Annotated in this window: 55 protein-coding genes and 2 tRNA genes (1 of these 57 running past the window's edge); 36 read left to right on the top strand and 21 right to left on the bottom strand. The window is 54.9% G+C overall.

Annotation, left to right across the window (positions count from 1 at the left end):
* From tnpA to VFE46_15280, 4 genes are all read right to left on the bottom strand, one after another.
* Window positions 1-65, bottom strand: the beginning of a protein-coding gene (tnpA, locus tag VFE46_15295; GenBank protein HZZ29361.1) for an IS200/IS605 family transposase. It extends 433 nt beyond the left edge of the window; the window shows 65 of its 498 coding nt (coding positions 1-65); the start codon lies at window positions 63-65; the stop codon falls past the left edge of the window.
* 241 nt (window positions 66-306) lie between these two features.
* Window positions 307-543, bottom strand: coding sequence for a DUF433 domain-containing protein (locus tag VFE46_15290; GenBank protein HZZ29360.1), 237 nt, complete (start codon window positions 541-543; stop codon window positions 307-309).
* A gap of 48 nt (window positions 544-591) precedes the next feature.
* On the bottom strand, window positions 592-1,320 hold the full coding sequence (locus tag VFE46_15285; GenBank protein HZZ29359.1) for a DUF1648 domain-containing protein: 729 nt from the start codon (window positions 1,318-1,320) through the stop codon (window positions 592-594).
* The gene (locus tag VFE46_15280; protein ID HZZ29358.1) at window positions 1,317-1,601 is read right to left on the bottom strand and encodes an autorepressor SdpR family transcription factor; all 285 of its coding nucleotides are present in this window, start codon (window positions 1,599-1,601) and stop codon (window positions 1,317-1,319) included. The genes VFE46_15285 and VFE46_15280 overlap by 4 nt, the downstream gene beginning before the upstream one ends.
* A gap of 180 nt (window positions 1,602-1,781) precedes the next feature.
* Here VFE46_15280 and VFE46_15275 point away from each other — a divergent pair, with 180 nt between their 5' ends.
* The 7 genes from VFE46_15275 to VFE46_15245 all read left to right on the top strand — a co-directional run bounded on the left by VFE46_15275 (window position 1,782) and on the right by VFE46_15245 (window position 6,680).
* Window positions 1,782-1,922: a hypothetical protein gene (locus tag VFE46_15275; GenBank protein ID HZZ29357.1), complete on the top strand. Its 141-nt coding sequence runs from the start codon at window positions 1,782-1,784 to the stop codon at window positions 1,920-1,922.
* Between the two features lie 53 nt (window positions 1,923-1,975).
* A complete protein-coding gene (locus VFE46_15270) occupies window positions 1,976-3,343 on the top strand; it encodes an aspartate aminotransferase family protein (protein ID HZZ29356.1) in 1,368 nt (455 codons plus the stop codon).
* Entirely contained in the window at window positions 3,343-3,534 is a 192-nt protein-coding gene (locus VFE46_15265; GenBank protein HZZ29355.1) for a type II toxin-antitoxin system HicA family toxin, read from the top strand. Before VFE46_15270 ends, VFE46_15265 begins: the two co-directional genes overlap by 1 nt.
* A gap of 8 nt (window positions 3,535-3,542) precedes the next feature.
* Complete coding sequence (locus VFE46_15260; GenBank protein ID HZZ29354.1) at window positions 3,543-3,764, top strand: type II toxin-antitoxin system HicB family antitoxin; 222 nt, start codon at window positions 3,543-3,545, stop codon at window positions 3,762-3,764.
* Window positions 3,765-3,812: 48 nt separating this feature from the next.
* Complete coding sequence (locus tag VFE46_15255) at window positions 3,813-4,436, top strand: M50 family metallopeptidase (protein ID HZZ29353.1); 624 nt, start codon at window positions 3,813-3,815, stop codon at window positions 4,434-4,436.
* Window positions 4,437-4,516: 80 nt separating this feature from the next.
* Complete coding sequence (preA, locus tag VFE46_15250) at window positions 4,517-5,650, top strand: NAD-dependent dihydropyrimidine dehydrogenase subunit PreA (GenBank protein HZZ29352.1); 1,134 nt, start codon at window positions 4,517-4,519, stop codon at window positions 5,648-5,650.
* A gap of 256 nt (window positions 5,651-5,906) precedes the next feature.
* Window positions 5,907-6,680, top strand: a complete 774-nt coding sequence (locus tag VFE46_15245; GenBank protein ID HZZ29351.1) for a hypothetical protein — start codon at window positions 5,907-5,909, stop codon at window positions 6,678-6,680.
* Between the two features lie 132 nt (window positions 6,681-6,812).
* Here VFE46_15245 and VFE46_15240 read toward each other — a convergent pair whose 3' ends face one another.
* From VFE46_15240 to yidD, 4 genes are all read right to left on the bottom strand, one after another.
* Window positions 6,813-7,517 (bottom strand): class I SAM-dependent methyltransferase, encoded by a 705-nt coding sequence (locus VFE46_15240; protein ID HZZ29350.1) that lies wholly within the window; start codon window positions 7,515-7,517, stop codon window positions 6,813-6,815.
* A gap of 356 nt (window positions 7,518-7,873) precedes the next feature.
* On the bottom strand, window positions 7,874-8,122 hold the full coding sequence (locus VFE46_15235) for a DUF433 domain-containing protein (GenBank protein HZZ29349.1): 249 nt from the start codon (window positions 8,120-8,122) through the stop codon (window positions 7,874-7,876).
* Between the two features lie 206 nt (window positions 8,123-8,328).
* Window positions 8,329-9,732, bottom strand: coding sequence for a dihydropyrimidinase (gene hydA / locus VFE46_15230; protein ID HZZ29348.1), 1,404 nt, complete (start codon window positions 9,730-9,732; stop codon window positions 8,329-8,331).
* Window positions 9,733-10,251: 519 nt separating this feature from the next.
* Window positions 10,252-10,491 (bottom strand): membrane protein insertion efficiency factor YidD, encoded by a 240-nt coding sequence (yidD, locus tag VFE46_15225; GenBank protein ID HZZ29347.1) that lies wholly within the window; start codon window positions 10,489-10,491, stop codon window positions 10,252-10,254.
* A gap of 330 nt (window positions 10,492-10,821) precedes the next feature.
* Here yidD and VFE46_15220 point away from each other — a divergent pair, with 330 nt between their 5' ends.
* The 6 genes from VFE46_15220 to VFE46_15195 all read left to right on the top strand — a co-directional run bounded on the left by VFE46_15220 (window position 10,822) and on the right by VFE46_15195 (window position 18,757).
* A complete protein-coding gene (locus tag VFE46_15220) occupies window positions 10,822-11,541 on the top strand; it encodes a response regulator transcription factor (GenBank protein ID HZZ29346.1) in 720 nt (239 codons plus the stop codon).
* A gap of 166 nt (window positions 11,542-11,707) precedes the next feature.
* The gene (locus VFE46_15215) at window positions 11,708-13,558 is read left to right on the top strand and encodes an ATP-binding protein (GenBank protein ID HZZ29345.1); all 1,851 of its coding nucleotides are present in this window, start codon (window positions 11,708-11,710) and stop codon (window positions 13,556-13,558) included.
* A 353-nt stretch (window positions 13,559-13,911) separates the two neighbouring features.
* Window positions 13,912-15,009, top strand: coding sequence for a PEP-CTERM sorting domain-containing protein (locus VFE46_15210; GenBank protein HZZ29344.1), 1,098 nt, complete (start codon window positions 13,912-13,914; stop codon window positions 15,007-15,009).
* A 258-nt stretch (window positions 15,010-15,267) separates the two neighbouring features.
* Complete coding sequence (locus tag VFE46_15205) at window positions 15,268-15,978, top strand: PEP-CTERM sorting domain-containing protein (protein ID HZZ29343.1); 711 nt, start codon at window positions 15,268-15,270, stop codon at window positions 15,976-15,978.
* 188 nt (window positions 15,979-16,166) lie between these two features.
* Window positions 16,167-16,874 (top strand): PEP-CTERM sorting domain-containing protein, encoded by a 708-nt coding sequence (locus VFE46_15200; protein HZZ29342.1) that lies wholly within the window; start codon window positions 16,167-16,169, stop codon window positions 16,872-16,874.
* A gap of 476 nt (window positions 16,875-17,350) precedes the next feature.
* Complete coding sequence (locus tag VFE46_15195; GenBank protein HZZ29341.1) at window positions 17,351-18,757, top strand: dockerin type I repeat-containing protein; 1,407 nt, start codon at window positions 17,351-17,353, stop codon at window positions 18,755-18,757.
* Window positions 18,758-18,822: 65 nt separating this feature from the next.
* Here the strand turns inward: VFE46_15195 and VFE46_15190 are convergent, their stop codons facing one another.
* The gene (locus VFE46_15190; GenBank protein ID HZZ29340.1) at window positions 18,823-19,827 is read right to left on the bottom strand and encodes a hypothetical protein; all 1,005 of its coding nucleotides are present in this window, start codon (window positions 19,825-19,827) and stop codon (window positions 18,823-18,825) included.
* A gap of 525 nt (window positions 19,828-20,352) precedes the next feature.
* Between VFE46_15190 and VFE46_15185 the strand changes: the two genes are divergently transcribed.
* From VFE46_15185 to VFE46_15155, 7 genes are all read left to right on the top strand, one after another.
* On the top strand, window positions 20,353-21,555 hold the full coding sequence (locus VFE46_15185; GenBank protein ID HZZ29339.1) for a DUF1559 domain-containing protein: 1,203 nt from the start codon (window positions 20,353-20,355) through the stop codon (window positions 21,553-21,555).
* A gap of 243 nt (window positions 21,556-21,798) precedes the next feature.
* Entirely contained in the window at window positions 21,799-22,527 is a 729-nt protein-coding gene (locus VFE46_15180; GenBank protein ID HZZ29338.1) for a PEP-CTERM sorting domain-containing protein, read from the top strand.
* Window positions 22,528-22,844: 317 nt separating this feature from the next.
* Window positions 22,845-24,215: a dockerin type I domain-containing protein gene (locus tag VFE46_15175; protein ID HZZ29337.1), complete on the top strand. Its 1,371-nt coding sequence runs from the start codon at window positions 22,845-22,847 to the stop codon at window positions 24,213-24,215.
* Between the two features lie 412 nt (window positions 24,216-24,627).
* Window positions 24,628-25,557 (top strand): PEP-CTERM sorting domain-containing protein, encoded by a 930-nt coding sequence (locus tag VFE46_15170; protein ID HZZ29336.1) that lies wholly within the window; start codon window positions 24,628-24,630, stop codon window positions 25,555-25,557.
* Window positions 25,558-25,611: 54 nt separating this feature from the next.
* Window positions 25,612-26,571, top strand: a complete 960-nt coding sequence (locus tag VFE46_15165; GenBank protein ID HZZ29335.1) for a glycoside hydrolase family 16 protein — start codon at window positions 25,612-25,614, stop codon at window positions 26,569-26,571.
* Between the two features lie 154 nt (window positions 26,572-26,725).
* Window positions 26,726-29,332: a beta-galactosidase GalA gene (galA, locus tag VFE46_15160; protein ID HZZ29334.1), complete on the top strand. Its 2,607-nt coding sequence runs from the start codon at window positions 26,726-26,728 to the stop codon at window positions 29,330-29,332.
* 142 nt (window positions 29,333-29,474) lie between these two features.
* Entirely contained in the window at window positions 29,475-29,681 is a 207-nt protein-coding gene (locus VFE46_15155; GenBank protein ID HZZ29333.1) for a hypothetical protein, read from the top strand.
* Window positions 29,682-29,751: 70 nt separating this feature from the next.
* On the opposite strand, the gene VFE46_15150 is transcribed toward VFE46_15155, so the two are convergent.
* The 5 genes from VFE46_15150 to VFE46_15130 all read right to left on the bottom strand — a co-directional run bounded on the left by VFE46_15150 (window position 29,752) and on the right by VFE46_15130 (window position 35,269).
* On the bottom strand, window positions 29,752-32,175 hold the full coding sequence (locus tag VFE46_15150) for a DUF5703 domain-containing protein (GenBank protein HZZ29332.1): 2,424 nt from the start codon (window positions 32,173-32,175) through the stop codon (window positions 29,752-29,754).
* Complete coding sequence (locus tag VFE46_15145; GenBank protein HZZ29331.1) at window positions 32,172-32,516, bottom strand: rhamnogalacturonan lyase B N-terminal domain-containing protein; 345 nt, start codon at window positions 32,514-32,516, stop codon at window positions 32,172-32,174. The genes VFE46_15150 and VFE46_15145 overlap by 4 nt, the downstream gene beginning before the upstream one ends.
* 167 nt (window positions 32,517-32,683) lie before the next feature.
* On the bottom strand, window positions 32,684-33,595 hold the full coding sequence (locus tag VFE46_15140; GenBank protein HZZ29330.1) for a hypothetical protein: 912 nt from the start codon (window positions 33,593-33,595) through the stop codon (window positions 32,684-32,686).
* 711 nt (window positions 33,596-34,306) lie between these two features.
* Entirely contained in the window at window positions 34,307-34,795 is a 489-nt protein-coding gene (locus VFE46_15135) for a helix-turn-helix transcriptional regulator (GenBank protein ID HZZ29329.1), read from the bottom strand.
* 36 nt (window positions 34,796-34,831) lie between these two features.
* Window positions 34,832-35,269: a hypothetical protein gene (locus VFE46_15130; GenBank protein ID HZZ29328.1), complete on the bottom strand. Its 438-nt coding sequence runs from the start codon at window positions 35,267-35,269 to the stop codon at window positions 34,832-34,834.
* 393 nt (window positions 35,270-35,662) lie between these two features.
* Here VFE46_15130 and VFE46_15125 point away from each other — a divergent pair, with 393 nt between their 5' ends.
* Window positions 35,663-35,866: a hypothetical protein gene (locus tag VFE46_15125; protein ID HZZ29327.1), complete on the top strand. Its 204-nt coding sequence runs from the start codon at window positions 35,663-35,665 to the stop codon at window positions 35,864-35,866.
* Between the two features lie 143 nt (window positions 35,867-36,009).
* On the opposite strand, the gene VFE46_15120 is transcribed toward VFE46_15125, so the two are convergent.
* Window positions 36,010-36,186: a hypothetical protein gene (locus VFE46_15120; protein ID HZZ29326.1), complete on the bottom strand. Its 177-nt coding sequence runs from the start codon at window positions 36,184-36,186 to the stop codon at window positions 36,010-36,012.
* Window positions 36,187-36,244: 58 nt separating this feature from the next.
* Here VFE46_15120 and VFE46_15115 point away from each other — a divergent pair, with 58 nt between their 5' ends.
* Window positions 36,245-36,634: a hypothetical protein gene (locus tag VFE46_15115; protein HZZ29325.1), complete on the top strand. Its 390-nt coding sequence runs from the start codon at window positions 36,245-36,247 to the stop codon at window positions 36,632-36,634.
* 100 nt (window positions 36,635-36,734) lie between these two features.
* On the opposite strand, the gene VFE46_15110 is transcribed toward VFE46_15115, so the two are convergent.
* A tRNA-Gly gene (locus tag VFE46_15110) sits at window positions 36,735-36,807 on the bottom strand.
* 102 nt (window positions 36,808-36,909) lie between these two features.
* Window positions 36,910-37,212, bottom strand: a complete 303-nt coding sequence (locus VFE46_15105; GenBank protein HZZ29324.1) for a hypothetical protein — start codon at window positions 37,210-37,212, stop codon at window positions 36,910-36,912.
* 2,092 nt (window positions 37,213-39,304) lie between these two features.
* Between VFE46_15105 and VFE46_15100 the strand changes: the two genes are divergently transcribed.
* The 12 genes from VFE46_15100 (at window position 39,305) to dnaB (ending at window position 51,927) form a co-directional block, all read left to right on the top strand.
* Window positions 39,305-41,278 carry a DUF6531 domain-containing protein gene (locus VFE46_15100; GenBank protein ID HZZ29323.1) on the top strand — a complete coding sequence of 658 codons (1,974 nt, stop codon included), beginning with the start codon at window positions 39,305-39,307 and terminating at the stop codon, window positions 41,276-41,278.
* 121 nt (window positions 41,279-41,399) lie between these two features.
* Entirely contained in the window at window positions 41,400-45,290 is a 3,891-nt protein-coding gene (locus tag VFE46_15095) for an RHS repeat-associated core domain-containing protein (GenBank protein ID HZZ29322.1), read from the top strand.
* Window positions 45,278-45,685: a hypothetical protein gene (locus VFE46_15090; protein HZZ29321.1), complete on the top strand. Its 408-nt coding sequence runs from the start codon at window positions 45,278-45,280 to the stop codon at window positions 45,683-45,685. The genes VFE46_15095 and VFE46_15090 overlap by 13 nt, the downstream gene beginning before the upstream one ends.
* 49 nt (window positions 45,686-45,734) lie before the next feature.
* Window positions 45,735-46,292, top strand: a complete 558-nt coding sequence (locus VFE46_15085) for a hypothetical protein (protein HZZ29320.1) — start codon at window positions 45,735-45,737, stop codon at window positions 46,290-46,292.
* Between the two features lie 2 nt (window positions 46,293-46,294).
* Entirely contained in the window at window positions 46,295-46,507 is a 213-nt protein-coding gene (locus VFE46_15080) for a hypothetical protein (protein HZZ29319.1), read from the top strand.
* A gap of 213 nt (window positions 46,508-46,720) precedes the next feature.
* A tRNA-Arg gene (locus tag VFE46_15075) sits at window positions 46,721-46,793 on the top strand.
* 418 nt (window positions 46,794-47,211) lie between these two features.
* Window positions 47,212-47,853, top strand: coding sequence for a 50S ribosomal protein L25 (locus tag VFE46_15070; protein ID HZZ29318.1), 642 nt, complete (start codon window positions 47,212-47,214; stop codon window positions 47,851-47,853).
* Window positions 47,854-47,954: 101 nt separating this feature from the next.
* Window positions 47,955-48,515: an aminoacyl-tRNA hydrolase gene (pth, locus tag VFE46_15065; protein ID HZZ29317.1), complete on the top strand. Its 561-nt coding sequence runs from the start codon at window positions 47,955-47,957 to the stop codon at window positions 48,513-48,515.
* 97 nt (window positions 48,516-48,612) lie between these two features.
* The gene (rpsF, locus tag VFE46_15060; protein ID HZZ29316.1) at window positions 48,613-49,041 is read left to right on the top strand and encodes a 30S ribosomal protein S6; all 429 of its coding nucleotides are present in this window, start codon (window positions 48,613-48,615) and stop codon (window positions 49,039-49,041) included.
* 83 nt (window positions 49,042-49,124) lie between these two features.
* Window positions 49,125-49,595: a single-stranded DNA-binding protein gene (gene ssb, locus VFE46_15055; GenBank protein ID HZZ29315.1), complete on the top strand. Its 471-nt coding sequence runs from the start codon at window positions 49,125-49,127 to the stop codon at window positions 49,593-49,595.
* Between the two features lie 79 nt (window positions 49,596-49,674).
* A complete protein-coding gene (rplI, locus tag VFE46_15050; GenBank protein ID HZZ29314.1) occupies window positions 49,675-50,340 on the top strand; it encodes a 50S ribosomal protein L9 in 666 nt (221 codons plus the stop codon).
* 126 nt (window positions 50,341-50,466) lie between these two features.
* Window positions 50,467-51,927, top strand: a complete 1,461-nt coding sequence (gene dnaB, locus VFE46_15045; GenBank protein ID HZZ29313.1) for a replicative DNA helicase — start codon at window positions 50,467-50,469, stop codon at window positions 51,925-51,927.
* Window positions 51,928-52,030: 103 nt separating this feature from the next.
* On the opposite strand, the gene VFE46_15040 is transcribed toward dnaB, so the two are convergent.
* Window positions 52,031-53,350 carry a PQQ-binding-like beta-propeller repeat protein gene (locus VFE46_15040; protein ID HZZ29312.1) on the bottom strand — a complete coding sequence of 440 codons (1,320 nt, stop codon included), beginning with the start codon at window positions 53,348-53,350 and terminating at the stop codon, window positions 52,031-52,033.
* Window positions 53,351-53,753: 403 nt separating this feature from the next.
* Here VFE46_15040 and VFE46_15035 point away from each other — a divergent pair, with 403 nt between their 5' ends.
* Complete coding sequence (locus tag VFE46_15035; GenBank protein ID HZZ29311.1) at window positions 53,754-54,281, top strand: CAP domain-containing protein; 528 nt, start codon at window positions 53,754-53,756, stop codon at window positions 54,279-54,281.
* Between the two features lie 101 nt (window positions 54,282-54,382).
* On the opposite strand, the gene VFE46_15030 is transcribed toward VFE46_15035, so the two are convergent.
* Window positions 54,383-55,099 (bottom strand): DUF1080 domain-containing protein, encoded by a 717-nt coding sequence (locus tag VFE46_15030; GenBank protein ID HZZ29310.1) that lies wholly within the window; start codon window positions 55,097-55,099, stop codon window positions 54,383-54,385.
* A gap of 126 nt (window positions 55,100-55,225) precedes the next feature.
* A complete protein-coding gene (locus tag VFE46_15025; protein ID HZZ29309.1) occupies window positions 55,226-56,149 on the bottom strand; it encodes a 1-acyl-sn-glycerol-3-phosphate acyltransferase in 924 nt (307 codons plus the stop codon).
* Between the two features lie 225 nt (window positions 56,150-56,374).
* Between VFE46_15025 and VFE46_15020 the strand changes: the two genes are divergently transcribed.
* The gene (locus tag VFE46_15020; GenBank protein HZZ29308.1) at window positions 56,375-56,860 is read left to right on the top strand and encodes a YfcE family phosphodiesterase; all 486 of its coding nucleotides are present in this window, start codon (window positions 56,375-56,377) and stop codon (window positions 56,858-56,860) included.
* A gap of 120 nt (window positions 56,861-56,980) precedes the next feature.
* Here VFE46_15020 and rimI read toward each other — a convergent pair whose 3' ends face one another.
* Complete coding sequence (gene rimI, locus VFE46_15015; protein HZZ29307.1) at window positions 56,981-57,499, bottom strand: ribosomal protein S18-alanine N-acetyltransferase; 519 nt, start codon at window positions 57,497-57,499, stop codon at window positions 56,981-56,983.
* Window positions 57,500-57,671: the final 172 nt, after the last annotated feature.

Genomic DNA, 57,671 nt, shown 5'->3' with positions numbered 1-57,671 from the left:
GATGATAAAGCGATGCGTTCCAGGGGCGATGCCCCTGGCTTTTGCAGGTTGGGCCGTTGGCCCACGAAAGTGGGCAGGCAAAGAAGAAGGCTTGCGTCGCGGTGAGTAGCAACCGGCGAAAGCCGCGGCCAGGCCGCACTAGGGAAGCGGCAAGAGCCAATCGGGCCATTGCCGCTTTATCCAAAATGATATTGCCGCCAACCGAGGTAGGCTAATCCGCGCTCTCAGATGGTCGGCGTTGTGGCCGATTTTCCGCAGATATTCCACAGTATGAAGCGAGACACCCATGTCGAGCAGGAGTTTCATTCACGCAGCCCCAACTGCGCCCGGTCCGGTATCATCGTCATTAGCAAGCATTGCCGCATAGAGCAAGCATTGCTGGATATCTTCCCGTTCAAGATCGGGATAATCCGCCAAAATTTCGTCCACATTCATGCCGCCAGCCAGTAATTTGATGACGACACTGACGGGAATCCGTAGTCCTCGAATGCAGGCTTTTCCGCCCATAATTCGGTCGTCGAAAGTGATGCGATCAAGAGTCATGTCCGAGCGCCCAATCAAGTCGGTGGAGGTTGCTTCATTTTAGCTTGGCTATGTGAATTTATCCACGCGACTTTCTTCAGATGCCTCCGGTAATACGATTGTCTCTGGCGAAACGCCGGCCGGGGAAGTGCGGTCGGGGTCTTGGCGATAGACCAGATAGGAATAGATGGTCATCCAGGCCAGGCATCCCACAACTACCACCAGCATGCAGATGAACATCCACGTGGTTTGAACCACTCCCAGCGCCGCCACTGACAGACCCATCAGCACAAACAGCCAACCGGCCAGGCGATGCGTTTTGTTCCACGACATTTTGCTGGACAGCGTCCACGGTGTGCGCACGCCGACAAACCAGTTGGGCCGGATTTTGCTCATGAAATTGCCAATCACCAAAAACAACGCTCCCGTGTCGAGACACACCAGCGTCGTCATATTCACTTTGTAGCCGAAGATCGACAGCAACGAAAAGACATAAACTCCGGTCATAAAAAACACAAACGCCATCCGCACGGCGGTGAAGGCGTTGGTAAACGTGGCGTAGTTTTCCTTGCCTGGATCGATCAAATGCACGAGCCGAAACACGCAGTACAGCACGAGGATCGTGATCGGCAACAACAGCAACCCGGTGAACTTGCTGCCATAGCCGTCGATATCGCCTTTTAAGTTCCAGTGAATGGGAATCCGCTCCGGCAGCTGCGGCCAGGCCCAGGCCGCCACGGCAAACATGGCGGCGATGACGATCCACTGCGGCAATTCGGTGCGCCAGGTAGGTTTCATGGTTTTCCCTTTTTGTTGGGTTTGCCGACGTCGAACAAATCCATCACCGCGGCCATGGTTTGCTCCACGACAGATAAATTCAGGCTGTATTTAATGCTGGTGCCGTTTTTCTCGGCCACGATTAAGCCGGCGTTTTTCAAAATGTTGAAGTGGCCCGATAGGGTCGATTTCGCCAGTGGGAACTTTTCGGCCAATTCGCCGGCGGTCATCTCGCGCTTGCGCAGCAGTTGTAAAACCTGCCGCCGGGTGGGATCGCTCAAGGCTTGAAAGACAGCGTTCATCCGCGGTTGATGGCGTCCTGATTCGAACCCGGCCTGTGCCCGTTAATTCGTTATTTCGCTAACTACCGAAATATAGCCGGGCCAAAAAAATATGTCAAGCAAGCTCAGCCATTGGTAGTGTCCTAATTTCAAATTAGGACACTACCCAGCCATTTGCTTTGGGTTCGTGGGACAATGGGATTGAAGTCCCCTCGAAATGGGAACCACGTAATTCTCGGTGTCATCCAAAAGGTGGGTTTGGAAACACTCGGCGATGGTCCTGACGGCTGCGGCCACCGCGGGCAGCCCAGCGGCGTAGCGGAGCCGGCCAGCACCCGTTAAAATCGGGTGAGAAACATCGGAACCGAACCAGAAACTCCGTCGGAGATTTACTCGTGGCCACGCAAACGCATGCATCGTTGCCGATTTCGGATCATAAACCGTCGCCGTACAAAGGCCCCAGCCGCGAGGAAGTGCTGGCCCTGCGGCAGCAGTATCTCACGCCCGGCCTCTTGACGTTTTACAAAGCTCCGCTGCTGTTGGTCGAAGGGAAAATGCAGTATTTGTGGGACGAGAAGGGGAAGCAATATCTCGATGCGTTTGCCGGCATTGTCACGGTGTCGGTCGGCCATTGCCATCCGCAGATTGTCAAAAAAGTGCAGGAGCAGGTCGGCAAGCTCCAGCATGTGACCACAATTTATTTGCATCCCACCATCGGGCAATTCGGCAAAAAATTAGCCGAGCATATGCCCGAGGGGAGCAATCTTTCGGTCACATATTTCACCAATTCTGGCAGCGAAGCGAACGAAATTGCGATTCTTTCCTCGCGCGAATTCACCGGCAACAGCGAAGTCATCAGCCTGCGCAACGGCTACCACGGCGGCACGCAGGCCACGATGGCACTAACGGCCCACAGCACGTGGAAGTTCAAAACTAATCCCACGATCAGCGTGAAAAACGCGCTGGCCCCCTACTGTTACCGCTGCCCGTACGGATTGGAATATCCCAGTTGCGGCCTGAAATGCGCCCACGACGTGGAGAATGTCATTAAGTACGAAACCAGCGGGCAGATGGCCGCCTTCATTGCTGAGCCGATTCAAGGCGTAGGAGGAGCGGTGACGCCGCCGCCGGAGTATTTCAAAATTGTGTACGACATTGTCCACAAAGCGGGCGGCCTATGCATTGCCGACGAAGTGCAAACGGGCTTCGGCCGCACCGGCGAGCATTTTTGGGGCTTCGAGAATTTCGGCGTCACGCCGGACATGGTCACCATGGCCAAAGGCATCGGCAACGGCGTGCCGCTGGGCGCCTGCACCACACGGATGGAAATTGCCAAGATGATGAAAAACCGCATCCACTTCAACACCTATGGCGGCAACCCCATTTCGATGGTGCAAGGCCTGGCCACGCTGGAAGTGATCGACCAGGAAAACATTCAAGCCAACGCCAAGAAAGTTGGCACGCATTTGAAAAATCGGCTGAAAGAATTGCAGGAGCGGCACAAGCTGATTGGCGAAGTGCGCGGCCTGGGCCTGATGCTGGGCGTGGAATTGGTGCGCGATCGCAAAACCAAGGAGCCCGCCAATACCGAAGCCGCCGACGTGTTGGAAATGTGCAAGCACCGCGGGCTGCTGATCGGCAAAGGGGGCCTGTTCGGCAACACGCTGCGCATCAAGCCGCCGATGTGCATCACCATAGACGATGCCGACTTCATGGTCGATTGCTTGGACGAAGTTTTGACGGAGATCGAAGTGCGGAAATAATGAAGTATCGCGATGTGATTAAACAGATTGAAGCAGCGGGTTGGATTTTGGAAACGACCAAAGGCAGTCACATGCAATATGCACATCCGACACTTCCCGGCAAAGTTACAGTTCCCGGCGGGGGAAAACTGAACCGCGATGTACCGCCCAAGACGCTGAATAGTATATTTAGACAGGCGGGATTGAAGTGAGGGCTCAGATGGACAAATACCTAGCAATCATTGAAAAAGCAAATGATGGGAGCTACAGCGCCTATTTACCCGATGTTCCAGGCTGTGTGTCCTGCGGTGACACGTTGGACGAAGTGAAGACGAACATTCAAGAAGCGTTGGATTTCCATTTCGAAGGCATGCGCCGCGCCGGTTTACCTATTCCGCAACCAACATCCATGTCGGAATATGTCGACGTGGCAGTGGGCTGATTTCGTCGTCTTTTCTTTATGTACGCTCCCGGTCCAATGCGCGGTCCGATGAATAAGCAGGAGCGCAGGGCGTACGCCATTTTTTTGCTGGTGATTTTAGGACTGTTCGCCGGCGAGGTGTGTACCAATTACGCGCCGGTGAAGCTGAGCGTGCTGCTGTTTGTACTGTTTTGGATTCCGCTGCTGGCGTTGCATGAATCCGGTCACGCACTGATGGCGGCATTATTGGGGTGGCAGGTGGAACAAGTGGTGATCGGCCTGGGACGGCCCGTGGCCAGTTTTCGAGTGGGGAGTGCGAGTGTGGAATTAAAGTTATTGCCATTGGAGGGCTTTGCCCGTTCGGTGCCGCGGGATTTGCGGTTGCCGGGGCTCAAGCACGCGCTGATTTACTTGGCCGGGCCGGGCATCGAACTGCTGTTGGCCGGGGCGATTTTGTGGCTGGTCGGTCCGCCGCAACTGTTGAGTCATAGCGAGCAATATGGCATCATCGTCTGGCAAAGCTTGGCGCTGGCGGCCACCGTGGGCGGTGTGCTGAATTTGATTCCGCATGCCGTCCAAACCTCGGCCGGCATCATGATTCCCAACGACGGCCTAGGCATCATCCTCAGCCTTTCCCGCCCGGCCAGTGCCTACGCCGGCTTGATGAACAGCCCCGCGGCCGACAAAAATTAAACAGCGCGACCAACGGTCGCGGCTTTATAATCTGATCACTGATAACCGATCACTGACCACTCCTCTACCACTGAACAACCATGGCCGATTTATCCACCACCGTAAACGGTTTGAAACTCCCCAATCCTTTTGTCATTGGTTCCGGGCCGCCGGGCACCAATGCCAACGTCATCGGCAAAGCGTTTGACGAAGGCTGGGGGGCGGTCATTTGCAAAACGGTCAGCCTTGATTCGTCGAAGGTGATTAACGTGCAGCCGCGGTACGGGCGCTTGCGCACGGCGGAATCGAAGGAAATTATCGGCTGGGAAAACATCGAGCTAATTAGCGACCGGCCGTTCGATACCTGGATCGACGAATTCAAACAGGTGAAAGATAAATACCCGGACCGCGTGCTGATTTGCTCCATCATGGAGGAATTTCGCAAAGACGCCTGGGTGGAAATTGTGGAACGCTGCCAGGCTGCGGGTGTGGATGCCTTCGAGTGCAATTTTTCCTGCCCGCACGGCCTGCCGGAACGTCGCATGGGTTCGGCGATGGGAGAGAACCCGGAAATTTTGACGGAAGTATGCCGCTGGGTGATGAGCGCGGCCAAAGTGCCGGTGTGGGCGAAGATGACGCCCAATGTCACGCACATCGAAGATCCCACCCGGGCTTCGCTCAAAGCCGGTTGCGATGGCATTAGCGCCATCAATACCATTCGCAGTGTGATTGGCGTCGATTTGGAAACGCTGCGGCCGGAGCCCAGCGTGGAAGGTTACACCACGCCCGGCGGATACTCGTGCAAGGCGGTGCTGCCTATTGCGCTGCGAATGTGCATGGAAGTGGCGCAGGTGATTAAAAAAGAATTTCCCGGGCGAACGCTGTCGGGCATCGGCGGCGTGGAAACGGGCAACGACGCGGCACAGTTCATTCTGTTGGGCAGCGACACCGTGCAGGTTTGCACGTATGTGATGAAAGTGGGTTACCGCTGCATTCACGACATGTGTAAAGAGCTGTCGGCGTTTATGGACAAGCACAACTTCAAATCGCTGGACGATTTCAAAGGGCACAGCCTCCAATACTTCACCACGCATTACGATTTGGTCGCTCGGCAGGCGGAAGCGCGCAAGGCCAAAGCCGCGGCAGCCTCGAAGGACGGCAAAGTCATTCGCGCCGACAGCGAATGGAAAGGGGACGAATTTGTAAAGCAAACCGACGCTCTGGCCCGGGGATGATTGAGTTTGCTTAGCCCGTGCGGCTACGCCGGGCGGCATCGGGTAATTTTCGCAAATCGCCGAGAAAAAGGCATCAGATTTTCCCTGCTGCGGCAATCTGTTAGACAGCGTCTGGGAAAAATGTTAGATTTTTTAGGCATCGGCGGTGGCCAGTTCTTGGGCCCGGAAAGTCGCAGTATCGATTCGCGTCGCCCTTTCATCAGCCTGGCAGGGGCGTTTCAAATTCGATCCAAACAATTTCTAAGGAGTGATCGTCATGAAGTGTTGCATGCGCTTCGGAAAATGCCTGATGGCGGTGGTCGCCGTAATGTCGGCCTCGTCGGCCCTGGCGCAAGGGCAGGGGCAAGGGGGCGGTCGATTCGGCGGTATGGGCGGCGGTTTTGGTGGCGGCTTCGGCGGCGGCGGGGGCGACCCGTCGTTCTTGTTGATGGCGCCGTCAGTGCAAACAGAATTGACGCTTTCGGACGATCAAAAAACGAGCTTGCAAAAATTGCAGCAAGATATGATGGCCAGCGGCCGCGATTTCTTTCAACAGATGCAGGGGCTCTCACAAGAGGAGCGGCAAAAGAAAGTCCAGGAACGCGCGAAAGAAAATCGCAAAAAGATCGCCGAAATTCTGCTGCCGCAGCAAATGGACCGGCTCGACGAAATTAGCTTGCAGCAGTCTGGCGCCGGCGCCTTAAGCCGTGACGATGTGGCGGATAAATTGGCGCTGACCGACGATCAGAAAGGAAAGCTGAAGGACTTGGCCGACGATACGCGTCAAAAAATTATGGACACGTTCTCCGGCGGACCGCCGCAAGATGACCAGGAGCGGCAAGAAATGCAAAAGAAGGTGACCGAAATTCGCACGCAGCAGAGCGACAAAGCGCTGGCCATTTTGACCGATGAACAAAAAAGCAAGTTTGAAAAAATGCAGGGGAAGAAGTTTGACTTGGCGTCAATTCAATTCCCTGGCTTTGGTGGTGGTCGCAGACCAGGCGGCGGTGGCGGAACTCCCGGTGGCGGGCAAGGAGGGAACAAGAACTAGCGCTGGCCTGCAATGTCTGAAAACACAAGGAGCGTCGAACGGCCGTTCGACGCTCCTTTTTATTTGCAACCGTCGATTGATCGGCCCCTTGGCTGTGCGTCTTTACGGTTGTCCGCTCAAGGGGGATGCGATCTATTTCACCGCGCCAAAGGCGGCGAAGCAGCAGTTGGCGTGCAGCACTTCCACGGTGCGAAAGCCAACTGCCCGCAGCAATTCTAGTTGAAAAATGAGCGACTTAGGCGTGTCTTCTTTCTCGATGTAAGCAAACACATCGGCGCAATATTCAGGCCCTTTCAGCGCTTCTAAATATTCGGCGTAACGCTGCTTCATCAGCTCCCGAACGTTGGGCAGATCATAATCGATTAAATCGAAAATCCACAGTGATCCGCCGGGGACGAGTGCGCGGTGTATTTTCGCGAACATGGCGCGCCACTGATCGTCGGTGCGCAAATGATGCAATGTGGCCGAGGCGACAATGATGTCGAAGGCCGCTTCGCCCAAGTCGATTTCGCGCATGTCCCCTTGCAGGGCGCGGATACTGCCTGGGCTGACGGCGCGAATGCGCACCTGCGCTTTGTCGAGCATGGGCTGGCTCAGGTCAATGAGCGTGACATTCAACTTTGGCAGGCGCTCCAATAATTTCAGCGTGTAATTGCCCGCCCCGCAGCCGATGTCCAACAACCGCTTGGCCTGCGGATTGGTGCTGGCGGCCGCTGCGGCAATTAATTCCAACGCCAAGGGCGCATCAACCGTCGCCGACTGGCCGGTTTGCAGGTTGGAAAACCGCTCCACTTCGCTATCAAACCGCTGACGAATTTCCTCAACGCTGGATTTCATGGATGCGCTGGTCCTCCAAAACGGACCTGAGATGGTGTGACCACGACAAACTGGTCGGCCAATTGGTTCGCAAATGCAACCAACAGCTTTCGTAGGGCTTGGATTTTGGCAGCCGATCTTTCGTCGACAAACCGCAAGAGGATGATCCCGCGATGAGGCTGCCCCTGCCGATAGACCTTCTCGCCAAAATCCTTGTCGTTCGTGATCAGAATCCAATTCTCGGAATGAGCCTTCCGTATGACAGCGTCATCCGTCATGCCTCGGGCTTCGTCGAATACAGAAAACACTTCGTGCGATTGTTCGCGTAGCCAACGCGCTACACTGGGGCCAGTGCATTCATCGACAAGGAACCGCACCTAGGTGGTCTCCGCCTCCAAAGGCATGAACGCTGTATTCGAAATGGACTGCGAAGCGAATAACAAGCAGGCTTGAATATCTTCCTGGACAACGCCTTGATATTCGGCCGTAATATCTTCGATCGTTGCGCCGTGTGCCAGCAAGTTAAGAATAAAATCAACCGAGAGCCGCGTACCTTTGATGGCTGGCTTTCCAACCAAAACTTTGGGGTCTGATACGATTCGCCGGAGAAGTTCTTGGTCTTGCATAGGATTCGCCTCACGCTCAATTATAGCAAATCAATCTAAGCCCGTCGCTACAAACTTCCGCCGCATGGCATCACCTCAGAGGCGCTGAATTTTCCCAGCCAATCCGATTCTTATATTCCTATTGCCTTAGCAAAACGTGATGCGCCAAGTGAAGTACCGCCATTTTCCGCAGCGGTGCGTTTGGTCTCATCAAGAATGTGGGCCTATCAGTCATCGTGAGCATTATTATACCCATGTGTCGGTTCGCGCTTCAGCTGTTGGCCGCGTTTTTGGTCGCCCACGAATTTGCCGTCGCGGACTTGGATTTTGCCGCGGACGGAAACGGCGCTGGGGCGGCCTTCCAGCGGCCAGCCTTCAAAGGCGCTGTAATCGACATTCATTTGCTGAGTTTTGGCGGAGATGTTGCCGCGATACGCCGGGTCGTATATCACCAGATCGGCGTCACTGCCAAGTTGAATAGTGCCTTTGCGTGGAAACAAACCAAAAATTTTGGCGGCCTGCGTGCTGGCAGCATCGACAAAGCGGTGCAAATCGATGCGCCCTTTCCGCACGCCGTAGCTGTAGAGCAAGTTCACGCGGTCTTCGATGCTTGGAATGCCGTTGGGAATTTTGGTGAAGTCGCTTTTGCCCATTTCCTTTTGACCTTTGAAATCGAACGGGGCGTGATCGGTGGCAACGGTGCTAACGAGTCCCGTCGCTAAGGCATTCCACAGTTGTTCCTGGTGCCGCTTTTCGCGCAAGGGCGGCGACATCACGTATTTGGCCCCTTCGAAGTTCGGCTTTTCGGCATAGCTGCGGTCGAACACAAAATGCGGGATGACCGATTCCACCCACATTCGCACGCCGCGGTTATGGGCCGCTTGGGCTTCGCGCAGCGCATCGCAGCAGGAAGTGTGCACCACGTATACATGAGCGCCGGTGAGCCCGGCAAAAGTAGCCAGGTGATGCACGCCTTCGGCCTCGACCACCGGCGGGCGGGAAGGCTCGTGCCACTTGGTGCCGGTTTTGCCTTCGGCAATTAGCTTTTGCTGGAGCTGCGAAACCAGTTCGGCGTTTTCGCAGTGGGCCGTGACAATCACGCCCCAGCGCTTGGCCAACTCCAGGGTGCGGAACAGCTCGGTGTCGTCGAGATTGAAGGCGCCTTTGTACGCCAAAAACACTTTGAACGAGGCCGTGCCGTCGTCCACAATTTTCCGCAACTGGTCGGGCGATTTTTCATCGAACCGGCTGACGCCAAAATGAAATGTGTAATCGCAGGCCGATTTGCCGGCGGCTTTCGATTTCCACAATTCGTACGATTCCACAGGATCGTCGTTGCGCGCGGGGCAAACCATTTCGATCAGACTCGTGGTGCCGCCGACCAACGCCGCCCGGCTGGCGGTTTCGTACGTGTCTTTGGCGAACGTGCCCATGAACGGCAGATAAATATGGACGTGCGGATCAATGAACCCGGGGAAGACGTATTTTCCGGCGGCGTCGATGATTTCGGCGTCCGGCGGGGCGGAAAGGTTGGTGCCAATGGCGGTAATGGTTTCGCCGGCGCACCAAATATCGGCCTTATATCGCTGATCGGCGGTTATGATTTCGGCGTTTTTGATGAGCAGTGGCATATTGAGTTCCCCCAAATTTGAAGGTCGATGTGTGGATAAACGGCGCGAATTGTTAGGAAACGATTTAGCATACCGGTGCCATTGGGTGGCCGCCAGAAGCGATCAGCGCAAAGAGAAACCCACGGGCTGCATCCCGTGGGTTTCGGGGGGAAAAACAACCATCAAGAGATGGTACTGTAAACCCGTTAGGCATTACCCGGCGGGACTACAATTCCAACTCCTTGTTGGCAGCGGATCAGACAGGCGAAAGCGGGTTTTCCCGAGCAAAACTCGCCATCTTGATATTTTTCCCCTGACAAACAGAGTTCACGTCCCAGCGCGTGCTTCGATCCAAAGTTTTGCAAAAATCCGCAAATTACTTGTCGAAAACGCTACCCGACGCAACGTTAAAATAGCAGTTGCCCGAGTTCTTGTCTTTGAGATTTCGCGTTATTTATTTGAGATAAATTACCGCCAACGATTCGCCGCCTGGCAAACGGCTGCCCAAATTCCACTTTCCATGCGTGCGGCGGCCGAAAATCAGGGGGGATCGTACCCGCCGGTGTGCCAGGGATGGCATCGTCCAATGCGGCAAATGCCTTTGGCGGTTCCCAGCAGCACGCCATATTTCTGCACGGCCCCGATAAAATAGTTGCTGCAAGTCGGTTGAAAACGGCATTGTCGCCCGACCAGCGGGCTAAGCGTCCATTGATATATACGGACCAGCAGAATCACCGTCCAAGCGGGCAGATTCACCAGGCTTTGCCACAAAAAATTCATGACAGAAGGGCGGAAGTCGGTCGCGGATGTTGGGATTTTACCGGGCCAAACTTCCGGTTGATACCGTCGGGCTGATGTGCGAACTGCTCCGTGTGAAACGCTCCGTCGCCCAAATATCGGCACACGATTGTTCCAAGAGCCGGCTAATTACATAATCTATCTCACCTGGCCGGCATGCTGTGCCGCGACATAAAAACTGCCGGCATCAATCAACATCATTTATATCAGAGCTTAACCGATTCCTAACATGTGTGTGATAGCGTGGTTGCTCCACGGGGGCACCCGGCCACCGTATTAGGAAGAGAAACGCTTGAATTTGGAGGATGTCCCGTGAGCACAGTCATGATGGCGAAATCCCGTATCAGCACGCGCGAGCGAATTTTAGTCGTCGATGACGAAGACGATTTGCTCGAACTGATCAATTACAACCTCTCCAAGGAAGGCTACCGGGTGCAGTGCGTAGCCACGGGGGAGGAGGCGCTGGAGGAAGCCCGGAAAGGGCTGCCCGATTTAATTGTCCTCGATTTGCTGCTGCCTAGCGTCGATGGCCTGGAAGTTTGCCGGCTGCTGAAATCGGATTCTCAGACACAGCACATTCCGATTATTATGTTAACGGCCAAAAGCGAAGAGGCCGATGTGGTCGCCGGCCTGGAACTGGGGGCCGACGATTATCTTACCAAGCCGTTTAGTCCTCGCGTGCTGCAGGCCCGCATTAAGGCGCTGCTGCGTCGCAAGCCGAAAGAAGGCATGGGCGAGGCGGGCACTATCCGCATTCGGCAACTCAACATTCACCCTGGCCGGCACGAAGTGTTGCTCAACGGCGCGCCGCTCGATCTGACGTACACCGAGTTCCGGCTCCTCCAATTTTTGGCCCGCAAGCCCGGCTGGGCATTTACCCGCGGCCAAATTGTCGACGCGGTGAAAGGGGAAGATTACCCTGTGACGGAACGCTCCGTCGACGTGCAGGTGGTGGGCCTGCGGAAAAAGTTGGGCGATTTTGGCGCCAACATCGAAACCGTCCGCGGCGTGGGTTACCGGTTCAAAGAATAATGACGAATGTCGAATAGCTTCATGACGAACGTAGGGCGAGGCTCAAAGCTTAAACGTCGGGTTGAAGATCATCCCTACTGCTGCGAAAATGACGTCGCCGGCCCCGCTTCGAGCTTAAATTTGGAATCGGATTCGTCACTGGTCATTTCTCCTTCGTCATTTACGCATGCAGCGCCTTGTTGGGCATCTTGCCGTTCGATATTTCGTGGTTTGCCTGGCCGCGTTGATGGTCTTTGGCTGGTGGGCGGCACACGCGTTTAATACGTCTCTCACGCGCGCGGCTCGGACGGAGCTGGAAGCAGCGGCCAATTTAGTCGCCAGCGAAATCAGCCTGCTTGTCGTTGATAGCGCAGCCGCGGACGACAGTCGCAACCAAATCGCCGCCAATGCGGTGGCGCGCATCGCCCAAAGCACGCGCACCGTTATTACCGTGGTGCAGGCCGACGGCGCCGTGTTGTTCGATACTCGCGAGAATCCGCGGCAAATGGAAAATCATTCCAACCGGCCGGAAATTGCCGCCGCTCTGGCTGGCCGCATCAGCACGGAAACTCGTTACAGCACCACTCGCAACGAGCAAATGCTGTACGTGGCTGTGCCGCTTTTGCGGGAAGGGAAAATCATTGGGGCGGTTCGGGCGGCAAAATCGGCCACCGAGTTGCAGCAAGTGTACCACGATAGCTTGCGGTCCCTTTTGGTTGGCATAATCGTGGTCGGCGCGGGCGCTGGGCTGCTCGGTTGGTGGTTGTCGGCCCGCAGCGGCCGGCAAGTTCAATTGCTAAGCGCGGGGGCACAATTGCTTTCGCAGGGGCAGCCGCTGCCCAAATTGCCGCGGTCAGAAATTGCAGAACTGGCGGAGCTGGCGGCGTCGCTGGCCAAAATTGCGCAGCAACTGGAAGAGCGCTCCGTGCGCCTTGGCCGGCAGGGGCACGAGCAGGAAGCCGTGCTGGCCAGCATGGTGGAAGGCGTGTTGGCCGTTGATTCGGAGCAGCGCGTCATCACGCTCAATTCCGCTGCTGCGGCGCTCATCGGCGGCGCGCAGGAAGAACTGCCGGGCAGGAATTTACAGGAAGTGCTCCGCAATGCCGATCTGCGGCGGTTTGCCACCCGCGCCTTGAATTCGCCCGATCCCATCGAAGATGACATCGTGCTGCACGGCAAAGGCCAGCGCATTATGCAAGCCCGGGGCACGGCCCTGCGCGATGCCGCCGGCCGAACGGTGGGCGCAGTCATTGTGCTGAACGATGTCACCCGCTATCGGCATTTGGAAAACTTGCGACGAGATTTTGTCGCCAACGTGTCGCACGAATTGAAAACTCCCATCGCCTCGATCAAAGGCTTTGTCGAAACACTGCTGGACGGGGCGCTTGCGCATCCGGAAGATGCCCAACGGTTTTTGCGAATTATCGCCAGCCATGCGGAGCGGCTCAACAACATCATCGAAGATTTGCTCAGCCTGTCGAAGATCGAGCAAAGCGAGCAGGCTGTGAATTTGCCGCTGGCGGTTGCGCCGTTGGCGCCGGTGCTGGAAGCGGCGGCCAGCAATTGCCAACCGCAGGCGGCGGCGCGCAACATCGAAATTGTGGTGGCTTGCCAGGAATCTGCGCTGGCGCCAATCAACGCGCCGCTGTTGGAGCAAGCGGTGACCAACCTTATCGACAATGCTGTGAAGTACAGCGAGCCCGGCAGCCAGGTGCTGGTCGAAGCGCACATGGCAGAAGCAGCCAGCGCTGCCGCGCACGGCGCGCCGCGGAAAAGCATTGCGCCGGAAGTTGTCATTGCCGTGCACGATCAAGGCTGCGGCATTGCCGCCGAGCATTTGCCGCGTTTGTTCGAACGGTTTTATCGGGTCGATCGCGCCCGCAGCCGCAAATTGGGGGGGACAGGCCTGGGTTTGGCCATTGTCAAGCACATTGTGCAGGCCCACGGCGGGCGTGTTTCGGTCAACAGTACGCCAGGAGGGGGGAGTGTGTTTAGCATTCACCTGCCCGGGGCCGAGGTTCCGGTGGCGGTTTCGTAAAAGTTTTTTCCGGTTAGCCTGGGGCGATTTATTCCGCTCAGATTAGGGATTTTCCACCGCCACCGTTCCATCACTCGGGGGGTAAAGCCATGAAAAACCAGCCAAAAACTGGCATCTCTTCCGGCGGCTCCCGCAAGCGTCAAAACGAATGTTAGTCCCGCGTTTAGCCCTGGTTTCCAACTTTTTCCATTTTTCCTGATGCCGTGGTAGCAAAACACTTGCAATGCTTGTAACGTCTGAGTAGATTGTGAGAAGTTCTGAGCGGATTGGGTGTATTTCCCGGGGGGGGGAAGTTTTTCTACCGTAATTCTCTGGACCACAACCATATCATCAACAGAGGTGGAGTCAGGCTTATGAATCGCATGATGAAGACAATGCTGGCTGCAACAATTGTGGGAGCGTTTGCCGCCTCTGCTTGGGCGCAGGACACCATGATCCTGTCAACCAGCAATACCAATCCGCTGTATGGCGATATTATTGGTCGCCAAATCGGCCAAGCGGCCTTCACCGCTCCGCTGTATGTTTGGGTCACCGCCAACACCGGCGACGAAATTGCTCCCCAATCGCTGGGCTTCACCAACGAAACTATTAACGGCAATACCAACCCGGTTCCCAATTCAGCCGCCGGTATGGGTCTAACGTACACCGTGTCGGGCCAAACTCTGGTACCTGGTTTCAGTCCTCCCACTGCCAACGTGTTTCTCTTGAATGGCGCATCGATGTACAATCCCAGCCTGGGCAACGTAACTTTTCCTGTCAGCGCACCGACTACTCGGTGGGATAATGTTACTACCATTACCGCCGGCAGCATTTCGCCGACCAGCTCCATTGCTGACGTGAACGCCATTGGTAACTCGGTGGCCCTCAGCGGCGCCACTCCTCCCGTAGTGACTAGCGATCCTGCTTCCTATCGCGGTTTGGAAAACGTCAATGCGGGCGCGACGCTTGGCGCCGGCAAAGATCCGCAATCGTTGACGATTGCTGGCGTGTCCTATTTCCTGGCGGGCGAAGTCGATTTAAGCGTGACCGGCTTCGGCACGGCCAACCTGGCGATTAGCGAAGGCAACCCGGCCATCGCTCAAGGAGCTACCGATATTGGCCCCAACGGCGGTGCCAATGCCAAGTACACCTTGGGCAGCACCTCCGTGCGGGTCGCGCTTGCTGGCGATGCCAATCTTAACGGGACGACTGACTTGGGCGATATCAACCTGATCACCAATGTCGCCAACTGGCAGAAACCAGGAACATGGGGTGGCCTAAATGGCGATGTGAACGGTGATGGTCAGGTAAATCTCGGCGACATCAACATTGTGACGAATGTGGCCAACTGGCAAAAGTCGATCGTCGGCAGCTCGTCGATTTCGGGCGTGCCCGAACCGGCTAGCTTCGTGCTGTTGGGCTTGGGAACGGTAGCGCTGCTGGTTCGCAGCCGCCGCAAGAATGTGGCCTAGGAGAAATAAGTAAAATCTGGCTAAAATCATATCATGCAGTAGCAATATAGTAATTTGGGTTTGATAGAGGCGCTTGTGGAATGAGTCATTTAGGGAATTAGGAACACTAAAACAGAAGAGGCAACCAAAATGTGCTTGCAATGGCCGGAGGTGGGATTATAATCAACAAAATCGGGGTCCGTAAAAAGCGGTAATAGGAAACAAATATTTACCAGGGAATTGCAAGTGAAAACAACCAGGTTCATAAGGAGCTACAACATGCGGCGGATTCTTGTTCTTGCGGCGGCAGTGGTTTTTGTCGCCAGCAGTGTAAAAGCATCGACCATTACCGGTGAGCTGATTGATCTAAGTGCGTCGAACCAGACTGTCGGCAGTGTTCATACGATTGAAATTCTGGTGAAGAGCGATACGCCCAACGGCATTGCCTCGGCGAGTTTCGATGTCGTCAGCGCTGGCACGCAGAAGGCGAACTTTGGAACGCAGTCTGGTGCGAGCCAGGCAAATTCGACGACATTTGCAGCAAGCATTACTGGGGACGGATACTCAGTTGTTAAGCCAAGCCTGTCGACTGACGGCGTCAGCGACTCGTCGGCCTGGTTCCCCAAACCTGTTACGGGCGCAACAGCGGATGGTGACTTTGACGCTATTGCGGCTACTGTCTTTTCAACTCCCGGTGCTGTAGATTCGGATCCAGGCGACAGCCTTGCTTTGGGTATGACGGGTGGCTTTGAAGTTGTGGGGACCGAAAAGTGGGTGTTCAATGCGTCGGAAACCTTAAACTTGTATATCGATCACCCGACATTTTTCGCGGATGCCACAGGTGGCCTTTCAGGAACCAATCCCAACTATGATACGGTCGCTTCGGCCGGCCCTCTTTCGGTGACGATTGTTCCCGAACCGGCCAGTATGATTTTGATGGGATTGGGCGGCCTCGGCTTGGCCTTGTGTGCCCGTCGCCGTCGTGCCTAGTTCCCTTGTTGACCCCGATTTGAATTGTTGAAAGCTCCAAAAGGCCCGGTCGAATTCGACCGGGCCTTTTTCGTTGCGCTTCATTTTTCAGGGAACTAAAATCGCGACAGGCGATTGAACCGCTGATATAGTGGTTTGCAGTTGGAACAGAGGGAGCCCTAATTCTTCTAGCACAAAGGAGCTCTCTCATGCGCAAATTGATTTTGACCACGGCAATTCTGTTCGCCGGATTATCACGTTTGCAGGCGGCAACCATCACCGGAGAACTGATCGACTTAAGTGTGTCAAACACCACTCCCGGCAGTGTTCATACGATTGAAATTCTTGTGAAGAGCGATGCACCCAACGGTATTGCGGCAGCCAGCTTCGATGTGGTTAGTGTCGGGACAGGCAAAGCGAACTTTGGTACACAGTCCGGGGCAACGCAAGCAAATTCGACATCATTCGCAACAAGCATTGGTGTGGACGGATATTCCACTGTAAAACCAAATCTAAACGTGGATGGTGCTTCCAACACCAATGCATGGTTCCCTAAGCCGGTGTTTGGCGCTACTCCGGATAGCGATTTTGATGCAATTGCCTGCACGTTGTTTTCCACACCCGGTGCAGTCGACTCCGACCCGGCAGATGGCGTAGCGCTGGGCATGACGGGCACCTTCGAAGTGGTGGCCACGGAGAAGTGGGTGTTTAACGGTGGTTTCGACATCGACCACTTAAATCTGTACATCGATAACTCGACATACTTCGCCGACTCCTCCGGAGGCAATCAGGGGACTAATTCTTCGTTTGATAATGTGGTTATTATCGGAAACACGCCCGAGCCGGCCAGCCTGGTGCTGCTGGGCTGCGGAGGCCTGGCACTAGCGGCAGTGGCTCGTCGCCGTCGTTTTGGTTAACCCGCAACGGCTGAGGACAGCCGTCACTACATCGTCAAATCAGGCCATGGCCAGAATCTAAGCGGGCAGCCGGATGCTCATAGCATCCGGACCGGACGGCGTGGCTGTCCGGCTAATTTGAAATTTACACCAAATTGACGTTTGCTCTAGCCACTTAAACGGGATTTTTGAGCCGCTCTTCACCGTGGTCGTGGCTTAATTTGAAAAATGTAGCGGTGGCTGTCCTCAGCCACCATGCTTTATATTCGAGGAAAACGGCTGAGGACAGCCGTCACTACATTATCTCTGATCTAAATTAAGCCAGGACCTTCACCGTTAATTCATTGCCCACTGTGCAATTGCTGGGTACCATGGAAGGTAGGCAAGGCCGTGGAAACAGGCTTGGGGACCGCGTGGCGTAGGCCAATCCCTTTTCGTTGCGCCCGCCGGTCAAACACCAACGCAGTGGCCCAAGCAGAGGACGGCAGATCGGCCGCATGCAGAATTCACACCGCACCACTTGCTTTTCCAGTGGCTGGCGCCGGGGAGCGCGCTTCCTGGCCTGTGCCTCGCTTTGTTTTGGGGCCACGGCGGCAGCCATCTCCACAGCCCGCGGGGCAGAGCAAATTCAGGGGATTCAAAACAGCACGGCCCCGGCCTCCAATTACGACCGCTTCGACAACAGCTCCAGTTTCATTGGCAATCCGGCGAATTGGCCGGGCGGCCCGCCGGTGAATGTGCCCAGCACTCCCTATGTTTGGTCGGGGGTGGGGCGCACGGTTCCCACGTCCAACGACTACATTAACGGTGTGAATGCCAGCGGGGGCTATTACGATTACTGGGCCACGATGATTTCGCCCAGCTTTTTTGTCAGCGCGTACCATTTTCATCCGGCGACCGGCGACACCGTGCGGTTTTATTACACGAACAATGCCGGCGGCACCAGCTACGAAGACGAAACGGTTACCGGCGGGCAGGCCGTGGAAGTGGCATTTCCTAGCGCACAAGGCGCCCAAGGCGATTTGTGGATTGGCAAACTGAGCACGCCGGTGAGCAGCAATGTCGCCACGTATCCGATTTTGTCGCTGCCGTTTGTCAGCCAATACGGCGATCAATCGGGCGGGCTCGGTGTAGAAACGTTTGGCCTCTCGGATACGCCTGACGAGGTTACCTATCCTTATGGCACGCAAGCCACGCAGCGGCTGGGCCGGAACGTGATTAACTCAGGCACAGCGCATTATTACAACTCTTCTCAGGTAGGCGTGGCGAACGTGGACCATACCAAAGGGGGCACCGTTTACGAATACTCCTACGACAACCCGGGCGTGGGCCCGGACGAATCGCAAGTGGAAGTTGGCGATTCCGGCGGCCCAAGCTTTTTCCTGTACGGCGGATCTTCGCCGGCGATATTAGGCGTGCACTGGTTTGAAGGCTCGTCCGACAATGTGAATATTAATGTCTCCGGCGATACCTTGGTGCCGGCGTATTTGGCTTCGTCCACCGGGCTAAGCGGCGGGCTTTCGTACATTCAGGCCGTGATGAACATGCTGGGCAACCCGAACAGCGAAACCGTTCGGACCGAATCGCCGATTTTGGGCGACATGAATTTCGACGGCCACGTCGACAGCAGCGACATCACGGCGATGGAGCAAGCGCTGACGAATTTAACCGGCTACGAGACCAAGTTCGGCCTGAACGGCGATTATCTGAAATTTGTTGGCGATTTAAACCATGACGGCGTGGTGAACAACATCGATTTGCAAAGCTTGCTGAATATATTGCTGGGCGGGGGGGGAAGCATCAGCCAGGTCCCCGAGCCGGGCAGCATAACGCTGCTTGGCTTGGGCGGCCTGGCGGTGCTTTTTTATGTGCGCCGTCGCCGCGGGCTCACGGCAGCTGCTTGATGCGCGACCCAGCACGCAGCGAACCATAGTACGCTCCGCCCCAATCACTGCGCCCACGTTGTTCACTACCGCGCGGTGTAGGCAAAGCAATCGTCCACGACCCAGGGGGTAGACCAGTTGCCGTTGTCGCCGTTGAGCACGTCGAAGAAAAAGCACTTGAAGTGCTCACACCGCATGCCGTAAGGCGTTTCGCTGGCAATGCGATCTTTGGCGGTCAGCGGATCGACGCCGGCATGCGCGAAGTAATGAATTTGGCCGTCGGGCGTGAACGACATTCCCAGCGTCCACCAGCCCGGCTCTTTAATATCCACCGCGTTGTAATCGGCGCCATTCATTCCGGCCCGCACGCGCAGCGTGCAATAATCCTTGGTCTTTTGTCCGTCGCCTGGATGGAAATAAAACATCATGCCGGGCCAGTATTCGTCGAGGACCGTTTGGCTGCCGCCAAAGCCGAAAAAGCTTTTGGAAGCTTTGGTGGTGTAGGCATCGCAAGCGGCGCGGAAGCAAAACGAGTTGCCGTCGCGCCGTTCCCACTTGGCCCAAGTGGGAACGTACACATGCGCCACCACGCTGGGTGAACGGGAAACGGAAATTGATCCGCCAATGCGCTGATCGACTAGCCCAATAAAATCGTCCTGATGCGTTTGTCCGCTGAACACACCCGGCACGCCGGTGTACAAAGACATGAGCAGCATGGAGCCTTTGCTGCTGGGGATGCCGCCGGGCGGCGTGGCCACGCGCTTCACCACATCGGGCTGGCCGCGCTTCAGGCCTTCGGCCCAACGGCCATTGGTCGAGTGGCCCGAGGGAAGCCGTTCCTGGTGATCTTGCTCTTCGCTGCTTTTGGGCTCGTTGGCAATGTATTCCCACTTGGGGTCTTCAAAATCGTCGCCGACTTGCGTCAGTTGCTGGCCGGCGCCGGGCACTAAAACTTGGGCCTGAAGCTTAGTAGGCCAAAACGCCAGAGCCCCCAGCGCGGCGCCCCACAGGGTAGCCCGAAATGTGGTGGGCAACTTCCGCCGGCCGATCCGCCGGCGCGCGGCAGAAGCAGGATTAAAGTCGGAAAGCATGCAAATCATCCTTGAAGGTTGGGCCGATTGGTCCGGGCATCCGTGCGGCCATGCTCTGGGTTTCATCGGAGCGGGCTCAAGAAAAAATTGATTGGCACAGCGATTGTGCGGATCTTAACAGGCGGGGGGAGAAACTTGCCCGGCAGCTGAACTAATTTTGCCGGAATTTGTGAAGTTTGGCGTGCCGCCAGAGGCATGGCCGAAAGGAGACAATGTGTACCTAGCCCGATGGTGGCGGGCCGAGCGGGTTCGGCCGCGTAAAATTCAAATTGGTCCCAGGACCCTCGAAATATATTACTTGCATTTTGGCCGTGCCTCGGGGTAAGATAATGCACAAGCCGGGAAGACGAGCAGGTGAAAAGCAAATGCTTTAAGTTTGCCGCCGTCAGGGAGCGGTCGACAAATTGAGGGGATATTTGCAGCCAAACGCCACGGGGTGGTACGCTGTTTTTGCAGCGGCTTTTCTGTGATGCGCGGCTGCACCCAATTATCCGGTTTATCGATTGCTCGGGGGAGGAGAATTCTGTGAAACGTCGCAAAGTGCGGCCGCGTGAAATGGGATTTACGCTGGTCGAGTTGCTTGTTGTGATTGCAATCATCGGGATTTTGATTGCCTTGTTGCTCCCCGCCGTACAAGCTGCGCGCGAAGCTGCGCGCCGTTCTCAATGCCGGAACAATTTAAAGCAGATTGGCCTGGCCGCGCAAAATCATCTTTCCATTTACAAAATCTTTCCCACCGCCGGCTGGTCATATAACTGGACCGGCGATCCAGATGCCGGCTATGGGGCCAATCAGCCGGGTGGCTGGCTTTATTCGCTGCTGCCTTTCATGGAAGAACAACAGATTCACGATATGGGCAAGGGAATGGCTTTTTCAGGAGGCGGGACGGGCGGGAAATACGATGTTTTGGCCCAAATGCAGGCGCAGGGGATCGCGGTGCTCAATTGTCCTTCACGGCGCGGCGCTACGGTGGGAGTCGTTTTCGACTCCCAAGCCAATCCCGGTAACTATCCCACGAACTTCAACCTCACCTTGTTGACGAGCTTAGGCGGGGCGAAATCGGATTATGCGGGCAACGCAGGAACCCTTTTTGGTAGCGGCGTCACCGCCCACGGCCAAGTCAACCCTACGGATTGCTGCGCGACTGTACTGCCACCGGGCGGACCTACCGCTGCAGGTAAGACCGCTGCAGCATTTTTTGCGGGCATATACGGGAACACGGGTGTCTTTTACCCTGCGAACCCTTTTAGCCTGAGGCAAATACCGGATGGTCTAACGAAAACGTACCTGGTTGGAGAAAAGTCGTTGCAGCCGCAGCAGTACGATTCAACGGCACTCACTGTGAATAACAGGAATTATGGGGACGACAATACGATGTACCGAGGATACGATTATGACAGCGTTCGCTTTGCATCTAACTACTATGGGGGAACGCCGTCGGATGCAGGCGAGCCTACCCTACCGACAGAGGCGATAATTGCCGCAGATACGACGGGAACAAAATTTTTTCCGCCTGTGAGGGATGCCAATGACACCAACCCCGCCGACACCCCTGGGTCGGCCGGATTTCTCAGGTACGAAGCTCCAAACTTTGGCGCCGCGCACCCGTCTGGCTGCCAATTTGTGATGTGCGATGGCTCTGTGCAGACGATCGGTTACACCGTCGACCGGCTAGTCCATTGGCAACTGGCAAATCGAATGGACGGCACGCCGGTCGTGCTCCCGTAGCAGCCTGATGCATCCGCCCATCGTTTCTGCTGATCCGGCAGCACTTTGGCTGTATTCTCCGGCTTTTGAACCGGCATTTGCACTGGCCAATCGTCGCAATAACTTCTTTTTACGCAACTTGCGCAAATTCCTTGACAGCGGTGTTGCTGTGTATTAGCTTACGTACTGGAGCGACGGAACTCGGAGGCCGCGCAATCTCTATTGCGTGCGACAACGTCATTTCCAACTGGGTGGAGGAATCTTATGGCCTTCCGTCAATTTCGGCGCGCGTTGGTCTGCGCGGGCGCTTTGGGGATTGTATCTTTTGTGTTTGGGAGAGTCGTTTCGGCGGCCAATCTGGCCGTTGATCCGAGCTTTGAATTGGGAACCGCGTCTGGCCCCGAAAATACAGGGGGCTGGAACTTTGCAAACGGCGCGGCATTAAACACCACTCCTGCCGACTCACACACCGGCAATAATTCTTTGAACGTTACCAACGGCGGAGCGGGCGCTGCCTCGGGCGTTCCTCTGGCGTTTGAAACTTTCAATATTGGCGTTATCGCCGGCGCGAAGTTCGATCTCACTGGGTGGGGAATGACAACCGGGCAGCTTGTTCCCCCAGGTGCATCGAACAATGGCACCGATTTCGCGGGTGTTCAAGCGACGTTCTTTTCCGGCGACAATGCCACCGGCGCTAACCTGGGCACGGTGGAAACTGGAGCAACCAACGCGAAGTTTTCCAACCACATTGATTCCAACAGCCCCGTGGGCCAATGGATTGCGCTGGACACTGGTATTTTTACCGCTCCGGCTGGTGCCCAATCGATACAGATTTTTGGCATCGCCGTTTTCCCGCAGGAGGCAATACCTGCCGGCAACGGCGTATTTATTGACGATCTCGATTTGGAAGCCGTTCCCGAGCCCGCGACGCTTTCGCTGTTGGGCTTGGGTTTGGTCGGCTTCGGCCTGGTTGCCCGTCGTCGCTTCCGATAGATCGCTGAATTGAATTCACCAACCGCGCACGGATTTCAAAGGCCGTGCGCGGTTTTTTTGCGCGCTTGATGCGAATCCTCGCCGCCGCCGATTGCTCGAATCCGGGAATTTTGATTGAACACCCCCTTCTAGCGTACTATGCCCTTTAACGCACGGAAATGTTAGCATTGGGGCTGGTATTCTTAGTCGCGGCGTTTAAAACGACGCCGCCGGGGGATGATTTTCGGGCTTGTCAATGTCAGCGGAGCTGTGCGGCCGTTTTCGTGGGCCTCGGTAACGGCAAACGCGCGCTTTATCAGAGAGAACGGAACAGAAGCATGAGAATTGGCACTCGGAATTCCGGTCGGCGAAATTTCACCCTGCATCGTGGTTTCGTTCCCGCACTGGCTTTCGTGCTTGTCTTGGGAATTGCTACTCCAAGTTTCGCCACAGAACCGGCAGCGGCTGTGAATGCTCCCAACGGCCTCCCCTGGCTGCAAACGTTGTCCAACGATTTCACTTCGGCCAATGCCCAAACCGATTTAAACCACTGGACCGCAGAATTTGGCACCGGCGCGCAGGATGGATTAAACGGCTGGGGGAATAACGAATGGGAGTACTACAACGACGCGAAGACCAGCGGCAACCTGTCCAATAGCAACTTGTTTATCAACAGCAATGGCTTGAACATCACTGCCATTGTCCCCAACAATTTCACTACGCCCCAAGTCACCACCAACACCACTACCCACCCAGTCAATTCTACGGAGATCACTTCCGCGCGCATCAATACCAGTAATTACTTTTCGCAGACTTACGGTCTGTTTCAATGGACTGCTTCCGCTCCGTCGGGCAGCGGCCTGTGGCCCGCCCTCTGGATGCTTCCGCAGAACTCAAAGGGTTACGGCTCGGGCTGGCCCACGTCGGGTGAAGTCGATGTTTTTGAATCCGGAGGCGGCGGCGGTTCGACCGCCAACCAGCAGGAGCAAGGCTCTTACCACAGCGGTCCAAGTTTTGATATCAGCGCGACGCAAGTGTACAACAGCAGCAGCCATCCCGGCTATAACACGCAAAATTCCCACACCTACGACTTGCTATGGCTTCCGGCTGGCGCGACTTACAACGGGACGACCTATACCCACGGTCTGTTAGCATGGTATGTAGACGGCTTGCTGTATGAATCGCAAACTGGAAGCAATGCCGGTACTAATAGCACAGGCTGGTATAACCCCGGGGGAACGGGGGCTACGAATGCGGCCCCATTCGATAAGAACTTTTACCTAGTCATGAATCTGGCGGTCGGCGGGCAATATCCGGGCTTTAACACCCCCAATAGCCGTCCACCCATTGCTGCGGGCAGTTACACCATGACCATTTCCGACGTCGAAGCGTTTTCCCTTCCTATTCTTGGCGACGTGAACCGAGATGGGCATCTCGACGCCAAGGATGTCACTGCCATGGAACAGGCGCTGACCAATGAAGCAACCTTCGCGGCCGGCGAAAGCCTAACAACGGCTCAATTGAACCTGATCGGCGATATGAACGGGGATGGCAAATTCAATAATACCGATTTGCAAAGCCTGATTAACGCATTGAAATCAGGGAAAGGCTCAACCGAAGACGTCCCGGAACCATCGACGTTCGTTCTGCTGGCGTTGGGTGGCCTTGCCGTCTGGAGACGAAAGGCGATAACCCGGACAATTCGCTGATAAATTGCGGCGCTTTGATCACCACGCTGAATGGCAGCCAATGGGGGGCGGTCGGGGCTTCGGTCCGATCAAATGCCCTCGGCCAGGGCAAATTTCGCTTGTAAAGAGGCTCTCTCGTTGGCGAAATGTTCGTAAAATGTTTGCATTCGCCGTAGCTTAAGATTAAAAAAGAACTAATAATCTGCGAATCAATAGGGAGTGCGTTCGGGGAGTCTGTTTGACCAGCTGTTTAGGGACCTGGCTCAGCGTTGGACGCAGTCGGAGCGCCGGTTAAAAACGCCGACGGTTGTGACCTTGGACCGGTTCTAGGCTCAGCCCATATGGGAAATATCAACACGGGTCATTCGTGAAAGGGACAAACATGAAAACACAATTGAGACGGTTATTCTCTCTGTCGGCAATAGGTACTTGCATGCTTGTATTCGCGCAAGCGAGCTGGGGACAGACGAACTTATTGGTAGATCCCGGGTTTGAAATTGGGACAGTAACTACCAATCCAAACACCACCGACGCACCCGGCTGGGCAGAATTTGGCGGATTACCGTTCGAAGGAGAGAATCCGGGCCCTCCTGATAATTTTGTGCCCCCAGCGGGTGGCCAGCCTACCGTTGCGCACAGCGGCGTTTGGGATATGGAGATGCCCGGCGGCAATGGTGGCTATTCCGTTCCAGGCGCGTATGAAGTTCTCCCTGCCAGCCCAGGGCAGGTATATACTTTATCCGGTTGGGTAAGGACCCCCAACGTATTGGTAACTGGCAGCAATGACTTTGCGATATTACAAATCGCGTATTTCGACGGGCCATCGGGTGGCACGCAGATCGGAGGGGCGATAGGCGTAAATTTTGGAACACCCGGAGGCGGTGGTGGGATACCGCTTCCGCAAAACACGTGGGAATTTGGCAGCGTAACGGCCACGGCCCCGGCCAACACCCAATCGATCCTCGCATATATGCTGAATATCAATGGCAACTCGAATGCATATTTCGCATTCGATGACTTAAGTCTGACGTTAGCTACTACCGCAGCGCCTCCAGCGCCGGGTGATTACAACAAAAATGGCCACGTCGATTCCGCCGACATTAACGCCTTGGAACTGGCGCTGACCAATTTGCCGCTATATGAAAGCACGTACAATGTGAGCGCTTCCGATTTGGCCGCAATCAATAACATTCCTGGCAATAGTGGTTCCAATCTAACCAATTTTAAAATGCAGGCACTAATCAACCTTCTCCTTGCCGGCAACGGAACAATCAGTGCCGTGCCGGAGCCGACGTCGTTTATTTTACTTGCACTTGGTGGATTCGCGGTCGCAGCCGCCGCAAGAAAGCGTGCTGCGGCATAGGGAACTTCACTGGTTAAGTAGATCACGCAATCGCTCACTCGCCCCATCGCGATTATGCGCTACGCTCTGGCCTCAATCATTGCGGCACTCGGCGTTTGTCTGATCGGACATAGCGGGACGTTTGCCGCCGACGCTCCGCCCGGCTGGAAACTTTCTTGGAGCGACGAGTTCGACGGCAAAGACATAGACCGCACCAAGTGGGATTTCGATCTCGGCAACGGGTTTTACAACTATGACGGGAATCAATGGCTTAGCGGCTGGGGCAATAACGAGTTGGAGTATTACACCAAAGAGCCAGACAACGCATTCGTCAAAGAAGGCATGCTACATCTTCGCGCGCTGAAGCAGTCGCTGAACGGTTGCGGTTACACTTCGGCTCGGCTCAAGTCGCGCAGCGTGGACGGCGGCCCATTGTTCAGCCAAGCATACGGCCGTTTTGAGTTCCGCGCGAAGTTGCCGACGGGCAAGGGTATTTGGCCGGCATTGTGGATGTTGCCGCAAGATGAGAAGTACGGCCCTTGGCCCTGCTCCGGAGAAATCGACGTGACGGAGGCGCGCGGCCAGGAGCCCAACAAGGTGTTGGGCACCATTCATTTCGGCTCGCGCTGGCCCGGGAATGTGCACGCCGGCAAAGATTATATTTTTCCCGACAACGGCACGATTGCCGACTTCCACGTATACGCGTTGGAATGGGAGCCCGGCGAAATCCGCTGGTATGTCGACGGCAAACAGTACGAAGACCAAACGTTTTGGTGGAGCAGCGCCAAGTCGGGCGGCAAGGCAACCAACCCGGCCAGTGAGCCCGACTTGCACCCGTGGCCGGCGCCGTTCGACCGGCCGTTTTTCATCGTCATGAATGTGGCCGTGGGCGGACAGTTTCTGGGGCCGCCCGATCAAACCACCAAATTTCCGGCCGAAATGGTGGTCGATTACGTGCGAGTTTATGAGAAAGCCGGCGGCTACGGACCGACCAAGCCCCGCGGCGAAGGCAAGCTGCCCTTCAGCCATCCCTGAACCATTGCGGCAGCGCGATTCTAAGATTCGGCAGCGCGTAGTAAGTAGCACATCATCACGCGCGCCGCTAAACTATCGACGGACTTTGCCGCGATAGTGCTCTTCTGATTATTATTGTTGTTTACCCGGGGGGGTGAATGAACTGAGAGAAATGATGTCGTCCCGTCGTGTTGTTGTTGCCCTGGGAGTTTTCTGGGCGTGGTCGGCGCTTTCTGTAGTTCACGCCGCAGACAACCTGCGAGAGCATTTGCTGTTGGACGCGCATTGGCGGTTTCATTTGGGAGATTCCTCCGAAGTTGGCAATGCCTTGGATTATCCTGAGCCCAGCGATTTGGCGAAGGTGCGGAAAGCCGATCTAGCGAACTGGGCGAAGATGGAATCGGAGCAGGCCGATGCAGTAGCAGCGCATTCCGGCGAGCACTTGGATTACGTGCAACCCGCCTTCGATGCTTCTAGCTGGCGCGAATTAAATTTGCCGCACGATTGGGCAGTCGAACTGCCGTTCAGCGAGAGCGCGAATTTCCAGCATGGGTTCAAGGATCTGGATCCGAAGAAAGGCACGACGATCGGTTGGTACCGGCGGAACTTTTCGTTGCCGGCATCGGACAAAGGACGCACCCTCACTCTCGATTTTGACGGGGTTTATCGGAATTCGCTCGTGTGGTTGAACGGCCGTTGCCTGGGGCGGCATCCCTCGGGATATTCGAGTTTTCAATACGACATCACCAAATATGCCAACTGTGGCGACGGCGAAGCGGGAAACAACACGCTGGTTGTGCGCCTAGATGCCACACGGTTTGAGGGCTGGTTCTACGAAGGGGCGGGAATTTATCGGCACGTGTGGTTGAACAAGACGGAGCCGGTTCACGTGGCGCATTGGGGAACATATGTTACCACTGCGCCGGCGGACTCTGAATCGCAAGGTGCGGTTGTCACGGCCCGCGTGGATATCGAAAACGATGCGAACGATGCGCGGAGGATATCGGTCGGTTCGAAAATTCAGGATGCGGATGGAAAAACAGTGGCATCGTCAGCCGCAAATGAATCGGAATCATCTAACTCCATCGCCGGCGGCTCGCACAAAACTTTCACACAGCAGTTTAATATAGCGGGAGCGCATTTGTGGTCGCCCCAGACACCGTATTTATATACCCTGGTGACGACGGTTAAAGGCGATGACGGCGCAACACTCGATCGGTATGAGACGCCGTTTGGCGTGCGGACTGTGCGCTTCGATCCCGACAAAGGATTTTTTCTCAACGGCAAGCGGTATGAGATTCTGGGGACGTGTAATCATCAGGATCATGCCGGGGTTGGATCGGCCATTCCCGATGCGCTGCAGTATTGGCGGATCGCCAAGCTCAAGGAAATGGGGGCCAACGCTTATCGCACTTCGCACAACCCACCGACGCCGGAGTTGTTGGACGCCTGCGACAAGCTAGGGATGCTGGTGCTGGATGAAACGCGGCGGGCAGGGGCAGATCGAGAAGCACTGGGGCAGTTGCAATCGATGATCGAGCGGGACAAGAACCATCCCTGCGTGTTTGCCTGGTCCATTTGCAATGAAGAGATGCGTGACAATGTACAGGGGGACAACGAGGTGGGAGCGCCCATTGCCAAGGCGATGCAGGATTTAGCACATGGGCTTGACCCTTCGCGGCTGTGTACCTGCGCCATGAACAGCGGATATGGCAGCGGCTTTGCCACGGTCATCGACATCATGGGCTTTAACTATCCAACTCGCGGAAAGCGGCCCATTACTTGTGAAGATGCCCACGCAAAATTCCCAGAAAAACCTTGTATGGGGACCGAGGACGCCAGCACACGCTGTTCGCGCGGGATTTATTCGGAGGACGACGAAGGAAATATCAGCTCGCATTCGCTCGCCAAGGGAACCATCACCGATCCGAAGTTGAAGGCCGCCGGCTACGTGTCGGCTTACGATATTGAGGGAACCTGCACGGCGGAGAAGTGGTGGAATTTTTATTACGACCGCCCGTTTATGTCCGGCTCGTTCGTGTGGACCGGGTTCGATTACCGCGGGGAACCGACGCCGTATAAGTGGCCGTGCACCACATCGCATTTTGGGATCATGGATTTGTGTGGGTTTCCGAAAGATAACTACTGGTATTATCAGGCGTGGTGGACCGATAAGCCGGTGTTGCACGTGTATCCGCATTGGAATTGGACGGGCAAAGAAGGAAAGACCGTCGACGTGTGGGTGCAATCGAACTGCGACGAAGTGGAGCTGTCGTTGAATGGCGAGGTAATTGGCCGGCAGAAGGTTGAGCCGCGGAAGCATTTGGAATGGACCGTGACGTATGCCCCGGGAACGCTGCTGGCCAGAGGATTTAAGCACAGCGTGCAAACAATTGAAGACAAAGTGGAGACGACCGGCGCGGCTTCGCAACTCCGACTGGCTGCGGATCGCACTCAGATCAACGGGAACGGAGAAGATGTTGCGGTAGTGACCGTTGACGTGTCGGACGAACAAGGTCGAAAGGTTCCCACGGCAGACAACATGGTCACGTTTGCAATCAACGGACCGGCAAAGATCATCGGGGTGGGGAATGGAAATCCGTCGTCGCACGAGGCTGACAAGACAAGCGAGAGGTTGCTGTTCAACGGGCTGGCGCAGGTCATTGTGCAATCAGATGTCGGGGCTGGCGAAGTGCATTTGACTGCCAAAGGGAAGGGACTTAAGCCGGCCGTGCTGATGTTGAATGTTACGGCGACAGCACCACGGCCAGCAGTGCCGTAAGGTCGAGGCCCCGCGAAATGGTTGGCCCGGCGATTATTTGTGCAACTGTGAGACTTTTGTGCAAAGCCGTACCAAACACTCTTGTCACTCCGCTACAATGCTGACAGATCCCTAACTGTTACCCGCTCTAGTGGAATAAATAATGACGAACCGCGATTCAACTACACAAAAACGAGTGACCGCACTGGCCCAATTTAAGACTGCTCAGAAGATGCTCGCTGAAGGCCGCGCAGATTTGCTTAAAGCCCAAGACAAAATCGAGCAAGCTCAGAAGATAATCGAGCGAAACGCCGACGTGATCCGTGAAACTTGGGCTGCCGGACGGTCAGCAAGGATATCCAAAAAATAAACCTCCATCCGCAGTTCGCCTGTATCCCAGTTGCCGCTCCTTCCGGCAGTCGCAGAAGAAAACATCACTTTTAAGGCGAATGGGAAGCTGCCTTCTGGTCGCCGGTTGGGCCTGCCGGCAGCAGCACAATTTTTTCGCCCGGCGCCGTGTCGAAAGTCAACGACGGTCCTTGCAGAGTTTCCGCGGCCACGCCATTGCGCTGGAAAGTTATTTTGCTTTCGGGCCACGGATTTTTCAGCCGGCACGGCCCGCCCAGTTGCGAAATGATTTCGACGAATTCGATGTCGTGGTTTTTCACCGACGAACTGACGAGAAATCCGCCGCGCGCCAGCAGCTTAAAAGCGCAATCCCAACTACGCGGCCAAAGGCTGGTAAACACTTCGATTTGCGGTTTGCCATCGTCGGCCATGGAGCTGGCCAGCAATGTGGAGTGAATGCCTATGGCCAGGCCGGCGATGTGCTCGCAATCGATGGCGCCGGGACCTTCACGCAGCCGCAGCCGGTTGCGGAAAATTTGAGCACTGCCGTCGCCTGTGGGATCAATAAAACTTCCCAGCGCGTTGAAGCCGAGGAATTTGGCTTTGAGCTGAGCTTCCGGTTCGTTGGCAGGAATGGCGCCCGGTCCGCCATATACGAACGATCCAAACGGCCGATTGCCGCCGCGGCCTCCCCCGGTTGCCTTGCGGGGGGCATTTTCTGGGGAGCCGTTTGTCGCCGGCGGGTTTGGCGAGTTGCTGCGCTCCGTTTCGGCTGGCCGGCGACCACGGCCGGGATTGGAAGCCGGGGCCAAATGGTCGAGCATCTCCTGCCACTTGCCGCGCAAATCTTCATCGACGCCCAAACGGGTCGAAGCTTTGATGGCCGTGGAAAAGGCAAGTCGCATGCCGGCAATTTCGTTGGGGGTGTCGCCGGTATCCCAGCCGCTTTCGTTGTTGTTCACGTGGTAAATGTGATACTTGTTATCATCGCCCAGCTTCACGTTGGGAAAATTGCGGTAAAACTCGGCTGCGCCCTGAATGATGGGATATGCCCGCTCGCGCAGCCACGTTTGGTCCTGCGTGAATTCGTAGCGATCGTAAAACAGCGCGCCGATTTTGGCCGCGTCGCACAAAATGTGCGTGCAGTGGCCGAAAATGCCGGCATCTTTCGTGGGCACCACGTAATGGCCGTGATCCCAATGCCCGTCGGCCAAAAAATTCCAGCGCGAGTTATGCCGATTTTTGGTTTCGGCCCACCATTGAAATTTTGCAGACCGATTGTCATACGGTTTTTTAACGAGCATCAATTCCTGCAACTCTGCGGCAATATCATCGGGCAGTTTCTCTGGCCCATTGAAAAAAGTGATTTCGGGAATCCACACGCCTTGCGAACCCCATTGCTGCTGCGCCGCCAGCTTGCAGGCATCGAGCATGCCGGAGTAGAGCGAAAACACCGGGTCCAGCAATTCCATGCGATTGGCCGGCATGAGGTTGCTGTAATAGGCATTCGTGTTGGCCCACCAATATTGCGAACCCCAGCGGCGCATATCGCCGTTGGTATACCACAGCATGCCGCCAAAGCGAGGCGGGTAAGCGCCGCGGGAACTGCTGGCCATGAGGTACAAAAAATAGGTGTAATTCGCGGCGACAAAATCGGCCTGGCCATCGGCGCTGTGCATGCTGACGAAGCCGTGGGACCAAAAATCGTGCCACCAGTTTTGGGCGTCGGCGGAGTACGCGGCAAAATCGCTTTGCTCTAGTGGATGGAATTGTGCCAGCGCCAGCGCGGCGGCATCGTCATCCGGCCGCATGCTGGCGGCGCTGGCAATCAGGATGGTGAATTGACCTTTGCCCGGCGCAGCGGAAAGCTGCACGGTCGATTCGTTCAAATACCGCGCCTTCGATGGGCGACCGACCACACGAATGGCGACGGCGGATGCGTCGTAAAAATCGCCTTCGCGAAATTGCTGCGTCAACAGAATGTTGCCATCGCGGATATCCAGTTTGCTAGTGGCGGTTTGTTCCGCGGTGTGATACTCCACGGTGTGGTTTTTGGCCAACTGGAAATTTTTGCCGGTAATGTTTTGAATGGCGTAGCGGAGCATCCGCAGGTCGATATTGATGGCCGCAGGTTGCGGGCGCTGGTCGTCAATTTCCACGGCCATGACATCGTGCAATGGACAAGCCACGATGCGGGCAGTCACGCCGCTGCCTTGGACCGTCATCAGGCCGTCGTACAGAGATAAGTGCTGATGGAACGTCTGGCCGGAAAACACATCGTCGCCGGCGTCGCTTAGGTTGATATCGACATAGCCGCAACCGCTGGCGTAATCGCTGTCTTGCTTGGGAAAACTGGTGGTGTAGCTGTTTTCGGCGAACACATCGTCGCGATTGATTTGAAAGTGCAGGGCCGATAGAGTGGTCCAGACCAGGCTTCCCATGCGGCCGTTGCCAATGGGCTGGCCCTCTTCACTACGCGTGGTGGGCGTGTCGTAATCGAGATCGCCGCCGGTCACGATTGCGCGATAATCAGGTTGCCTGCCAGCGGTGCGCAGTGCCCGCCTAAGCCTGATTCATAGTGCGAATAGCGAGCGGTGACGCTGTGGCTGGCCTCCAATTGCGTGCTGTCAAATATCGTCGAGGTCAAATCGCCGACCGCTGCACTATTGGCCGTAGTGCGCGCGACCGAAAAGACCAGGCCCGCCCCGGTATCGACCGTGTACAAGTTCGTGCTGGTCGTCAGGCCAAAAGCCAACAGATCGTGGCGTTCCAGTTGTTCCACGGCCGTGTGCCGGTTGAAGGGCAATGCTCGGCGCGCGCGTTTTGCCTGATAACGAGTAATAAAACGCCGCGCCATGAACATCCCTCGCTCTGTTCCCGCACGAATCTGTCGGGCAAATTCGCGATCCAGACAACTTAAAGGAGTTGTGCTCTGTCAGTCACACGATTTCGCAACACCACGGCCGCGACTATTATAAGGTGGTATCGCCATAGATGCCACCAAGCTCGGCGGACGGTAGTGTCTTAAGAGTGCGTTGCTGAATTCAAAACCGCTGAAAACAACTCGTCAAAACTCCACAGATGATCGGTGATTCCCGCCATCATGCAAGCCGTCGGGCGCTTCATGCCGCTCTTGCCCGGCTTGCGGGTCCGCCAGCACCAATTGTAGTAGCAGGCGAACATAGCGAAAGCGGCCTCTAGGTTCTCTAGTTTCTTGGAGAAGCACAGCGTCAATCTGTTTAGCCGCTTCATAAAAACCCGTTGCGTGCCATTTAGCCGTTCAACATGCGAAGTAGTTATCGTTCGCTCTTGTCGTGGCCCTATATTGCGCTTGCCAGTGCGGAGGGTTCCAACCATTTCGGACGGCGTGTAAATCATGTTGGCATTCTTGTATTCCTTGATAATCGTGCCGTACTTCACGTAGGGGCCGAAAGCTAGATCGACGGCTTCGGGATAACCAGCGAAACCATCGGTCGAGAGCTGGCACACAATGGGATACTGCCCGATTGCAAACTTGTGGGCATCGCTGGCGTGTGGGTTTGGGAATACTAACCGACCGGCTACGTCCATCATAAAGCGGCGGGCATTGTCGGCCGACCGCTTGCCGAGCATAAATGACGGCATCAATTTGGTTTGCTTATCGATGCAGGTCCAAATATAAACATCGCCAACGTCGTGACGTTCGGCCTTTTCATTGATCGTTAGCCGCGATTGCTTGCGGCCTACCCAAGTCCATTGTTCATCGAATTCTAAATGCGACAATTTCAGGCCGCGCATCTGGGCATCCATAAATCGCTGACAAGCCGTTCCGAAGTGGACAATCAATTTGCAGATTGTGTTGCGGTTGATGCGGGTAACTCGTTCGGTAGCGCGAATCGACATGCCTTCGACCAAGAGGCGGCAAACTTGCTTGGCATCGTCCAACGAGATTCGCATATCGCCCAAAGGTTGCGGCGGCTGAATTGTCCAAGTCTTTCCGCAAAGAATACAGCAGACGCGCGGCGTGCCGTTACGGTTTTTACCGAATCGCTTGGTTTGCTCATGCTTGCAACTTGAAACTACCATTGTCGAGTCGCCTTTTACTGCGGCTCTCGCTAGAATTGGCTTGTCAGAGCAGCCTAGCGAAAGCCTGGTTGTATCTCGCCCTCACGGTTGTTTCAGCAGCCGTGAGGGTTTTTTGTTGGCTTGACTACCAACGTTGAATGTATCATACTGTTTCAGTTCGGCTACGTCAACATGATTTAGTGTGATTATTTCAAAAAAGGTGGAAAGTTATGGCAAAAAAGAAGCAGCACGGTGGCGCGCGGGAAAATTCAGGCAGGGAGCCGATCAATCCTGAAGGGATAACCGATAGAATGACCGTCACGGTGCCTGAGAGCCTTATTAAGCAGCTCGATGCGATAGCCATGCGAAGCAAGTGGAATCGGTCAAAGGCTGTTACAGAGGCAATCCGGGCCTATGTCGCTAAGCGTTAGCGGAGAGGGTGAGAATCGAACTCCCGGCGCGAACCGTCCACTGGCGGGTTATAAATCCGCTGCGCCTCCAAGACGCGGGCCGCTCTCCTATTTAGAGCAGCGCATGATTCGATCCTCCCAATAAAGAAAGCGGGGAGGAGAAAATCCTCCCCGCTTAAAATTGTCTAAACAATTATTCATCGTCATCGATAAACCCCGGGTCTAGTCGTGACGGTTTCGTTTTGAGCGCTCTCGCAATCTTCTCCATTGTAATGTGGGTTGGAACATGCTTTCCGCACTCTAACCTACTCACATGACTTTGTGGAATTCCAGCCTTTTCCGCCAGTTCAGCTTGTGTCATACGCAGCTTTTCCCGGCGTTTTTTGATTTCCAATCCAACCTTTGCACGATATGCATCTAGCCTCGCCCTGACGTTCGGTTGTTCATCGAAAAATTTCGCATTAACTCCGTCTTTCAGGGAATCTGGCAAAAGGATTTCTCGAATAGCCTGATTAACCTTTTCCAATTCCTCCTCGTCGCCGTCCTCCTTGGCTTTCGCATACATTTGGAATAGGTCACACAAGTCATTCGCCGTCTCCTTCGGCAAACTTTCTAGCCATTTTCCTACACGCCTGAGCGCTTGCTTGTATGCGCGCACGGCACTTGTGTCAACCGTCAGCATATTACACCTCCGCATGATGAGTGGTTATGATTTCTCTTAACCTTTCTCCGGCCGAACATAAAAAAAGAGTTGACCAGCGAAATGCCCCTGCCGGTAGAGGCGAAGCCGGTTTCTGAGGATGTATTTAATTGATGGTGAAGCCTGTCCATCGTTTTCCTTCTTATCTGTCATCAAAAGAATGATGTCGCTATCGTCGGTGTCGTGAAAAAAATAAATCCGAATGTTTTTCCTGCCTAATACGCCGCCTTTTTCCTTCAATTCCCAAAATTCTTCAAATGGAGCAATCCGAAGTTGTGTTGTAAACTTACGAGCGCCAAATCCTGTCAATTCTTTCAAATGGTCTTTGATGTGAAGGTATTGGCCATCGGTCAGCACATCTCGACCTTCGCGGATCATAATTGGTAAAATTACAAGTCGCTGCCACGTGACTACCTTTTGTAATTTGCGACGCCCCTGCTTATTCGGCTTGTCCATGTCCGCCTCATAATTATCGGTTTCATTGAGGTCCGTCCCTGAACTTATTATACAACGATATACAACGCCAAGCAAAGCGGCAAATATACAAATTTATACAATTCGCTGCAATCCCCGGTTTCGGCCATTTTTTAGGATTATTCCAGGAAATCAGCCCCCATGCGGATCAAACCCCGCGCCCACCGGACAGGGTACAATGCGGGCATGAAACGGCCACGGTTTAACCTTCGATGGCTCTTACTCGCGATAGCGATTATAAGCCTGCCGATGGCGTGGAGTGCTTACCAGCTTAAATGGATCAGACAGCGGCACCAGTTCCTAGCCGGGCGTGAGGGCACGTCGGACATCCTCGCGCCTTGGTCGCTTCGGATTTTCGGTGAACGAAGCCCCGGAGTGCTAGTTCTTACAAAACACGAAGACCCGGACGAGGCACAATCACTTTTTCCTGAAGTCGGCACCATATTATTTTTCAATGGTGGCCAAGAGGTCCACAACTTGTCGCCCGAAGAACGGAAAAAGTTATTGCAAGAGCAACCGGACGTGCAAAGTAAAGACAAGCAGCCGGCTAGCGGTGGTTTTGGCGGTGGCGGATTCTAGCCCCCATGAAACTCCGCTTCACAATCCGCGATCAGCCAGCAACGCATTCTTAAGACACTACCCGGCGGACGCTTCTATCACAGCATCAATGCCGGAATCTGAAATCATGCACAAATTCATTTTCTTCGTGCCCCTGGTGATTCTCACGGCGGCGGTAGCACCAGCGCCGATTCCGGCGAAAGCGTCCCCAGCCTCCGGGATAACGCAGCTAGCCCTGCAGAAAACGTGTCCGTCAGCATCGACGAAAGCGCGAGCAGTTCGCCGCCTGTAAGCTTAGCGTCGCCGACCACGGCGGCAGAAGTGGCAGCGATTAACAGCACGCCATCCGTAAGCTTGGCACCCCTCGCTCCAGCGGTACCGCTTCTGATTGATCTGCCTATGGCAACGGCTGCAATTCAACCGGCGCCGGCAGACACTCTCCCCGTGATCGCTTCCGACTTACCAAAAACTGCTGCCAAAAAGCCCTCGGCAGATATCTTCACTGCGGACTTATTTCCAGGGGAACAACACGAATCGGAGTTGCCGCAGTCACCGATGTTGTTCGATTCTGTGTCGTCGCCGCGCAGTGCGCAGGCCGCTATCCAAGAACTACCGGCTGACCTGCCGAATCTGCATTTGACGCCAGCGGGGGTCGACCAGGTGTTGCTCGCCTCCGGCGATTACCGCAGCCACCATCTGCACGTGCCCTGCGAAACGGCGCCCGCCCGCGATGAAGTTCTGGCGGAAGAATTACCCTCTCATGTTCTGCCGAAGTGGTCCCAAGTTTAACTTGCTGGTCACCCAGAAGTTCCGGCCTGATACACGCCTTGCCGGTCACATCGCCCCCAAAATGACTTCCTGGCAACTTCTGCCGATGGATCGCAAAAAGAGCGGGCGAAGGGACTCGAACCCTCGACATCCAGCTTGGGAAGCTAGCGCTCTACCAACTGAGCTACGCCCGCACACAAGGAGGTTGCAAAAAATTCCTGGCAAAAACGGATTATCATTTCCGCGGCGAAAAATTGCAACCAGCAGAAATAACTCTGTCTGAAACTGTATCGAGATTATTCCAACTCGTCGGCATCCTCTTCGGGCGTTTTGGCCGATTGAATCAGGCCGAACAGCTTTGCCAGGTTGTCGCTCTCTTCGTCGAATTCGACCACCAGCATGAGCGGAGCGTCGGCGCCGACTTTCTCAATCTGTCGATGTAGTTTCTCCAGGCCGTAAACCACCGCCTGTTGACCGGAGCTGCGATCTAAAATCACGACGACTTCCGCCCTTTGTATCAGCAGCTTGCCCGAGTGCGTCGGTAATGTTCCGGTGGTATCGAACAAATCTTCAATTGCAATTCGGATGGACTCCCCCATGTTTCAATTTTACACCACCGAATTGCCAGACCGAAACTGTCGGGAATCGTGCGAATTGTCCCACGACCGTGGCTTGGCCCTGATGGCTTTGGTATGCTGGCGTGTGAATGCCGGATGGTGTCGTGTCTGTCGGCGGCAAACTGCCGGCATTTGCCTTGCGGTTTTGCCATGGCCGAAGCCAGCCGGCGACAGCTCAGCAGGCGGAATCGCAAAACGGCAAACCGGGCCTCGTAGCTCAGTGGATAGAGCGAGTGTTTCCTAAACGTAAAAATGGCCGGCCAAATTTGCCCAGTTTTTCTGGTCAAATCGGGCATTAGAGGGGTGCTTGAGCGGTGAATCGTGTGCTTTGCAGCGCCGCGAAGAGACTTGCAGATGGTTGTCGCGACAACCTGATGTCCTGAAACCATAGTCATTTATGGACCGGACTGCAAAGTTGGCTTGTATGGAATCAGACGTTCACTCGCCAGCGATTTTAGATGGAAGTCAGACGATTGTCAAAGATTGGCAACTACACCCGCTACGACAACTTTCGGTTGTCGCGACAACTGGTGTAGAAATCCGTCCGATGAGCTAAGAGCGCCTATGCAGCGTCACCCGCATTTATCAGTTCAACACCGCAGATGTAGGTCTGCGCCATCGTGAGCATCGCAGGCTGGTCGATCGTGACCGGGTAGATCGCCGCTGGTCGGGCGATGATTTCCCGTTCGCAAGCACCATGCGCAATGGTGAAGATGTCGGCGCTACTAAGCTCAGCGGCAAAGATTGTTGGATCAACGATCGAATAGCATCACCCGGCAGTCAAATCCTCAATGGACCAAGGATTTAATTTGCCGAGCATGATCGCCCACATGCATTTCGGGCCATTGATGCTAACGGGCAGCCGCTAAGCGGAAGATCACTTTCTTTGGCTCACGGCAACACACGGCGGGTCGAGCAATTTATTCCAATATTACCGACCGTATCGATTCCGTCGATTCCGTTCCTGCCCGTTGTGCCGGACTTATCGACGACGAAAAAATAAAAGCTGTCTAAATGTTGAAACTGACTGGGGGAATGCTTCACATGCGCGACGGAAAAGCGATTTCCTATATAGAAGGATAGAGTGCCCCCCCGACGAGCCGCCTTTCAATCGGCCGGACGCCGCTCTCGGCGATCACTAGGCTTTCGCGATCCGATCGCCCGTATAAACCGTTCCGGTGAATCGAAAGATTATGTTGAAAGAGTGTTTTTACCGGAATAACCCGCAAATTGGACCAGATTCTCCGAGTATTTTGACTATTACAGCGTCAAACTCACCTGATTCGCTGTACGCGAGCGACGGAAAAGCAATGTCCTATATGGAGGGCATAAGTGTCCCTCTGACGAGCCGCCTTTCAATTGGCCGACGCCGCTCTCGGCGTGTAACCGCCCTCGCGTCTCGAAGTACAAACAGTGAAGTCTGCAAAGAATCGGACTCACTGCTCCGTTTACAGCGTCAGCCGAATTTCTCGGCTGGCGGCACCTTTCAAGATTGGAGTCGAACGCATGGACAGCAGAAAATGGTGGACACCGCCGGAAATTGCCAAAGCACTAAAAGTGAGCAGAGAGAAGGTCCTCGGCTGGATCAGGTCGCAGAAACTGCAAGCTACCAATGTGAGCAACGGCCATCAGCCGCGCTGGCGTGTCCGCGACGATGACTTGGTGAACTTTCTAGCGGCACGCCGAGCGACTCCGTTGCCACGATCAAGGGTAATTACAGAGTCCAGCCCATACGCGGTTGCAGTCTGAAAACAAAGGGGCGGCAGTAGCGGCAAGCAGTCACCAGCAACCGGCACCATGAGGTGGTGCAATTTGCTGCACGCTATCGTCATCTTCGATTCCTGAAAGCGCATGACTTCCTTGCCTATTATTCCGGCAGTCGTTCGCTGAAGTGTCTTACTTTCGTCGATCCGTATCCGCATCGAAGACGGACGGTTTCTCGACGCGCAACATGCCTCTGCGGCTCCCCAATGGAATGCGATGACGTTGGCATTCGTGATCCAATTCTCAATGCCAACATTCGGAGGTTTCTGATGATAAGCTCATGTAATACCTTGCCAACTGGCCTAGCACATTGCCGACGGCACCAGCCACGGGAGAAATTAGCACAGGCGGAGGCAATGAGAGTGACTTCGCTCATGCCGGCACGCTTGTTCAAGCAGTTACAAATGAAAGTCAATACAATTGGACAGTCGAGGTCGATTTCTATGGCGACTATCTGATAAACGACCGGGGGATCGCTCGAACCGAACACGGTTTGATCGGCGCAGCATCGAATTTACCGATGTCAGCCTATATGTATGACCCGCTTTATGTGTATTGGAACAGCGGGAACGCACTGCTCGATCCCTATTCGGAAATCGGAGGATCGTCGCACTTGATTAATGCCGATACGACAGGCAACTTCAGTGTCAATGTCATCATTTCTGATCCGTCTGGCCATCAAAATGTCGAAACTTTTTTTAGGCCACTCAATACGGATATGGCTATTGGTCTTAACGCTGGTCAAGTGACCAATCAATACGTTTCAATTCTTCAATCTGAAACCAATTTTGTCGAGCAGACCGTCGACAACAATAGTGGCCTGACATTTGACCAGTTTGATATTTCCCGAGTGCTTGCTCTGTCGACGTATACCTATTTTTCAGAAACCGATGAAGCTCAGACAGTCGCCAACAACTTGTTTCAAACAATTCGAGGTTATGGGAACCCGACCTTGGCAGTCGCGAGTTGTAGTCAATCGCTTGAGACTGTCAATGATTCGCGGCAACTTCCAAATCTGCCACAGAACTTGACCATCAGCGTTCCATTAATCGGCGACGATCCGATATCCATCAATCCGGACGCGCACAACAAGCAGCAGAGCTTTGCCTTGATTGCTATCAGCTTTTCTTCCTTAGAAAGCGAACTCTGGCAGCAATTGGCCAACAATGATGCCTATTCAACTGTCCGCGGACTCCAATTAGCAAACGAAGTTGGAGTAACTGTCACCGCGATGACTCAGTCTAATTGGAATCAAGCTACGTGGAAGAGCGCGCTGACAGCGGGTGAGCAAAGTGCGATCCAAACCGCGTTCACCGATGGCGCGTCGGAAATCATAACGCCAGAAAATGATTACAAACTGGGGGGCCTCGACTGGGTTGGATTTTACGCTGTAACTTTGAATCAAGGAAACGTTACGGTTGGGATTCATGCGGTCATTGCCGATCAAAACGGCGATAGTTATTTAGGCGGCGCGACGAACATCTTTACCACTCCTGCTGATCCGCAATCTGCGCCGGGACAAACTTTTATCGGTCCCAATTCGACCGCTGCAAGTGCCGGTGTGGTGAATGGCGCCAATGGAGCGCTCTTGCTGAATGTAACCGACATTAATGTTCCGACGGCGGGCCTCGCCCTCACCTTTTCCCGCCACTACGACTCGACTACCAAGGGCCAAACCAACCTAAGCAATACTCTCACTCTCGGAGACAGTTGGTGGGGCACCTATGCTGATCGTGTTTCCGCAGGAAGTGGCACTTCAATCAATTGGACAAATGGCGATGGAGTTGTCCTTAACTTCACTAACCCGAGCTCCGGTCTATACCAGAATCCGGTTGCGGTTTTCGGTGAATTTCGGAAAAACAGCGATGGTACTTACCAGTTCACCGACAAGAATGGACTGACCTACAAATTCAGAAGCCTTACTGGCTCCAATCCTGGTGTTCTATTTGAGATTCGTGATCTGCATGGAAACGAATTGGTAATTACTCCGAATGGAAATGGCCTGCCCAGTACTGTTCAGTCCAAACCGGCGGGCTCCGCCAGTAGTGTTGCACAACTTACTTTTAGCTATGGGACGAATTCGCAGTTAACCAAAATCGAGGTTGACACGGCAACCACCACGCGAACTTGGACATACTCTGTAGCTGTTGTAAACTCGACTAACGACGAGCTTAACGAGGTCACGAGTCCCACCGATCCTACCAGCGGCGATACTCTCGAATATGCCTACACTTACATTGCTTCACCCGTGCCAAATGCAACGCCAGCATTTTTGCTTTTTTAGTCGGACGTTACCGATGCGAATGCCTCGACCGGTTCTTTAGACATGGGGCGTGAACAATACAAGTATTATCCCAATGCTCGGGTATTTCAAACGACCGACCCCACTGATGCCGTACAAACGTATGCGTACGATACTTTTGGTAGCAAAACGTCGGCTAGGCGCCTCGCCGACCAGCGCAACCACATCGACATACGATTCGATGAATCGGTTGATAAGCCAAACACAAACCGATCTTACCGGTCAACTATTGCCGCGCACTACTCAATATGCCTACGATCCCAACGGCAATCTAATTATGCAGGAGCTCGATTCAGATGATTCCACGGGAACGCCACTCATTGCTTTATCACATACCGAATACAGTTACGACAACTTGAACCGGCAGACCGAATCTCGCGATTACGACATGAGCTATGGCAGCGGCAGCAATAGTGGCAATACCAATCCACCCGCGCCATCATCAACGCCATATCCATCCCCAACGCCTTATTACAGTCACACGCTTTTCACTTACGATATTGCCAGCAATTTACTCACTTACACCGACTCTGCAGGGCCTGGTCAGGGCGGCCGTGAAACTCAGTACACTTACGACAGCTTAAACCGGCTGACCGACGAACTGCAAATCGACCCGACCACTCACGATCCACTAGCTGAATCAGGTTATCAATATGATGCCGACGGCAATTTGCTGTCCAGCACTCAGCTAATGTTGAGCACCGCACCGGATCGTATCACGAGCTACACGTACGACGCGCTCGGCCGCCAGCTGACAATGACCGACCCCTTGGGAAATGTCACGTCGTTCGGCTACGACGCCTTGGGCAATCTGCTGACAAGCACCGATCCACTGGGACAGACTACCTCGTACACCTACGACAATCTAGGTCGGCAAACGAGCATTGCCGATCCACAAGACGGCGTGACATCCACTACTTACGGTTACGATGCCGATGGTAATTTTCAGGTCGCTGTGGCAGAGCCATACACCAATTCGCAAGGACAACACACCAATTCGACAACCTATACCTACGACCAGCGGAACCAACTAATTGCTGAAACAGAGTCGGGCGTCTATGTGTCCGGTTCGAATTCTACTCTAGCGGCTGCAACGTACACCTATGATCAGCAAGGTAGCCTGCTGACATCTACGGATCTTAACTGGACAACGATCCACTACCAGAACGATGCCTTCGGCCGCAACACACAACAGCAATGGACAAACCCGAATGGGACGTCGGAAACTATTACCTATTCTTATGCCCCTGACGATCAAGTCTTAACGGCCACTGACATTCGCGGCACGGGTTCTGCCCAGGTCACCAGCCAATACACGTACAACTACAATTTGGACGCCTTAAGAAGTCTAGACAAGACAACGTTTACGCTCACCGACAGTGCCAACCCCAATGGCGTTACCACCACCCTTGCTAATAATTACGCGCCCAATAACGATCTATCACAAACCGCGGTTACCGGCAGTAACAACACTGCACCTTACACACTGAGCTATCAATATGACGGAATGGGCCGTGAACAAACCGTCACCCAATCCGCCACCAACGGGGCGGTGGCCACAGAACGAGTCGATTTCACGTACGATTCTGCCAGCGAACTGCAAACAGTCACACGCTCGGCCAATGCAACCGGAACGCAGGTCGTCGATACCACCACGTACAATTACGATCAAAACGGCAACCTACTAAGCCTGGTCGATGTTCAAGGAAACCACTCGTCACTAGCCAGTTATGCCTTCACCTATGATGCCGACAATCGTCTTACTAGCGAAACTAACAATGTTCATCCACAAGAAAACGTTTCCTACGCGTATGACAATAATGGTCAGTTAACAGGGGCAACGTCCCAAACGAATGATGAATCGTACTCATACGATTCCAATGGCAATCGAACCGGCAGCGGCATTACAATCGGCGCGCAAAACGAAATCACCAACGATGGAACTTATACCTATAAATACGACAACAACGGGAACCGCATTCAGCAGATCAGCGGCTCCGACGGTACGGTGATCAATTACGCATATGATGCCCGCAACCGGCTGATTTCGGTGAACTATTATGCCAACCTTACGGACGCTGATGCCAATAACGGCCAAGGACAAAATCCAACCAAAACCGTCATCTACGCTTACGATGCTTTTAACAACCGGGTGTTGGAAACCGTTACTACAAGCGGCAGCACAACCGGTCAGCAATTTGTTTACAACGGCGATCAGTTATTGCTGACTCGCAGCAATTCAACCGGCGCCGTGCAAGATCGTTACCTGTGGGGGCCAGGTGTTGACGAAATTCTGGCCGACGAACAAGTTAGTTCGCAATCTGCTCCAGGCATCACCTACTGGCAACTGACCGACAATGTCGGCAGCGTGCGCGACATTGCCACCTACAATCCCAGCACCGGCCTGACCGGCGTGGTCGATCACATCGTGTATGATTCGTTTGGCAATATTCTCAGTGATTCGTCTTCTCAAAACAGCAATCCGATCAATCATGCTATCGGCTTCACCGGCCAGCAGATAGATTCAGCCACTGGCTTGGATTACTTCAAGGCGCGTTATTACGATCCTCACACCGGGCAATTCATCAGCACCGACCCGGCCAACGCCGACATTAATACCTATCGCTATGCCGGCAACAGCCCGACGAACTTTATCGATCCCTCCGGGCTAGATGATGGCGAGGATGAGGGGGACGGTGAAGATGAAGGTCTGGGCGGGGGTGAAAGTGAAGGGGAAGGAAACAGCGATATCGGTGGCAGAGGTACTAGCGGAGAGTTGGAGGACAACGAGACTGGCAGCAATGGTTTCGCCGGTGCCAGCACTGAAGAAATCGATGGCACCAGCCAAGATAATTCCAGTTTCAACAGTGGCAGCTTCAATTCCACATTCCAAATTGACCAGACGATTGCAGAGTTCGGTACAGACAACTCTTCGCTTGGCTGGCTGGGCACTTATGGCCAGCCCTCGACAATCTCGACCAGCCAAATGCTGCCGTCGAAGCTTGATGTCAATGCGCAAACAAACAGCGGCGATGGTTTTAACCCAAATTGGATATCCGACGGTTTCGGCGCACCGGAGTCGGTCTTGAGCGGATCGCCGCACGCCAACGAGGCTCTCGATAACGCACGAACTCTGATATATGCTCAGATTTCTATAAGCCAGAATAAAAGTGTCATTAACAGCCTAAACGCGGCTTCGGTCGAATGGGAGCAGGCCCATCCTGGGGGCGAACGCGGAACGTTTCCGTTCACCTTGGAAGAGCCGGATAATCTTGGACAAAGCCTTGATTTATATGGCGCCAATGCAAGGCTATCCGTACTCCAAGATCGCCTAATTCAACTTCTGAATACCCAATATGTCAACGTCTACTATCCGTCGTTCAACGCCGGCTCGTCGAGCATCCCAAATGTCCTGCCCAATGCTTTTGGCGCCGATATTGTCGGCAGTTTGCGCACGGTTGAGAACCGTTCTCTGCCTCTGGAGAATCCCGCGATCCAAAGTGACACAGCGTTCTTCAATGCCACGGTTTTGGTACCGAGCATTGGCGAAGCGGCATTCAACGGTGCCAGATCTTTGTTTGGCAAGCTGTTAAGCATCGATGAATTGGAAACTGCTGCCGCAAGTAGCAATCCGCTGAATATCTTGAATCCAGAGTTTACTCCCCAGGTCACCTCACAGGGACTAGCACGAGTAGAACAACATTTGTCGCAATTTGATTTCGCTCCTAATGATGCTATGTTCGCTCGCTTGAAAGTTGGTCAAACGACGGCGCATGACATCAACTTCTACATGCACGAGCTAACGGAATCGCAAATTATGGAGCAGACACGGGGTGTCTACAATGAACTTTACGATTGGCAGCGAGCGGCTCATCTTGATACTCTGCAATGGCAAGGGATTCCATATGAACCGGGGTATGAATCTCAACTTTATCACCCTTCCGTAATCAATCAGTTCCGCGAGGAATTCAACCCAGCAGCATGGCCGAAATGAATTACTTTACAAAATGGTACGATGACATAATGCGACGTAAGTCTCGGACGCTTACGGTGAGCGTTTCAGTAGAGGGACTGCATCAGCGTCATGTTGGCCCAAGCATTCAAGTTGCTAGGCTGGAGTTAGTTGCAGAGCCATCGACATCCTTTGAGGTCGTAATTGGCCGTGATGTAAATCTGGATAACGAAGCAGCTCAGTCATTCTTGGACGCTGCACTTTATGGTTTACTTGATGTCCTACTTGTCTTCGAGGTTTATCCACTCCGCGATGTGCGAATAACTATTACTCGACTGCAGATCGACCCCGTCTCTTCCTCGCAAATGGCATTTCGCCTTGCTGGTCGTGACGCTGGAACAAAAATCATGGCGGAGATCAAGCGTGGGTCGGAGTAGAAACGCTGTATGCTTCAATGCACCTGGCTCGGATGGATCGCAGCGTACAATGACGGCCATGAACCGACTACGTTACCTGCTTGCCGCATTGCTGCTGGCCTCAACGGCCACGTTAAGCGCCAACTCGCGTCTGGAATTTTCGCTATTTGGTGCTGGATGCAAGCAGGTCGATTGCAGCGTAACTGATGCACAGCGTAGAGATTCGAGCGGGTGTAGCGATACGACTGCGGCGGAGTGTTTTGTTGCCGCAAGTACTGGCCAGCAACTGAGCACGATTCGCCTAACTCAACCTGGGGAAACATTTATCCGTTATGAAAGCGGCAATCCGGCATTTAGTCGTGTTATGTCGAACGGTGGCCTGCGGCCTGGCACTTTCACTGCTCCTGCAAGTGAGGGTATTCAACCGCAGGGATTACTTAACGAACTCTACAACCTGCCGAGTCCACAGATTCCGCGAACCAATTATTTCATAATTAGGCCACCCGAGGGCACTCCGGTTATTGGTCCAGGTCCGGTGATGGGCGGCTCGGGTAATGAAGTTCACTTTTTGTTCGGTGCGCCACCGGGTAGCGCTGGCCCAAGACTTCCTGTACCTTCTGGAGGATGAAGATGTTAGCTCTATCAAATAAGTGGGCACCCGTTCTCCTCTCAGAACCTGAGACAGGAATGAATTTTCAAGTAACGTCAGTTTATCTGACTGATGGCAGAAAGTTCGATCAGGTCGTGATTGCAGGGGGATACATAACGAAGATTGGCGAAAGTACAGATATTCCCTTTCAAGAAGAGGAGATTGCGAAGATCGTCGTAAATCACGGTCGATAACGACAACGTACCGACTACGCTATCGGGTCGTTCCTTGAACAGGCAGGAGTCAAATTGGCGCAACCGAAACGGTTGTCGCTGAAATGATCCGTAAATCGCGACTGAGAAGGAAAGTCGCGGGTGTAGAAAAGGGGGTAGTTGCGGGTGTAGAGTTGTCGTATCGGTTGTCGTGCGACTACACCCGCGATGAAAAACCCCGTTTTTTCCGAATAAGCCCCCGTAGCTCAGAGGATAGAGCGAGTGTTTCCTAAACACTAGGCCGCAGGTTCAAGTCCTGCCGGGGGCATTGAAGTGGCAATCTCGCTGATCACTACCGCCCTGCGCTCGGCTGACGCCCGTCAGCCGTGCTCGGTTGCTGGTTCAAGTCCTGCCGGGGGCATTGAAGTAGTACTTACCGATAATTGCCATTGGCCGAGCGTCCCCGGTTTTTGCGCGAGCCTGGCGCGGCGGTTTTGCGTAAATGGCGAAGATTTCGCGAAGTTGTGCGGCGCGCCAGCGAAGTTTTCTCCTGGCCGGGGTTGCAATTCCGCCCGTTTCGGGCAAAATGTTGGATTCGCTGCCGGGACCGGATGCTTCAGGGCGCCGGCCAGAAGCAGCAACTTATTCCTAGTATTGGATTTGTGGCCGACGCAAAGCCTTGCGTCATGGCATCGCAGGAATGATTGCATTTCCTGCGACATCGCCGCCGCCACAGGACAAAAAACATGGCTGAAACATTGCAAGCAGACGCCCGAGATTCTAGCGGGAAACGAAACTCCAAGCGGTTACGCGCGGTCGGCAAGGTGCCGGCGGTGTTGTACGGACACGGCCAAAAGACGGTCAGCTTGGCAATCCCCTCGGAGCAAATTTCCGCTGCCGTGCGGCACGGCTCCCGCGTCGTCAAGCTGAAGGGCGCCGCCAACGACAGCGCGCTCATTCGCGAATTGCAGTACGATACGTTCGGGCTGGAAATTCTGCATGTCGATTTTGCCCGCGTGTCTGAACACGAACGGGTGCGCGTGGAAGTGCCGCTGGAGATTCGTGGCCAGGCGGCAGGCATTAAAGAAGGGGGCGTGATCGAGCATTTAATTCACACCGTCGAAATCGAATGTCCCGTGAGCTCCATTCCTGACAAGGTGGTCATCAACGTGGCCGCGCTGAAGCTGGATGACTCGATGACGGTGGGCCAGGCGACCCTGCCAGAAGGGGCGAAAATTGTTTCCGGGGCCGATGAAATTGCCGTTCAATGCTTGAAGCCGAAGTCTGAGGAAGATGAAGGTGCTGCGGAAGCTGCCGCCGAAGGCACTGTGGAACCCGAATTGATTCGCAAGGAAAAACCAGCGGAAGACGAGGAAGAGAAAGAATAGCGATCAAGCTTGCTTGTGCGCCGCGGCAAGCCACGCCGGTGGTCTTCGCGGCGACCTGGGCAATTGTCGCTTTGAACCCCGAACCCGAAACACTGCCTGTTGTGAAACTTGTCGTGGGGTTGGGCAACCCCGGCCGGAAATACGAGGGCACTCGCCACAATGTTGGCTTTGCAGTGCTCGGCGAATTGGTGCGGCGGCATCGCTGCCCACGGCCAAAGACAAACTTTCAAGGAGAAATTACCGAGGCGGAATTTAACGGCCAAAAGATACTGCTCTTATGGCCGCATACGTTTATGAACCTGAGCGGCAGCAGCGTGTTGGCCGCCCGAGATTTTTATAAAGTAGAAACCGCGGAAGTGTTGATTGTTTGCGACGATTTCAACCTGCCGTTAGGCAAGTTGCGATTTCGCGGCGAAGGCTCGTCGGGCGGGCAAAAAGGCTTGGCTGACGTGCTTGAGCGGTTGGGAACCCAGGCGGTTCCCCGACTGCGAATTGGCGTGGGGCCGGCGCCGCCAAACTGGGATCCGGCCGATTTTGTATTATCTCGGTTTACGAAAGAAGAATTGCCAATCATCGAAATCACGTTAAGTCGCGCCGCTGATGCGGTGCAGGATTGGATCAGCGACGGAATTGCAAATTGCATGAACAAATATAACGCTTAAGAAGATGTCTATCGCGCCCTGGTGTTTGTCATCAAATATAAGAATGGCAGGTCGCCAGACATCAGATAGCCAGCCACCAACACACAAGGAGTTTCTCTTGTCTCAGCACGTTTACGAAGGCATGTTCATTCTCGATTCCAATCGCTATGCCCGCGATGCTGCCGGCACGGTGTCGCAAATTCCCGGCGCGGTGGAGCAATTCGGCGGTAAGGTGTTGGCCAGCCGCCTGTGGGAAGAACGCCGCTTGGCGTATCCCATTAAGGGACATCGCAAGGGAACCTATTGGCTCACGTACTTCCAACTCGATGGCGATCAACTCCACAACCTGACGCGGCAATTTCAATTGAACGAAGCCGTGCTGCGCAACCTGCTGCTCAAAATCGATTCGCGAATTGCCGACGCCATGGTGCAGCACGCCTTAACCGGCGGCGGACCTATGGCGGAGCGCAAGCCTAAGCCGGAACCGGAAGTCAAAGCACCCGTGGAAGCAGTAGTCGAAGAAATCAGCGGCGAGGAAGCGGAATAATTGTCTTTCCGTCGACGATGTGTTAACCTAACGCCAGGCACGATACGTTTGTTCAGACGGAGCCCAGGGCTCAGGAGGGCCAGATGGCCAGTTTCAACCGCGTTATTTTGGTCGGCAATCTTACCCGTGATCCGGAATTGCGATACATTCCTAGCGGCACGGCGGTGACCGATGTCGGCTTGGCAGTGAACGACCGCCGCAAAAACGCGCAGGGAGAATGGGTCGATGAAACCACGTTCGTCGATGTCACATTGTGGGGACGCACGGCGGAAGTGGCCAGCGAATACCTTAACAAAGGCTCGCCCGTGTTGATCGAAGGGCGACTGAAGCTCGACACGTGGGAAAAGGAAGGCAAAAAGCAATCGAAGCTTCGTGTCGTTGGGGAGCGCATGCAAATGCTTGGCGCCAAAGGGCAAGGAAGTGGGGGTCCCGGCAAAGCCGCCGCACGGCCAGGTCGCGAATCTGCCCCGGCGGCCGAAGAATTTAGTGCCGCAGAAGTTGGCGGTTACGAAGGTGGCGGAGAACCCGGCGGTCCGCCCGATCTCCCGTTTTAACGAATATTCAATGGTCATTCCCGCTTGATGGTCAAGCCACTAATCGGGCTTTGTGAATTTTTAAACCCAGGATTTTGCGATGCCGACAACCAAAGCCAGTGCGAAACACAAACCTCGCCGCAAGCACGCAAGAGATAAACGCTTGCAGCGCGGGCAACATGGGGGCATCGAATTGTTGCTGATTCAATCGGTCGATCACCTCGGCAAGCAGGGTGAAGTGGTTGAAGTGAAGCGCGGCTACGCCATGAACTATTTGCTGCCGCAAGGCTTGGCCACCGTAGCGAACGACCATCACAAGCGCATGGTCGAAAAGCACAAGGCCAAGCTGTTGCAAATTCAGCATGAGCGTTTGGCCGGCCTGCGGCAACTGGCCGATCGCATTGGCGCCCAAAGCGTAACGATTGAAGCCAACGCCAATGATGAAGGGCACTTATACGGCTCAGTGGGCGCACCGGAAATTGTTCGCGCGCTCAAGCAGCAGGAAATTACGGTCACGTCCGACCAGGTCCGGCTAAAAGGACCGCTCAAGGAGCTGGGCTTGTACACCGTGGAGGTGCATTTAGGCCAAGAGATTGAAGCCCAGCTGAAAGTGTGGGTTGTGCCGACGGTCGGCGATGCGGAAGGCGAAATCAAGCCGGAAGCAAAGGAAGGGGGGGCCAAAGCGTCCGATTCGAAGGAATCCAAATCCGCCGAAGCAAAGTCGTCTGGCAAAAAGACCGCGGCCAAAGGTGCAGACAAGCAATAAGGCCGACATAAGCAACAAGGCCCAGATAAGCAGTAAGTCGCAATAAATTGCGGGCATGCCAATCGTTTGGCCGCGGGATTTATCCGCGTTGGTTTGCGGTCGTTTTGCAGCAGGGAGGACTCGCTCATGGCCACGGTCGATCGCAAAGCCAACCCCAAGCCGCGCAAGCCCCCGGTCACTTCCGAAATTCTCGATCGCCAGCCGCCGCGCAGCCTGGAAGCGGAAAAAGCAGTGCTGGGCAGCATTCTATTGTTGCCGTACGTGTGCGACGACGTGGCTTTAGTGATTCGCCCCGACGATTTCTACGACGATGCCAACCGCTGCATCTTTCAGCATTTTTTGGATTTGCAAAATCTGTCGCGGCAAATCGACATGGCCCTGTTGGTTGAGCGGCTCCGCACGGCGGGTGAGTACGAAAAAATCGGCGGCGCCGGCTACCTGGCCGAAATTGCGCGCAGCGTGCCCACTGCCGCCAATGCCGTGCACTATGCCGAGATTGTCCGCGACAAGGCATTGCTGCGCGGTCTGATTGGTTCCAGCACGGAAATTTTGCGCGACGCTTACGAAGACGGCTCCGATCCACGCGAGCAACTCAATCGAGCGGAGCAAAAAATCTTTGCCATCCTCAGCGAAGGGCAAACCAGCAGCGTGGTTAGCGCCCACGATTTAATTCATGAGGCCATGCTGCGGATCGAGCAGCGCGAAAAAGGGGAGCATAAGGTTGCCGGAGTCGATTGCGGATTTCCCGGCATCGATGAGCTTACCGGCGGCCTGCACAATGGCGAGCTCATTATTATTGCCGCCCGGCCGAGCATGGGAAAAACCGCCTTTGCGCTGAACTTGGCGGAATATGCGGCGACGGAATTGAAAGTTCCTTCGCTAGTGTGCAGCCTGGAAATGTCGGCAATTGAGCTGGCCGATCGGTTGCTTTGTTCGTCGGCCAGGGTTGATTCGCACCGCTTGCGCAACGGCCGGGCCACCGTCGACGAGCGCAAAAAGCTCATCGAAGCGGCGGCGGTGCTCACGCAATCGCCGTTGTTTTTAGACGACAGCCCCAGCCGCACGGTGTTGGAAATTAACGCCGTGGCCCGCAGGTTGCGGAGAACGCAAAAGCTGGGACTAATTGTGATCGATTATTTGCAACTCGTGGAGCCCGACAATCCGAAAGACAATCGTCAGGAACAAGTGGCGCGCATCGCTCGGCGGTTGAAAGGCATGGCCCGCGAGTTGGATGTGCCCGTCGTTTGCCTGGCCCAGCTCAACCGGCAGGCGGAGCAAACGGGCGATCATTTGCCGCGGCTCAGCCATTTGCGCGAATCGGGCGCCATTGAGCAAGATGCGGACGTGGTCATGTTCGTTCACCGGGAGGAATATTACCTCACGCCGGAGGAGCGGGAAAAGGAAAAGCAAGACGGTAACCCGCGCGGTCTGTTGGGCGGGGCACAAATCATCATCTCCAAACAGCGCAATGGCCCTACCGGCGAAGTCAAACTGCATTGGAAGCACGAATTTACACGCTTCGAAACGCTGACGCAAAAGCCCTACGAAGATTTCGAGCAATTCGCTCCCAGCAGCGAGCCGTTTTAATTGAGAACGGTCGCACCCACGTTTGCCTTCTGAGGGAGTTAGCGAGCGTTGCAGCACCCTCAGCCTGCCCTCTGCCAAAGGGCAAGCGTTTGACAAAGCTTTTTCACTTTAGCTTATAGCACAGCAGTGCGTCTTGCTCGCGCAAATACAGCTTGCCGTCGGCGATTACCGGATGCGACCAGCTTGGCTGTTCAACGCCGGGAATTTTGAACGTGCCGTACACTTTGTAGCCGGCAGGCGAAGCGCCGATCAGCGCCATCGTGCCGTCTTCATAGCGGAAGTACAGTCGGCCGTCGGCGTAGGCCACTGCGGCAGAGCCTTCGCCCGGTCCGCGCTGATCGCCACCCCAGATCACATGACCAGTTTTCCAATCGAGACAAATCGGCAGCCCCATTTTCTGTCCATGCCCGGCGTACAGGTAACCGTTGACCAGCACCATGCCGCCGTGGTGGTTTTGAAACGTGCGGCTGGGAATTTCGTATACCGGCTGCGCTTCGATCCCGCCGCCGGGCGTGGCCACCAATTTCAATTGCACTGCGCCGGAATCGTAGGCGGCCGAAGCAAACACGTTGTCGTCGTGCACGATTGGCGTGGAAATGTTCGCCACGGGATTGGCAATTTTGTTGTAGCCCCACAAATATTTACCATCGGGCGAAAAGCCAACTAGCCCGCGGCCTACGAACTGCACGTATTGTTTTTTGTTCGCGGCGTGGGAAATGACGATCGACGAATAGCCGGCGCCATCGTTTCCCTTTTTCGTCATTTCCGCTTGAGCTGCTTTCGGAATGCCACAGCGCCAAATTTCGGCTCCTGTTTTTTTATTCAAGGCGACAAGCAGCGCATCCTGGCCGCCGGGAGTGCAAATCAACTGGTCGCCATCGATCAGCGGCGATTCGCTATACCCCCAGCCCGACATCATGCGGCCGCCGAAATCTAGGGGCAAGTTCTTGTGCCAAACGATGGCGCCGGTGGCTGCATTCAGACAGTCCAAATCACCATGGGAGCCCAGCGCATAAACCAAATCGCCATCGGCCGTAGGCGTGCAGCGCGGGCCGCCATATCCGCCGTTTTCGGCAGTGTCGCCAATGGGGGTGCACCATAGCGGTTTGCCGCGCTGGTTGGCATCCAATGCCAGAACGGTTTCCTTGTTATCGCGCTGGCCCATCGTGTAAATGCGGCCATTTTGGAGCGAAACGCCGGCGAAACCGGGCCCCAAACCCGCGGCCTTCCAAGCCAGTTCGGGCCCGCCTTCGGGCCATTGTTGGAGCAGGCCGGTTTCGGACGAAATGCCGTCCCGGTTAGGTCCCTGCCATTGCGGCCAATCACTGGTAGTGACCGGCAGGTCAGCAGCCAGAGTTCCCATGGATGGCGTGAAAACGGCCAGCGGCACAGAAACGAGAACGAATATGGCAACGGTTTTCACGCTCGAACTCCTTAGGGGTTACAAGGGGGAACAATCGGGCCAACACTGGCCTGGCGGGATAGAAAACCGATCGCTGGGAAAAAAGCCATCGATTTTCAGGATGTAAATGTGATTGTAAAGCATTCAGGTTAATAGGTTTACGCACTAAACAGCAGCGATGGATGCCCTACCCCCTTGCAGTGCTAGCATAGTTCGGTACCCTAGTTCTTCTCACCGGAAAACTTGCCGCCGGGTGTGCAGCTTTGCGTGAGTTAAGAAACGTTCGCAAAGCATGCACCATGGTGGCAACCCGCCGCAACATTCGAGTCACGGATGCCCCTCGCTGGGAAAGGCTCGTTTATTGCTCCACGTTGTTTTTTAAGCGAAGCCCGGTTTGCCGGGAACCCCAGGAGGAGGAATCGCCATGCTCTCAAAGTTCGCAATTCAGACGGTTTTCGCAGTTATTGGCCTGTTCGTCAGCAGTTCGCTGGCAATTGCCTTGGCAAACGATGCTGATCTGCCGGCGCAATCCACGCAGAAACAGCCCGCTTCGTCCCAGACAGATTCAGCCAAATCGTCGGCCAAGTCGACCGACGCCGGAAATGTCAAAATTCCCAAGCTATACGAAGTCGAGCAGCAGATGATCCAGCAAACGAACTCCCAGCGAGCCAAATACGGCCTGCCGCCGCTGTTGGTCGATCAAAGTCTGGAGAAAACCGCACGAACCCATACCATTTGGATGACCAATAACCGCACATTGCAGCACTCGACGGATAACATCGGCGAGAATATTGCCATGGGGCAACGAACGACCGACGAAGCAGTTAGCGATTGGATGGCCAGCCCTGGCCACCGCGCCAATATTTTGAATACCTCCTACAAGCGCACTGGCGTGGCGGCATATCGCACGCCGGATGGCACCATTTATTGGTGCCAACAGTTTTTGCCGTAGGGCCTATTGCTCAGCGATAAGTCCCTCGTGGAACCAATGGAAAAGCCCCGGGAGTAATCCCGGGGCTTTCTTCCCCCCCGCCCACGAGTCCCTCGAGTGCCTTAGGGCAATTCTTTGATCTCGATGTTTTTGAACTCCACTTCCATCTTCTGGCCGGCGTGGAGTTGCAGCCCCAGGATGCCTTCTTTCGGCGTTTTGTCTCCCTCGGGCTCGGTGTAATCGATGGTGGTATAGCCGTTGATTTCCTGCTTGATGTGCGGGCCATCGGCGGTAATCACGTAATGGGCCCACTCGCCAGGCGTGTAATGCTGCTTGACTTCGTCTTCTTTCACGTCGGCAACAATGATGCGTCCTTTTTCCTCGTGCAAAATGCCGGTGTAGCGCTTATCGGCCATGTCGGCCTGGTAGCCTTTGCAATCGAACTCGGGCAATTCGACGCTGCGAAACTGAATGCCGCTGTTGTGGTTGCGGAGCTTGAAATCGGCCTTCAGCACAAAATTTTTGTACGGCTTGTCGCTGATGAGAAATGAATTGTGCTTGATTTGCTTGTCGTCGGTTGTGCCGACAATAACACCATCGGTTACTTTCCATAGGTCCGGATCACCGTGCCAGCCGGTCAAATCTTTCCCGTTGAACAGCGAAACGAATTGATCTTTGTCGGCCTTGCTTTGAGCACTGTCGGCCTTGCTTTGAGCGGTGTCGAGCTTGGCTTGAGCAATGGCTGCGGTCGCTGTCGGAGCGTCAGCCGCAAAAGTGCCTGACGCCAGGTACAAAACACTCGCGAGAACCACCAAGAGCCAAGCGCATGGCAATTTCATAGACTACTGCTCGCGGCCGGAGGAAGTGTATTCGCCAAATGACCCATCGTCGAATTGGGTGTCATTGTAGCGTCGAGTGCCGGCAATTTCCAACAATTTTTTGCTCCAGGCGGAATTGCGTTCCGCCTAGCCGGCCGTGGTGGGGCGATCGATGGGCGAGGAGGAACCGGCGCCGTGTCCGTTTTGACCAACATTTTCCCCAGGGCTGGCCGGAGCATGCGGTTCGACACGGTTGCTTTCGACGCCATTGCCATTGCCGTTTTCGATTTCCTCTTCGCCCCGCTTCCAACGTCGGCCTGCCAATTGCGGCTCGAAATTGGGCTGGCCGGCCAGGCGCGCTATTTCGCGCAGGAGCTGTTTAGTGATTTCCTCCATCACCCCGGCTTCTTTTTCACGACCGTAATATTGCGACAGATCGATCGGCTGGCCGATTTTCACTCGGACATGGGCCCGCATTTTCAGCGGCCCCAAGGGGGTGCCGTCGTAAGGCGAGCCGGTAATAAATACGGGAATAACCGGTACGCGCGCCTTTAACGCCACCAGTGCGGCGCCGGGGCGCCCGGGAAGCAACAGCTTGTCGGTTTCGTTGATGCGTCCTTCAAGAAACATTCCGACCAGTCCGCCTTGTTGCGCCAGGCGGATCGCTAGCTTGGTGGCGGCAGTGTCGATGCCGCCGCGTCCCACCGGAATGACCTGCAACAAGATCCGCAGTAAATATCCCAATCCAGGAATTTCGCAGTATTCGCGGGCGACCATCCAATACACCACGCGCCGGACACACGTTTGAATGAAAGACGGATCGACCCCGCTGCGGTGGTTCGACACAATGACGGCCCCCACGCCTTCTTGCTGGGGAAGCGAGCCTTCGACGCGGGTTCCCCACAGGAGCCGTGCAATCAAATAATTGACCAGCCACAGCAGCGTTTGTCCGAACGTCAACTGCGAGCGCCGCCACCAAAGAAGCATGGCCGCCAATCCCGCAACGAAGAGCACGGTCAAGATAGAACCGGCGAGCAAGTTGGTGGCGTCGGCAAGCAGGATGTGGAACATTGTTTTCAACCGCCCGGCCAACCGTTACCGCTGGCTTGTGCCCGTTGGTTCTGAACTCAAATCAAGGAATTCAGATGCTTTACAATGCGGCCCACTATAATCGTAGGCGCCAATTCTGGCGATGGCAGCCCTGATTTTGCAAACCACCTGAATTCTCAGTCGGGTTGCCTATAATGTTGGGCACACAAATCCCAGACTTCAATTCCTTAGCGTCCCACACCGCCTATGCTCCTTGGCGTTATCAGTGATACCCACGGCCAGGTGCCAAACGCCCGCTCGGCCGTGCACATGTTGGAAAGCCTGGGCGTGGAAGCAGTGTTGCACTGCGGCGACATTGGCTCGGCGGAGATTGTGCCGCTGCTGGCAAAGTGGCCCACATATTATGTATTTGGCAATGTGGATGGCGAGGTGGCCGCGGAGCTACGAGCGGCAATTCAGCAAGCCGGCCAAACATGCTTGGAACGCTTCGGCTCGCTGGAGTTGGGCGGCGTGAAAATTGCCCTCTTGCATGGCGACGATTCGCGCCTCCTGGAGCAAACCATTGCCCAGGGGAAGCATGCATTGGTTTGCCATGGCCATACCCATGTTCCACGCTGGGAGCAGGTGGGCTCGACCAGGGTGCTCAATCCCGGAGCCGTGCATCGGGCAAATCCGCACACCATTGCCGTGGTGGAGCTGCCCAAGCTACAGGCGGAGTTTTTCTCCGTGTAAGCGAGTGGTTTGGATTCCGGGGGCTCGGCGGCCTCGACCCCGGCCACCCAGCCGCCGCCGACCAAACATTGGGTGGCTGGGGTCGAACGAAGTGAGCCCCCAGTGCCGCCGCCACAGCTCTCAGCCGGCAAGCCGCGTAATGTGTTCCGCTTCAATCGCGGCAATTTCATCTCCACGGAAACGGTACTGCATGAGATACGCATCTTCGGGCGTGTCTTCGTAAAACGACCGCAGCACACTGACGGCTTTGAAGCCGCGGGAGCGAAAAAATAATTGCGCTGCCAAATTCGTCTCGCGGATTTCCAGCAGAATGCGATGGCGACGCTGCGTGGAAAGCTTGCCCACTAGCTTGGCCACCATTTGACCGCCGACGCCAAAGCGGCGGTACCGCAGGCAGACGGCAAAATTGAGAATGTGCAGCCGCGATTTGTGGAGCTCATAAATCATGAAGCCGACAACGCGATCGTTGTGCTCGGCCACCATGCCAATGCAGTTCCGCTGCCGCAAGCAACGGAGAAAATCATTTTCGCACCAAGGGAACTCGAAGCTGGCGCTTTCGATTGCCAGGGCTTCGGGCATGTCGCGCCGGATCATCCAGCGAATGTGGACTTTCAAAGCCTGCTTCAGATCGGAGCTCATCGAGGGCCTCCTTCCTTGTCGGCCTGTCGTTTTGCCGCCGCCGGCAGATTGCTGCCGGCATTGTTCCCTCTTTCACGGCGATCGCGGTCCGGCGGAAATGGACCGACGGACATCGATTGGGTTCAGCGTGGGGCAAAAGTTAGCAAATCGGGCGCTGCGTGCCAAGACGAAC

The organism is Pirellulales bacterium (assembly GCA_035656635.1).
In the GTDB taxonomy this organism is placed as follows: Bacteria; Planctomycetota; Planctomycetia; order Pirellulales; family JADZDJ01; genus DATJYL01.
The sequence above is the reverse complement of the archived record's forward strand: the minus strand, read 5'-3'. Positions and strand labels throughout refer to the sequence as shown.

Bases quoted from the DNA above. Each gene is read 5' to 3' on its own strand.
- VFE46_15290 (HZZ29360.1), bottom strand. From the start codon at position 543: ATGACTCTTGATCGCATCACTTTCGACGACCGAATTATGGGCGGAAAA.
- VFE46_15285 (HZZ29359.1), bottom strand. From the start codon at position 1,320: ATGAAACCTACCTGGCGCACCGAATTGCCGCAGTGGATCGTCATCGCC.
- VFE46_15280 (HZZ29358.1), bottom strand. From the start codon at position 1,601: ATGAACGCTGTCTTTCAAGCCTTGAGCGATCCCACCCGGCGGCAGGTT.
- VFE46_15265 (HZZ29355.1), top strand. From the start codon at position 3,343: ATGAAGTATCGCGATGTGATTAAACAGATTGAAGCAGCGGGTTGGATT.
- VFE46_15260 (HZZ29354.1), top strand. From the start codon at position 3,543: ATGGACAAATACCTAGCAATCATTGAAAAAGCAAATGATGGGAGCTAC.
- VFE46_15255 (HZZ29353.1), top strand. From the start codon at position 3,813: ATGAATAAGCAGGAGCGCAGGGCGTACGCCATTTTTTTGCTGGTGATT.
- preA (HZZ29352.1), top strand. From the start codon at position 4,517: ATGGCCGATTTATCCACCACCGTAAACGGTTTGAAACTCCCCAATCCT.
- VFE46_15245 (HZZ29351.1), top strand. From the start codon at position 5,907: ATGAAGTGTTGCATGCGCTTCGGAAAATGCCTGATGGCGGTGGTCGCC.
- VFE46_15240 (HZZ29350.1), bottom strand. From the start codon at position 7,517: ATGAAATCCAGCGTTGAGGAAATTCGTCAGCGGTTTGATAGCGAAGTG.
- VFE46_15235 (HZZ29349.1), bottom strand. From the start codon at position 8,122: ATGCAAGACCAAGAACTTCTCCGGCGAATCGTATCAGACCCCAAAGTT.
- hydA (HZZ29348.1), bottom strand. From the start codon at position 9,732: ATGCCACTGCTCATCAAAAACGCCGAAATCATAACCGCCGATCAGCGA.
- yidD (HZZ29347.1), bottom strand. From the start codon at position 10,491: ATGAATTTTTTGTGGCAAAGCCTGGTGAATCTGCCCGCTTGGACGGTG.
- VFE46_15215 (HZZ29345.1), top strand. From the start codon at position 11,708: ATGCAGCGCCTTGTTGGGCATCTTGCCGTTCGATATTTCGTGGTTTGC.
- VFE46_15210 (HZZ29344.1), top strand. From the start codon at position 13,912: ATGAATCGCATGATGAAGACAATGCTGGCTGCAACAATTGTGGGAGCG.
- VFE46_15205 (HZZ29343.1), top strand. From the start codon at position 15,268: ATGCGGCGGATTCTTGTTCTTGCGGCGGCAGTGGTTTTTGTCGCCAGC.
- VFE46_15200 (HZZ29342.1), top strand. From the start codon at position 16,167: ATGCGCAAATTGATTTTGACCACGGCAATTCTGTTCGCCGGATTATCA.
- VFE46_15195 (HZZ29341.1), top strand. From the start codon at position 17,351: ATGCAGAATTCACACCGCACCACTTGCTTTTCCAGTGGCTGGCGCCGG.
- VFE46_15190 (HZZ29340.1), bottom strand. From the start codon at position 19,827: ATGCTTTCCGACTTTAATCCTGCTTCTGCCGCGCGCCGGCGGATCGGC.
- VFE46_15180 (HZZ29338.1), top strand. From the start codon at position 21,799: ATGGCCTTCCGTCAATTTCGGCGCGCGTTGGTCTGCGCGGGCGCTTTG.
- VFE46_15175 (HZZ29337.1), top strand. From the start codon at position 22,845: ATGAGAATTGGCACTCGGAATTCCGGTCGGCGAAATTTCACCCTGCAT.
- VFE46_15170 (HZZ29336.1), top strand. From the start codon at position 24,628: ATGCTTGTATTCGCGCAAGCGAGCTGGGGACAGACGAACTTATTGGTA.
- VFE46_15165 (HZZ29335.1), top strand. From the start codon at position 25,612: ATGCGCTACGCTCTGGCCTCAATCATTGCGGCACTCGGCGTTTGTCTG.
- galA (HZZ29334.1), top strand. From the start codon at position 26,726: ATGTCGTCCCGTCGTGTTGTTGTTGCCCTGGGAGTTTTCTGGGCGTGG.
- VFE46_15155 (HZZ29333.1), top strand. From the start codon at position 29,475: ATGACGAACCGCGATTCAACTACACAAAAACGAGTGACCGCACTGGCC.
- VFE46_15145 (HZZ29331.1), bottom strand. From the start codon at position 32,516: ATGGCGCGGCGTTTTATTACTCGTTATCAGGCAAAACGCGCGCGCCGA.
- VFE46_15140 (HZZ29330.1), bottom strand. From the start codon at position 33,595: ATGCGAATCTCGTTGGACGATGCCAAGCAAGTTTGCCGCCTCTTGGTC.
- VFE46_15135 (HZZ29329.1), bottom strand. From the start codon at position 34,795: ATGCTGACGGTTGACACAAGTGCCGTGCGCGCATACAAGCAAGCGCTC.
- VFE46_15130 (HZZ29328.1), bottom strand. From the start codon at position 35,269: ATGGACAAGCCGAATAAGCAGGGGCGTCGCAAATTACAAAAGGTAGTC.
- VFE46_15115 (HZZ29325.1), top strand. From the start codon at position 36,245: ATGGCAACGGCTGCAATTCAACCGGCGCCGGCAGACACTCTCCCCGTG.
- VFE46_15105 (HZZ29324.1), bottom strand. From the start codon at position 37,212: ATGGGGGAGTCCATCCGAATTGCAATTGAAGATTTGTTCGATACCACC.
- VFE46_15095 (HZZ29322.1), top strand. From the start codon at position 41,400: ATGCGTACGATACTTTTGGTAGCAAAACGTCGGCTAGGCGCCTCGCCG.
- VFE46_15090 (HZZ29321.1), top strand. From the start codon at position 45,278: ATGGCCGAAATGAATTACTTTACAAAATGGTACGATGACATAATGCGA.
- VFE46_15085 (HZZ29320.1), top strand. From the start codon at position 45,735: ATGACGGCCATGAACCGACTACGTTACCTGCTTGCCGCATTGCTGCTG.
- VFE46_15080 (HZZ29319.1), top strand. From the start codon at position 46,295: ATGTTAGCTCTATCAAATAAGTGGGCACCCGTTCTCCTCTCAGAACCT.
- VFE46_15070 (HZZ29318.1), top strand. From the start codon at position 47,212: ATGGCTGAAACATTGCAAGCAGACGCCCGAGATTCTAGCGGGAAACGA.
- ssb (HZZ29315.1), top strand. From the start codon at position 49,125: ATGGCCAGTTTCAACCGCGTTATTTTGGTCGGCAATCTTACCCGTGAT.
- rplI (HZZ29314.1), top strand. From the start codon at position 49,675: ATGCCGACAACCAAAGCCAGTGCGAAACACAAACCTCGCCGCAAGCAC.
- dnaB (HZZ29313.1), top strand. From the start codon at position 50,467: ATGGCCACGGTCGATCGCAAAGCCAACCCCAAGCCGCGCAAGCCCCCG.
- VFE46_15035 (HZZ29311.1), top strand. From the start codon at position 53,754: ATGCTCTCAAAGTTCGCAATTCAGACGGTTTTCGCAGTTATTGGCCTG.
- VFE46_15030 (HZZ29310.1), bottom strand. From the start codon at position 55,099: ATGAAATTGCCATGCGCTTGGCTCTTGGTGGTTCTCGCGAGTGTTTTG.
- VFE46_15025 (HZZ29309.1), bottom strand. From the start codon at position 56,149: ATGTTCCACATCCTGCTTGCCGACGCCACCAACTTGCTCGCCGGTTCT.
- VFE46_15020 (HZZ29308.1), top strand. From the start codon at position 56,375: ATGCTCCTTGGCGTTATCAGTGATACCCACGGCCAGGTGCCAAACGCC.
- rimI (HZZ29307.1), bottom strand. From the start codon at position 57,499: ATGAGCTCCGATCTGAAGCAGGCTTTGAAAGTCCACATTCGCTGGATG.